This is a genomic window from Citrobacter sp. CK194 (genome assembly GCF_030333395.1).
Taxonomy (GTDB): domain Bacteria; phylum Pseudomonadota; class Gammaproteobacteria; order Enterobacterales; family Enterobacteriaceae; genus Citrobacter_B; species Citrobacter_B koseri.
In genome coordinates, this window is sequence record NZ_JAOWGA010000019.1 from 732,118 (window position 1) to 788,716 (window position 56,599).

57 protein-coding genes and 3 tRNA genes (2 of these 60 running past the window's edge) are annotated in these 56,599 nt (G+C 52.8%); 40 read left to right on the top strand and 20 right to left on the bottom strand.

The window, feature by feature from the left end:
- Both fliG and fliF read right to left on the bottom strand, forming a co-directional pair.
- Nucleotides 1-435: the 5' end (the start) of a flagellar motor switch protein FliG gene (fliG, locus tag OGX80_RS19575; RefSeq protein WP_012131907.1), read on the bottom strand. 564 nt of this gene lie to the left of the window's left edge; 435 of the gene's 999 nt are visible here — the first part of the coding sequence; the start codon lies at nt 433-435; its stop codon lies beyond the left edge, outside the window.
- Nucleotides 425-2,101, bottom strand: a complete 1,677-nt coding sequence (fliF, locus tag OGX80_RS19580; RefSeq protein ID WP_047462912.1) for a flagellar basal-body MS-ring/collar protein FliF — start codon at nt 2,099-2,101, stop codon at nt 425-427. Before fliF ends, fliG begins: the two co-directional genes overlap by 11 nt.
- A gap of 216 nt (nt 2,102-2,317) precedes the next feature.
- Between fliF and fliE the strand changes: the two genes are divergently transcribed.
- Nucleotides 2,318-2,632 carry a flagellar hook-basal body complex protein FliE gene (gene fliE / locus OGX80_RS19585; protein WP_012131910.1) on the top strand — a complete coding sequence of 105 codons (315 nt, stop codon included), beginning with the start codon at nt 2,318-2,320 and terminating at the stop codon, nt 2,630-2,632.
- A 63-nt stretch (nt 2,633-2,695) separates the two neighbouring features.
- Here the strand turns inward: fliE and yedF are convergent, their stop codons facing one another.
- The gene (yedF, locus tag OGX80_RS19590; RefSeq protein ID WP_000790504.1) at nt 2,696-2,929 is read right to left on the bottom strand and encodes a sulfurtransferase-like selenium metabolism protein YedF; all 234 of its coding nucleotides are present in this window, start codon (nt 2,927-2,929) and stop codon (nt 2,696-2,698) included.
- Nucleotides 2,926-4,131 (bottom strand): selenium metabolism membrane protein YedE/FdhT, encoded by a 1,206-nt coding sequence (gene yedE / locus OGX80_RS19595; RefSeq protein WP_012131911.1) that lies wholly within the window; start codon nt 4,129-4,131, stop codon nt 2,926-2,928. The genes yedF and yedE overlap by 4 nt, the downstream gene beginning before the upstream one ends.
- Nucleotides 4,132-4,317: 186 nt before the next feature.
- On the opposite strand from yedE, the gene yedD reads away from it, so the two are divergent.
- Nucleotides 4,318-4,731 (top strand): lipoprotein YedD, encoded by a 414-nt coding sequence (gene yedD, locus OGX80_RS19600; RefSeq protein ID WP_047463076.1) that lies wholly within the window; start codon nt 4,318-4,320, stop codon nt 4,729-4,731.
- A gap of 80 nt (nt 4,732-4,811) precedes the next feature.
- Here the strand turns inward: yedD and amyA are convergent, their stop codons facing one another.
- From amyA to fliD, 4 genes are all read right to left on the bottom strand, one after another.
- Nucleotides 4,812-6,299, bottom strand: a complete 1,488-nt coding sequence (gene amyA, locus OGX80_RS19605; RefSeq protein WP_115181518.1) for an alpha-amylase — start codon at nt 6,297-6,299, stop codon at nt 4,812-4,814.
- 68 nt (nt 6,300-6,367) lie between these two features.
- Nucleotides 6,368-6,739 (bottom strand): flagella biosynthesis regulatory protein FliT, encoded by a 372-nt coding sequence (gene fliT, locus OGX80_RS19610; protein WP_049011654.1) that lies wholly within the window; start codon nt 6,737-6,739, stop codon nt 6,368-6,370.
- Entirely contained in the window at nt 6,739-7,146 is a 408-nt protein-coding gene (gene fliS, locus OGX80_RS19615; protein WP_115181519.1) for a flagellar export chaperone FliS, read from the bottom strand. Before fliS ends, fliT begins: the two co-directional genes overlap by 1 nt.
- Before the next feature lie 15 nt (nt 7,147-7,161).
- Entirely contained in the window at nt 7,162-8,565 is a 1,404-nt protein-coding gene (gene fliD, locus OGX80_RS19620; RefSeq protein ID WP_115181520.1) for a flagellar filament capping protein FliD, read from the bottom strand.
- Between the two features lie 256 nt (nt 8,566-8,821).
- Between fliD and OGX80_RS19625 the strand changes: the two genes are divergently transcribed.
- The 8 genes from OGX80_RS19625 to sdiA all read left to right on the top strand — a co-directional run bounded on the left by OGX80_RS19625 (nt 8,822) and on the right by sdiA (nt 16,184).
- Entirely contained in the window at nt 8,822-10,312 is a 1,491-nt protein-coding gene (locus OGX80_RS19625; protein ID WP_115181521.1) for a FliC/FljB family flagellin, read from the top strand.
- 163 nt (nt 10,313-10,475) lie between these two features.
- Complete coding sequence (gene fliA / locus OGX80_RS19630) at nt 10,476-11,195, top strand: RNA polymerase sigma factor FliA (protein ID WP_024130237.1); 720 nt, start codon at nt 10,476-10,478, stop codon at nt 11,193-11,195.
- A 60-nt stretch (nt 11,196-11,255) separates the two neighbouring features.
- A complete protein-coding gene (gene fliZ / locus OGX80_RS19635; RefSeq protein ID WP_012131925.1) occupies nt 11,256-11,807 on the top strand; it encodes a flagella biosynthesis regulatory protein FliZ in 552 nt (183 codons plus the stop codon).
- A gap of 87 nt (nt 11,808-11,894) precedes the next feature.
- Entirely contained in the window at nt 11,895-12,695 is an 801-nt protein-coding gene (gene tcyJ / locus OGX80_RS19640) for a cystine ABC transporter substrate-binding protein (protein WP_024130238.1), read from the top strand.
- Between the two features lie 107 nt (nt 12,696-12,802).
- Nucleotides 12,803-13,789: a D-cysteine desulfhydrase gene (gene dcyD / locus OGX80_RS19645; protein WP_049011658.1), complete on the top strand. Its 987-nt coding sequence runs from the start codon at nt 12,803-12,805 to the stop codon at nt 13,787-13,789.
- A 21-nt stretch (nt 13,790-13,810) separates the two neighbouring features.
- Nucleotides 13,811-14,479 carry a cystine ABC transporter permease gene (gene tcyL, locus OGX80_RS19650; RefSeq protein ID WP_012131928.1) on the top strand — a complete coding sequence of 223 codons (669 nt, stop codon included), beginning with the start codon at nt 13,811-13,813 and terminating at the stop codon, nt 14,477-14,479.
- Nucleotides 14,476-15,228: an L-cystine ABC transporter ATP-binding protein TcyN gene (gene tcyN, locus OGX80_RS19655; RefSeq protein ID WP_047463102.1), complete on the top strand. Its 753-nt coding sequence runs from the start codon at nt 14,476-14,478 to the stop codon at nt 15,226-15,228. Before tcyL ends, tcyN begins: the two co-directional genes overlap by 4 nt.
- Nucleotides 15,229-15,461: 233 nt before the next feature.
- Nucleotides 15,462-16,184, top strand: a complete 723-nt coding sequence (gene sdiA, locus OGX80_RS19660; RefSeq protein WP_115181522.1) for a quorum-sensing transcriptional regulator SdiA — start codon at nt 15,462-15,464, stop codon at nt 16,182-16,184.
- 66 nt (nt 16,185-16,250) lie between these two features.
- Here the strand turns inward: sdiA and OGX80_RS19665 are convergent, their stop codons facing one another.
- The gene (locus OGX80_RS19665; RefSeq protein ID WP_012131931.1) at nt 16,251-16,475 is read right to left on the bottom strand and encodes a DUF2594 family protein; all 225 of its coding nucleotides are present in this window, start codon (nt 16,473-16,475) and stop codon (nt 16,251-16,253) included.
- Between the two features lie 19 nt (nt 16,476-16,494).
- Nucleotides 16,495-16,542 carry a hypothetical protein gene (locus OGX80_RS22460; protein WP_418222342.1) on the bottom strand — a complete coding sequence of 16 codons (48 nt, stop codon included), beginning with the start codon at nt 16,540-16,542 and terminating at the stop codon, nt 16,495-16,497.
- A 396-nt stretch (nt 16,543-16,938) separates the two neighbouring features.
- Here OGX80_RS22460 and uvrY point away from each other — a divergent pair, with 396 nt between their 5' ends.
- The 7 genes from uvrY (at nt 16,939) to OGX80_RS19705 (ending at nt 21,331) form a co-directional block, all read left to right on the top strand.
- The gene (gene uvrY, locus OGX80_RS19675) at nt 16,939-17,592 is read left to right on the top strand and encodes a UvrY/SirA/GacA family response regulator transcription factor (RefSeq protein ID WP_012131932.1); all 654 of its coding nucleotides are present in this window, start codon (nt 16,939-16,941) and stop codon (nt 17,590-17,592) included.
- Nucleotides 17,592-19,424 carry an excinuclease ABC subunit UvrC gene (gene uvrC / locus OGX80_RS19680; protein WP_115181523.1) on the top strand — a complete coding sequence of 611 codons (1,833 nt, stop codon included), beginning with the start codon at nt 17,592-17,594 and terminating at the stop codon, nt 19,422-19,424. The genes uvrY and uvrC overlap by 1 nt, the downstream gene beginning before the upstream one ends.
- A gap of 56 nt (nt 19,425-19,480) precedes the next feature.
- Entirely contained in the window at nt 19,481-20,029 is a 549-nt protein-coding gene (pgsA, locus tag OGX80_RS19685; RefSeq protein ID WP_012131934.1) for a CDP-diacylglycerol--glycerol-3-phosphate 3-phosphatidyltransferase, read from the top strand.
- 151 nt (nt 20,030-20,180) lie between these two features.
- Nucleotides 20,181-20,256, top strand: a tRNA-Gly gene (locus OGX80_RS19690).
- Nucleotides 20,257-20,308: 52 nt separating this feature from the next.
- Nucleotides 20,309-20,382: transfer RNA gene (locus tag OGX80_RS19695), tRNA-Cys, on the top strand.
- A gap of 12 nt (nt 20,383-20,394) precedes the next feature.
- Nucleotides 20,395-20,481 (top strand) — tRNA-Leu (locus OGX80_RS19700).
- Nucleotides 20,482-20,665: 184 nt separating this feature from the next.
- Complete coding sequence (locus tag OGX80_RS19705) at nt 20,666-21,331, top strand: YecA/YgfB family protein (protein WP_049009361.1); 666 nt, start codon at nt 20,666-20,668, stop codon at nt 21,329-21,331.
- Nucleotides 21,332-21,363: 32 nt separating this feature from the next.
- Here OGX80_RS19705 and tyrP read toward each other — a convergent pair whose 3' ends face one another.
- Nucleotides 21,364-22,575 (bottom strand): tyrosine transporter TyrP, encoded by a 1,212-nt coding sequence (gene tyrP, locus OGX80_RS19710; protein ID WP_115181524.1) that lies wholly within the window; start codon nt 22,573-22,575, stop codon nt 21,364-21,366.
- Between the two features lie 228 nt (nt 22,576-22,803).
- Here tyrP and OGX80_RS19715 point away from each other — a divergent pair, with 228 nt between their 5' ends.
- Nucleotides 22,804-23,043, top strand: a complete 240-nt coding sequence (locus tag OGX80_RS19715; RefSeq protein ID WP_115181525.1) for a YecH family metal-binding protein — start codon at nt 22,804-22,806, stop codon at nt 23,041-23,043.
- A gap of 32 nt (nt 23,044-23,075) precedes the next feature.
- Here OGX80_RS19715 and ftnA read toward each other — a convergent pair whose 3' ends face one another.
- Nucleotides 23,076-23,573 (bottom strand): non-heme ferritin, encoded by a 498-nt coding sequence (gene ftnA, locus OGX80_RS19720; protein ID WP_012131939.1) that lies wholly within the window; start codon nt 23,571-23,573, stop codon nt 23,076-23,078.
- A 193-nt stretch (nt 23,574-23,766) separates the two neighbouring features.
- A complete protein-coding gene (locus tag OGX80_RS19725) occupies nt 23,767-24,102 on the bottom strand; it encodes a YecR-like family lipoprotein (protein WP_012131940.1) in 336 nt (111 codons plus the stop codon).
- 259 nt (nt 24,103-24,361) lie between these two features.
- Between OGX80_RS19725 and OGX80_RS19730 the strand changes: the two genes are divergently transcribed.
- Nucleotides 24,362-25,000, top strand: a complete 639-nt coding sequence (locus tag OGX80_RS19730) for an RpiB/LacA/LacB family sugar-phosphate isomerase (RefSeq protein WP_047463111.1) — start codon at nt 24,362-24,364, stop codon at nt 24,998-25,000.
- Nucleotides 25,001-25,111: 111 nt separating this feature from the next.
- Nucleotides 25,112-25,363 carry a DUF2766 family protein YecJ gene (yecJ, locus tag OGX80_RS19735; protein WP_012131942.1) on the top strand — a complete coding sequence of 84 codons (252 nt, stop codon included), beginning with the start codon at nt 25,112-25,114 and terminating at the stop codon, nt 25,361-25,363.
- A 62-nt stretch (nt 25,364-25,425) separates the two neighbouring features.
- Here the strand turns inward: yecJ and OGX80_RS19740 are convergent, their stop codons facing one another.
- Nucleotides 25,426-25,929, bottom strand: a complete 504-nt coding sequence (locus OGX80_RS19740; protein ID WP_012131943.1) for a non-heme ferritin-like protein — start codon at nt 25,927-25,929, stop codon at nt 25,426-25,428.
- A gap of 486 nt (nt 25,930-26,415) precedes the next feature.
- On the opposite strand from OGX80_RS19740, the gene OGX80_RS19745 reads away from it, so the two are divergent.
- The 6 genes from OGX80_RS19745 (at nt 26,416) to otsA (ending at nt 33,277) form a co-directional block, all read left to right on the top strand.
- On the top strand, nt 26,416-26,973 hold the full coding sequence (locus OGX80_RS19745; RefSeq protein ID WP_115181526.1) for a DJ-1 family glyoxalase III: 558 nt from the start codon (nt 26,416-26,418) through the stop codon (nt 26,971-26,973).
- Between the two features lie 318 nt (nt 26,974-27,291).
- Nucleotides 27,292-28,281, top strand: a complete 990-nt coding sequence (gene araF, locus OGX80_RS19750; protein ID WP_012131947.1) for an arabinose ABC transporter substrate-binding protein AraF — start codon at nt 27,292-27,294, stop codon at nt 28,279-28,281.
- Between the two features lie 114 nt (nt 28,282-28,395).
- Complete coding sequence (gene araG / locus OGX80_RS19755) at nt 28,396-29,910, top strand: L-arabinose ABC transporter ATP-binding protein AraG (RefSeq protein ID WP_110494118.1); 1,515 nt, start codon at nt 28,396-28,398, stop codon at nt 29,908-29,910.
- 15 nt (nt 29,911-29,925) lie between these two features.
- Nucleotides 29,926-30,912: an arabinose ABC transporter permease AraH gene (gene araH / locus OGX80_RS19760; protein ID WP_024130242.1), complete on the top strand. Its 987-nt coding sequence runs from the start codon at nt 29,926-29,928 to the stop codon at nt 30,910-30,912.
- A gap of 165 nt (nt 30,913-31,077) precedes the next feature.
- Entirely contained in the window at nt 31,078-31,881 is an 804-nt protein-coding gene (gene otsB / locus OGX80_RS19765; RefSeq protein ID WP_115182327.1) for a trehalose-phosphatase, read from the top strand.
- Nucleotides 31,856-33,277: an alpha,alpha-trehalose-phosphate synthase gene (gene otsA / locus OGX80_RS19770; protein WP_024130244.1), complete on the top strand. Its 1,422-nt coding sequence runs from the start codon at nt 31,856-31,858 to the stop codon at nt 33,275-33,277. Before otsB ends, otsA begins: the two co-directional genes overlap by 26 nt.
- Before the next feature lie 6 nt (nt 33,278-33,283).
- On the opposite strand, the gene uspC is transcribed toward otsA, so the two are convergent.
- Nucleotides 33,284-33,712 carry a universal stress protein UspC gene (uspC, locus tag OGX80_RS19775; protein WP_110494120.1) on the bottom strand — a complete coding sequence of 143 codons (429 nt, stop codon included), beginning with the start codon at nt 33,710-33,712 and terminating at the stop codon, nt 33,284-33,286.
- A gap of 793 nt (nt 33,713-34,505) precedes the next feature.
- On the opposite strand from uspC, the gene flhD reads away from it, so the two are divergent.
- The 6 genes from flhD to cheW all read left to right on the top strand — a co-directional run bounded on the left by flhD (nt 34,506) and on the right by cheW (nt 39,938).
- Nucleotides 34,506-34,856 carry a flagellar transcriptional regulator FlhD gene (gene flhD / locus OGX80_RS19780; RefSeq protein WP_024130245.1) on the top strand — a complete coding sequence of 117 codons (351 nt, stop codon included), beginning with the start codon at nt 34,506-34,508 and terminating at the stop codon, nt 34,854-34,856.
- A gap of 2 nt (nt 34,857-34,858) precedes the next feature.
- A complete protein-coding gene (flhC, locus tag OGX80_RS19785) occupies nt 34,859-35,437 on the top strand; it encodes a flagellar transcriptional regulator FlhC (protein ID WP_024130246.1) in 579 nt (192 codons plus the stop codon).
- A gap of 124 nt (nt 35,438-35,561) precedes the next feature.
- A complete protein-coding gene (motA, locus tag OGX80_RS19790) occupies nt 35,562-36,452 on the top strand; it encodes a flagellar motor stator protein MotA (protein WP_047463125.1) in 891 nt (296 codons plus the stop codon).
- The gene (motB, locus tag OGX80_RS19795; protein WP_047463128.1) at nt 36,449-37,375 is read left to right on the top strand and encodes a flagellar motor protein MotB; all 927 of its coding nucleotides are present in this window, start codon (nt 36,449-36,451) and stop codon (nt 37,373-37,375) included. Before motA ends, motB begins: the two co-directional genes overlap by 4 nt.
- A 4-nt stretch (nt 37,376-37,379) precedes the next feature.
- The gene (gene cheA, locus OGX80_RS19800) at nt 37,380-39,413 is read left to right on the top strand and encodes a chemotaxis protein CheA (RefSeq protein WP_047463131.1); all 2,034 of its coding nucleotides are present in this window, start codon (nt 37,380-37,382) and stop codon (nt 39,411-39,413) included.
- A gap of 21 nt (nt 39,414-39,434) precedes the next feature.
- Nucleotides 39,435-39,938: a chemotaxis protein CheW gene (gene cheW, locus OGX80_RS19805; protein ID WP_024130249.1), complete on the top strand. Its 504-nt coding sequence runs from the start codon at nt 39,435-39,437 to the stop codon at nt 39,936-39,938.
- A 106-nt stretch (nt 39,939-40,044) separates the two neighbouring features.
- Here the strand turns inward: cheW and OGX80_RS19810 are convergent, their stop codons facing one another.
- Nucleotides 40,045-41,313: a dicarboxylate/amino acid:cation symporter gene (locus tag OGX80_RS19810; protein WP_012131961.1), complete on the bottom strand. Its 1,269-nt coding sequence runs from the start codon at nt 41,311-41,313 to the stop codon at nt 40,045-40,047.
- A 404-nt stretch (nt 41,314-41,717) separates the two neighbouring features.
- Here OGX80_RS19810 and tar point away from each other — a divergent pair, with 404 nt between their 5' ends.
- Genes tar through cheZ form a run of 6 tightly spaced genes read left to right on the top strand, consistent with a single transcriptional unit; the run spans nt 41,718 to nt 48,013 of the window.
- The gene (gene tar, locus OGX80_RS19815; protein WP_071258741.1) at nt 41,718-43,376 is read left to right on the top strand and encodes a methyl-accepting chemotaxis protein II; all 1,659 of its coding nucleotides are present in this window, start codon (nt 41,718-41,720) and stop codon (nt 43,374-43,376) included.
- A 42-nt stretch (nt 43,377-43,418) separates the two neighbouring features.
- Nucleotides 43,419-45,020 (top strand): methyl-accepting chemotaxis protein IV, encoded by a 1,602-nt coding sequence (gene tap, locus OGX80_RS19820; RefSeq protein ID WP_115181527.1) that lies wholly within the window; start codon nt 43,419-43,421, stop codon nt 45,018-45,020.
- A 19-nt stretch (nt 45,021-45,039) separates the two neighbouring features.
- A complete protein-coding gene (cheR, locus tag OGX80_RS19825) occupies nt 45,040-45,906 on the top strand; it encodes a protein-glutamate O-methyltransferase CheR (RefSeq protein WP_047463139.1) in 867 nt (288 codons plus the stop codon).
- The gene (gene cheB / locus OGX80_RS19830) at nt 45,903-46,952 is read left to right on the top strand and encodes a protein-glutamate methylesterase/protein glutamine deamidase (RefSeq protein WP_012131966.1); all 1,050 of its coding nucleotides are present in this window, start codon (nt 45,903-45,905) and stop codon (nt 46,950-46,952) included. The genes cheR and cheB overlap by 4 nt, the downstream gene beginning before the upstream one ends.
- Nucleotides 46,953-46,968: 16 nt before the next feature.
- Nucleotides 46,969-47,358: a chemotaxis response regulator CheY gene (gene cheY, locus OGX80_RS19835; RefSeq protein WP_012131967.1), complete on the top strand. Its 390-nt coding sequence runs from the start codon at nt 46,969-46,971 to the stop codon at nt 47,356-47,358.
- 10 nt (nt 47,359-47,368) lie between these two features.
- Nucleotides 47,369-48,013 (top strand): protein phosphatase CheZ, encoded by a 645-nt coding sequence (gene cheZ / locus OGX80_RS19840; protein ID WP_012131968.1) that lies wholly within the window; start codon nt 47,369-47,371, stop codon nt 48,011-48,013.
- Nucleotides 48,014-48,057: 44 nt separating this feature from the next.
- Here cheZ and OGX80_RS19845 read toward each other — a convergent pair whose 3' ends face one another.
- From OGX80_RS19845 to OGX80_RS19860, 4 genes are all read right to left on the bottom strand, one after another.
- The gene (locus OGX80_RS19845) at nt 48,058-49,215 is read right to left on the bottom strand and encodes a fimbrial protein (RefSeq protein WP_219993372.1); all 1,158 of its coding nucleotides are present in this window, start codon (nt 49,213-49,215) and stop codon (nt 48,058-48,060) included.
- Complete coding sequence (locus tag OGX80_RS19850) at nt 49,205-51,748, bottom strand: fimbria/pilus outer membrane usher protein (RefSeq protein ID WP_233644103.1); 2,544 nt, start codon at nt 51,746-51,748, stop codon at nt 49,205-49,207. The genes OGX80_RS19845 and OGX80_RS19850 overlap by 11 nt, the downstream gene beginning before the upstream one ends.
- An 8-nt stretch (nt 51,749-51,756) precedes the next feature.
- Complete coding sequence (locus OGX80_RS19855; RefSeq protein WP_012131972.1) at nt 51,757-52,449, bottom strand: fimbrial biogenesis chaperone; 693 nt, start codon at nt 52,447-52,449, stop codon at nt 51,757-51,759.
- A 149-nt stretch (nt 52,450-52,598) separates the two neighbouring features.
- Nucleotides 52,599-53,174, bottom strand: a complete 576-nt coding sequence (locus OGX80_RS19860; protein WP_012131973.1) for a fimbrial protein — start codon at nt 53,172-53,174, stop codon at nt 52,599-52,601.
- A gap of 510 nt (nt 53,175-53,684) precedes the next feature.
- Here OGX80_RS19860 and flhB point away from each other — a divergent pair.
- Nucleotides 53,685-54,836, top strand: coding sequence for a flagellar biosynthesis protein FlhB (flhB, locus tag OGX80_RS19865; RefSeq protein ID WP_115181529.1), 1,152 nt, complete (start codon nt 53,685-53,687; stop codon nt 54,834-54,836).
- A protein-coding gene (flhA, locus tag OGX80_RS19870) for a flagellar biosynthesis protein FlhA (protein ID WP_012131976.1) crosses the window boundary here: on the top strand, nt 54,829-56,599 show its 5' portion. 308 nt of this gene lie beyond the right edge of the window; the window shows 1,771 of its 2,079 coding nt (coding positions 1-1,771); the start codon lies at nt 54,829-54,831; its stop codon lies off the right edge, out of view. Before flhB ends, flhA begins: the two co-directional genes overlap by 8 nt.

Sequence of the window (56,599 nt, forward strand, 5' to 3'; positions counted from 1 at the left end):
ATCGGCGGCCTGGCCGCGTTTGAGATGCACCAGGATGGTGGCGATAATCTGCGGGTGTTCGTCGCGGATAAGGTCGGCGGCGCTTTGCGGCTCCATAAAGTTGAGCGTTTCAATGCCGCTGGCGGTATCCCGCGTTTCGAGGATATCTTCCAGCAGACTGGCGGCACGTTCTTCACCCAGCGCTTTAACCAGCACGGAACGCAGGTATTCGTTGGCGTTGATGTTGAGTGCGGCAAACTGTTCGGCTTCTTGCTCAAATTCCGCCAGCACATCGGTCAGCTGTTTGTTGGAAATCTGGCGCACGTTCGCCATTGCCGAACTCAGGGTTTGCACTTCGCGCGTGGAGAGGTGCTTAAACACCTCTGCCGCACGGTCTTCGCCAATGGTCATCAGCAGGATGACGCTTTTATCGGTGCCGGTAAGTTTATTGCTCATGATCGTTATTCATCCACTGGCGAATGACCAGCGCCACGACGCGCGGATCGTTATCTGACATTTCGCGAATACGCTGGCTCATCACTTCTGCGCCCAGACGCTGGTTCGCCCGGCGCTGCTGGGTCTGTTCGTCTTTGCTGAGGCGAACTTCTACCGCTTCTTCGGTTTCCTGACGAACCTGCGCCTGTTCCTGCGCGACTTTCGTCTCTTCAGCGCGGCGAGCAAGCTGCGGTCGAACCGCTTTGCGCCACAGAATCCAGGCAACCAGCAGAACCAGGAGCCAGCGACCTGCGGAGATCAACTGCTCAATAAAGGCTTGCTGTTTCCAGAATGGCAGCTCGCCGCCCAGGTCGTCCGTTGCGGTAAACGGTGAGTTCACCACGTTAAGGGTATCGCCGCGTTTGTCGGAGAAGCCCATTGCTTCGCGGGTCAGATCTTCGATCTGCTTCATCTGTTCCGTGGTTAACGGCAGCGGTTTGCCGTCCGGCAGGGCGCGGTAGTTCACCACGACCGCCACGGAGAGTCGCTGCACATCGCCCACGTTCAGTTTGGTGTGGCGAATGGTGCGATCCACTTCATAGTTACTGGTTTCGTTGCGCTGCGTATTGCGCGGCACATTGCTGTTCGCATTGTTGGTCGTCTGCGTGTTCTGCGCGTTTTGCTGATTAGCAGGCGGTGTGCTGATCGGCGCAGCATTCGCCGGCGCAGGCTGATTCGACAGCGCACCCGGTACGCCGCCCGGATAGCCGGAGCCGATTTGCTCGCTTTCATTAAGCTGGCGTGAGCGCAGCACGGCCTGCGATGCGTCGCCGTTCGGACGGTATTGCTCTTCCGTTTGCTCTTTGTTGGCAAAATCCAGCTGCGCAGTAACCTGAGCATGGACGTTGCCGTTGCCGACGATTGGCGAAAGAATCGATTCGATACGGCGCTGAATGCGTCCTTCCACATCGCTGGCGTATTTCAACTGCGCGTCGTTCAGATCGCGGCTGCTGGTATTGGACTGAGTCAACAGATGACCGCCCTGATCGACCAGCGTGACGTTACCTGGCGGCAGACCTGCAACGGCGCTGGATACCAGATGCACCACCGCGCTGATTTGCCCTTCATCCAGCGCGCGGCCTGGTTCAAGATTGACCGTCACGGAAGCGGAAGGGGATTTCTGCTCGCGCACGAACAGAGAAGGTTTCGGCATCGCCAGGTGGACACGGGCGCGTTTTACCGGCCCCAGGGTTTCGATAGTGCGGGCCAGTTCGCCTTCCAGCGCGCGCTGATAATTGACCTGCTCGCTGAACTGGCTGATGCCGAATTTTTCCTGGTCTAACAGCTCGAAGCCGACAGCGCCGCCTTTTGGCAATCCCTGTTGCGCCAGGCGCAAGCGAAGCTCATGCACTTTATCGGCAGGCACTTCAATCGCACCGCTTCCTTCGGTGAAGCGGTAAGGGATGTTCATCTGGGTCAGCTGCGTGACAATGGCCCCGCCATCCTGATCGGAAAGGTTGCTGAACAGCGTGCGATAATCTGGCGCTTTCGCCCACAAAACCATAGCAACGATGATGGCAACGGCGGCTGATCCCGCCACAATCAGAGGAATTCTGGGATTCGCGCGCAGGCGATTAAGCCACTCGAGAGGTTTAGGTTGGGTTGCAGTCGATGCAGTCGCACTCATCTCGCACCTCGTGACTGATCGTGGACGGCGTTTTTTGCAAAGTGGAACAAGACTCACTCCCGGGTCAGCAAACTCGAAAAATTGACGGTCTCATTATTTGCGGTTTCGAATTTTTCTATGCGCCAAAAACCGAGGTTTTTTATCGCTATTTAGCGCCTTTATCTTATTGACAAACTGGTAATCTCTGCTGTGTAAAAAATCATCCAGGGGATTAGCATGTCAGCAATACAGGGGATTGAAGGGGTCATCAGCCAGCTACAGGCAACGGCGATGTCCGCACGGGCGCAAGACGCGCTGCCGCAACCAACCGTAAGTTTTGCCGGTCAACTGCATGCGGCACTGAATCGCATCAGTGACACGCAAACCACCGCGCGCGTACAGGCAGAAAAATTTACTCTGGGTGAGCCAGGCATTGCGCTTAATGATGTGATGACCGATATGCAAAAAGCGTCTGTCTCAATGCAGATGGGTATTCAGGTACGCAACAAACTGATGTCGGCGTACCAGGAAGTGATGTCGATGCAGGTGTAGCCAGACCTGCTGAATGCATCATACAGGCCGGATAAGGCGCTTGCGCCGTCATCCGGCAAATGATTACTTCTGAATCAGATAGCGAATTGTTGGGCCATCCTGCTGAATATCCAGCACCGTATAGCCGTGATTGCGCGCATCCAGCGGAATATTATTGATGGATTGCGGGCAGTCGCTCACCACTTCCAGAATTTCTCCCTTTTTTAACTGCGGCATCGCTTCCAGCGTGGCGACGGCCGGGTAAGGGCAGGGCTCACCAACCATATCAAGACGGTAATCAGGAACGATATTTTTCATGCGGATTCCTTAGCAGGGGTTAACCCGGAGCGACGGAAGAAACGTTTTTCCCAACCGATTATCAGCATCAGCGCGGCAAACAGCAGCAGATAAGTGACCAGCAGGCCGCCCAGCGGGCCGAAGGTGTCGAGCAGATTCACTTTGTCCCAACGGGTTGCCAGCGCCGGGGCAAAATCATCCCAGTAATATGCCAGAATAGTGGAGCCGATAACGTTGCCGAGGCCCACCCACCAGTAGTGCACCTGACCTTCCACGGCGCGGTACATCCAGCCGGTTTCACACCCGCCCGCCAGCACGATGCCAAAACCAAACAGCAGACCGCCGATAACGGCGTTCGGGCCAGCCCACATAATCTTCGCTTCCACGCCTAACTGCACGTAGCTGAAAATTCCGATAGCGCTCACCGCCATCCCGAAGATGATGGCTTTCGCCATATGGGTGCGACCGGTGATCCACAGGTCACGGAAGGCCGAGGTGAAACAAATTTGCGCACGTTCAATCAGCAGACCAAAACCCACGCCGAACAGCATGGCCAGCCCCAGTTTTGGCTGGTTCATCGCCGTCAGCAGCGCCCAGCCGATCATGCCGATAAAGACCAGCATCCCCAGACGGAAACGGCGGCGCGCCTGATCTGGCTTCTGCGTCAGCGGCGAGGCAGCGGAGACTTTCTGCATTTTGACCGGGATACGGAATATGGGCAGTAGCGTGAAGCGTGCGCCGAACCAGGAGCCGATGGCGGTTGCCAGCGCAAAGAACCAGGCATGAAGAGAAAACTGCGGAATACCGGTGAAGAAGGCTGCCAGATTGCAGCCCATCGCCATGCGCGCGCCAAAACCGGCAATCATCCCGCCGATAATCGCCTGCATAATGCGGATACGGCTGCGCGGCATACGTAATTTAACGTTGTTGGCCCACAGTGCCGCGGCAAAGCAGCCGCCGAACATGCCGAGGATCATCATCCCGTCGATGCGGGTAAGAGGGGAACCTTCCAGATGGATCAGCTTGTAGTAACCCCACTCTTCAGCATGAACGCCAAACAGCTGGAGGATTTGTCCACCCCAGCGGGTGAATTCGCCTGTAACAGCCCAGAACGTACCGGTGATACCGAAATAATAAGTGGAGAGAATACCTGCTGCGATGACCGCAGGGACAGGCGCCCAGAATTTAACTAACCAGGCTTGTTTGAATTGTTGCCATGACATGCTTTCTTAGCCTCTGAACTCAGAAGGAGAATAAAAGAAGAGCGGATAGTACACCGATCAGATTTTTTGCCTACTACTAATAAGAAGTAATATCGACTGGATCAATATTACTTGTTGGCCCTGAAAGGCTGGCGACATCAGGGCTTTAATGCCACAATCCTGTTTTCTTCGCATGCAGGATGAATGATGAAAAAAATAGCGATCGTTGGCGCATTTCTGGTCCTTACCGGGTGTGCAGAGGTACAGAATTATAACGATGTGGTGAAGACGCCAGCGCCAGCCGGACTGGAAGGATACTGGCAGTCAAAAGGCCCTCAGCGCAAACTGGTAAGCCCCGAGGCGATAGCCAGTCTGGTGGTGACCAAAGAAGGAGATACCCTGGATTGCCGTCAGTGGCAGCGGGTGATTGCCCTGCCGGGTAAACTGACGCTGCTTTCCGGTGATTTAACCAACGTTACGGTGAAGCGCGAACTCTATGAGATTGAGCGTGAAGGGAACACGCTGGAATATGATGGTATGACGCTGCAACGCGTGGACCGACCCACGACCGAATGCGCCGACTATTTATCGAAACATCCGCTCGCGAGTCAGTTACCGTAAACATTTTCGGTAAACGCTGGCGGTAATCATGTTGATGCCGGGGGCGCTAGCGCTTACCCGGCCGATGTTCTCTCCTGAACTTACAGCACATCTTCAATGACCCATACGCTGACGCAGCCACCGTTGCAGGTAAACGTGGCCTCACCCTGTTCATCGGTGGTTACGCGCTCTTCCCGATTACCTAAAAAATCACGCCAGGTCTTGTTGGCGTAATTTTCACCTAGCGTAATGGTCTTTTCGCCGTCATCGCCGTTGGAAAGTACGACCACGCAGCCAGGATCGTCGTCTGTACCGCTACGGCTAAAGGCAACGCAGTTGGGGTGGTCGAAAAAGAGCGTCTGGATGCCGTGGGCAAAACGCTGGCGCGCGAGAATCAGTTGATCGAGCTGTTCGATAACGGGCATATCAATGGTGTAGGTTTCACCGTCGCCGCCCGTATCCTCGTAGTGTGCGCCGTAGAGATCAGGGTAGAACACTGACGGTACGCCGTTCTCCCGCAACAGGATCAACGCATAGGCCAGCGGCTTAAACCAGGCTTCAACGGGCGCTTCAAGTGCCTGTAACGGTTGGGTATCGTGATTTGCCACGAGCGTTACGGCATGGAAAGGATCGGCTTCCACCAGCGTGTCGGTGAAAATCTGGCTCATATCGTAATCACGCCCCTGACGAGAGGCTTCGTGGAAGTTCATCTGTAGCGGCGCGTCGAACAGCATGGTTTTTCCATCCACCTGATCGATATAGGCTTGTAGCTTGTCCACTTCATGAGACCAGTACTCCGCCACAATGAACAGCGGCTTTGGCGCAACCTCCTGGACGTGTTCTATCCACTCTTTATAAAACCAGGCCGGAATGTGTTTGACCGCATCCAGGCGGAAGCCGTCGCAATGGGTTTGCGCCATTACCCAACGCGCCCAGTATTTGATCTCCTCGGTGACCGCATGGTTGCGAAAGTCGATGTTTTCGCCCATCAGATAGTCGAAATTACCCATCTCATCATCGACCTGGTCGTTCCAGCCGTCGCCAGTGTAGTCGTTGACGATCTTAAAGATGCCGTCTTCGTCCGGGTTTTCGATGTGATCAATACCGCTGAAACATTTGAAATCCCAGATAAACTGCGAATATTGACCGGCGCGGGCAGGGAAGGTGTAACGCGTCCAGCCTTCACATTCGATGATCTCGTCATCGATTTGCGTGCGATCATCTTCATTGACCCGCTGTACGCGAATGGCCTCTTTTTCATCCGCGCCCATTTTGTGGTTGACGACCACGTCGAGCAAAACCGCAATGTCATTTTGCTTTAGCGCCTCAATGGCGGCCAGCAGCTGCGCTTTGTCGCCATATTTCGTGGCGACAGATCCTTTCTGATCAAACTCACCCAGATCAAACAGGTCATACGAGTCATAACCTACGGAATACCCGCCGGACGCGCCTTTATAGGCGGGCGGTAACCAGACCATATTAATGCCGATATCATTGAGGCCGCCAGCGCGCTCAGCCAGTTCTGGCCAGAGCTTGCCGCCGTCAGGGTAATACCAGTGGAAGTACTGCAATAGCGTGGGGTTTTTCATCTTCCGTGCTCCAGAAGCCGTCAGGCCAACTTCTGGAGTATGGATGATTTTTCACAGGTGGATAAAAATTATTGCGGGGCGGTAGGGACGTCAGGAACCAGCAACATACCGGATAGCCGACCATAGGCGTTATTCAGTGACTTCTGCCGCGTCGACTGACCAATCAAATTGCTGAGTTCGTTCAGCCGATTTTGTAGCAACTCGCGTAAAAGCTGTTCATTATCCAGCGTCTGTTTGATATACCCCGCAACCCTATCCTGAAGGCTTTGCGTAATGCCCGGTGGAGTTTGTGTTTCCATAACCGTTTCAATACTTTGCAGGTAGGTGACTTCCTGTTCCAGTAACAGGTCCCATTCTCCTCGCTGCGCAAGTTCCAGTAACGATTGGCTAAGCAGCGCAATACGCTGCCAACGGTTGATAAACTCCACGGCTGAGGTCATTAACGAGACTCCTGGGAAGATACTTTCGGTGAAATCTGCTTCCAGGCTTCCGCAATGTTGCCGAGTAACCCTTCCACTTCTTCAATAGCCTGACTGTCATTACGCAAGTTTGCCTGTAGCAAACGGCGGATCATATAGTCGTATAAGTCTGAAAGATGGGCGGCAATTTCACCGCCTTTTTCCTGATCTAAACCCGCTTTAAGGCCATTATCGATAATGTTAATGGCTTTACTTAATGCTTCGCCTTTAGCGACGATGTCGCCTTGTTCTAAAAACAGGCGAGCGCGCACCAGGGCGCTATTCGCGCCGTCAAACAACATCTCTATCAACTGGTGCGGACTGGCGCTCATTACGGCGCTTTCCACGCTGACTTGAGCATAAGCTTTGGTACCGCTCGCGGTGTACATGGTTACCTCGTGTTATCAGGAATTGCTCATTGCAGCAAATTGCTGGCTCAGATAAGAACTGGTGTTATTGAGCTTGCTCATCATGGTATCCAGTTGGGTAAACTGGGCTTTATAACGGGCGACGGTTTCATCAATACTATTACTGACTGATAAATATTGTTTGGTCAGGTTCTTAAGAGTGGCGTTGATGTTGTCCTGGGCATTATCAATAATGCCGTCATCAGCCAGGTAACTTTTTACTTCGGTGGCGATCTTCGTCGTAATTCCAGTTTCTTTACCGTCGCCAACCAGTAATTCACGGGTTGATGCTGTATTCTCTTTTAGTGCTTTTGCGAGTTTTTCTTCATCAATTTTGAGTTTTCCGGTAGTACCATCTTGGGTGATACCAATTTCTGCTATCGTTTTGAAAGACGAATCACTACCGCTGTTTGCAAATGGCGAACGAATACCTGTTTGAATCGTCCGTAAAACGCTGTCGCCCAATAGTGCGCCATTTTTGTCGCTTGCTTCTTCACCAGGTTCTACTTCTGTGTATTTCGTTAAAGTGCTGAATGTGTCGACCAGTGAGTTATAAGCATCTACCCAGGCTTTTATCGCCTCTGTTGCTTTGGAATCGTCTTTTGTCACTGTGACTGTCACGTCATTAACGGTTTTCGTCAGGTTCAATGTCAGGCCTTGTGGCGCATCGGTGACGGTGTTGCTCTGACGAACAATGTCGATACCATTAACATTAAGTTCTGCGTTTTGTGCTTTAACCAGCTCTTTCATATTTCCAGTGCCGGTAGTGCTATCGTAGGCTAGCAGTTCGTTGAGCTTGGTATCCCCTTCGACAGAAATCTTCATTGTGTTGTCTGTACCGCTGTCTGCGGTGAGGACTAACTGATATTTGTCCTCAGATACCTTGACGATACTTGCAGAAATACCGCTGTCTGCATCGTTGATTGCATCTCGAACGGCCTCCATTGAGGTATCGCCTTTGTCGAGCTTAATTTCCAGCGGCTCTTTACGTCCTGGTTGCTCAATCTTGATGGTGCGTGAAGAGACAGAGGTATCACCTAACTGTTCTTTTGTCGTGGCGAAAGTCGCATCGGTTGCCAGCGATTGTGCTGCGGCAAGTTGGGTTACATTTATTTTATATGTACCTGGCGCAGCACCTGCTGTAGTGCTGACTTTAAGATCTTCGGAGGTACTGGAAGCGGTTGTTGTTTTAAATAAGTCTGCTTTATTTAATGCGGTATTTGCTGTCTGGAATTTTTCCAACGCGCTTTTCAGGGTGCCGTAGGCCGTCAACTTAGCTGTATTGGCGCTCTGTTGCTTGGTGATTGGCGTTAAACGTCCTTTTTCGGCGGTGGTCAGATTCGTCAGCAAAGTATCCAACGGCAAGTTTGAACCGACGCCCAGTGATGAGATTGAAGCCATGCCTTATTCCTTGTGATTGCAAACAGTAGATAAGCGCGTTATCGGCAATCTGGAGGCAAAGTTTAATAATAATTTTGTGAAAATGATGCGCAGAATAATGGCCTATAAAGCGGGTATTTCGTGGACTAAGAAAAAGTGATGCGGAAACAAAAAATTTTCTAAAGTTCGAATTTAAGGTGCCGATACAAGGGTTACGGTGAGAAACCGTGGGCAACGGCCCAATAACATCAAGATGTAAATTGATAAGGAAAAGATCATGGCACAAGTCATCAATACAAACAGCCTGTCGCTGTTGACCCAGAATAACCTGAATAAATCTCAGTCCTCCCTGAGTTCCGCTATTGAGCGTCTGTCTTCCGGTCTGCGTATCAACAGCGCGAAAGATGATGCTGCAGGCCAGGCGATTGCAAACCGTTTTACTTCTAACATTAAAGGCCTGACTCAGGCTTCCCGTAACGCTAACGACGGTATCTCTATCGCACAGACCACCGAAGGTGCGCTGAACGAAATCAACAACAACCTGCAGCGTGTTCGTGAGCTGGCAGTGCAGTCCGCCAACGGCACTAACTCCCAGTCAGACCTGGACTCCATCCAGGCCGAAATTACCCAACGTCTGAATGAAATTGACCGTGTATCTGGTCAAACTCAGTTCAACGGCGTGAAAGTGCTGGCAAAAGAAGGCACTCTGACTATTCAGGTTGGTGCTGACGATGGCGAAACCATTGATATTAACCTGAAAGAAATTAATTCCAAAACGCTGGGCCTTGATAGCCTGAGCGTACAGGATGCCTACAAGCAAGTAGATACTGCAGTTAACGCAACGGGTTATCACGATGGTACACAGGCTATTACTGCACCGACTGCTGGTGAACTAGAAGCTGCAGCGGGGACTGCTGCGGGTGATGGTGGTACTGGAACTATTCAGTTCAAAGATGGCAACTATTACGTCAATATTACAGGTTCTACCGGTGGTACGAATGGTGATGGTCTGTATAAAGCAACCGTAGATGCTGGTACGGGTGCCATTACTATCGGCGCTAAAGAAACTACCGTGACTCTGGCCGAAACAACTGGCGTAGGCAATGTGCAAGAAGCCAACACCATCGATACCACTGATGCGGCAGCCGATCTGGTGGCTGCGGGCGTGACTGGTGCGACTGCCGCTAACACCTCCCTGGTGAAAATGTCCTTTGAAGACAAAAACGGCAAATCTATTGACGGCGGTTATGCGTTGAAAGTAGATGGTAAGTTCTATGCGGCGGATTATGACGAGAAAACAGGCAAAATCACCGCTAAAACCGTTGATTACACTGATGATGCCGGTGCTTCTGCGAAAGCGGCTGTCCAGTTTGGCGGAGTGAACGGTAAAACAGAAGTGGTTACTGTTGACGACAAACAGTACCTTGCAGCGAATGTTAAAGGTCATAACTTCCAGTCAGGTACTGAACTGAACGAAGTGGCTGCAACCAAAACTGAAAGTCCGCTGGCGAAAATTGATGCCGCCCTGGCGCAAGTTGCTGATTTACGTTCCGATCTGGGTGCGGTACAAAACCGTTTCAATTCTGCTATCACCAACCTGGGCAACACCGTAAATAACCTGTCTGAAGCTCGTAGCCGTATTGAAGATGCAGATTACGCGACTGAAGTATCCAACATGTCTCGTGCAAACATTTTGCAACAGGCGGGTACCTCTGTTCTGGCGCAGGCCAACCAGGTTCCTCAGAACGTGCTGTCCCTGCTGCGTTAATTCATATTTATCGCGCAAACCCCGCTTCGGCGGGGTTTTTTCTATCTGGCTTTTACGGGTAACCCCCAAATAACCCCTCATTTCACCCACTATTCACCCGATTAAAACCCCTCCAGAATCGGATAATCATGCCGATAACTCAACTAACGCAGGGCTGTTTATCGTGAATTCACTGTATACCGCTGAAGGTGTAATGGATAAACACTCGCTGTGGCAGCGTTATGTACCGCTGGTGCGTCACGAAGCATTGCGCCTGCAGGTGCGTTTGCCGGCGAGCGTGGAACTGGACGATCTGCTACAAGCGGGCGGTATCGGGTTATTGAATGCAGTTGACCGATATGACGCTCTGCAAGGAACGGCATTTACCACTTACGCAGTGCAGCGTATTCGTGGAGCGATGCTGGATGAACTACGCAGCCGTGACTGGGTGCCGCGTAGCGTCCGGCGCAATGCTCGCGAAGTGGCGCAGGCGATGGGGCAGCTGGAGCAGGAATTAGGGCGCAACGCGACGGAAACTGAGGTGGCGGAGCGGCTGGCGATTCCTGTGGAAGAGTATCGTCAGATGTTGCTTGATACCAATAACAGCCAACTCTTCTCTTATGACGAGTGGCGGGAAGAGCATGGCGATAGCATTGAGCTGGTGACGGAAGAACACCAGCAGGAAAACCCGTTACAACAGCTCCTTGAGAGCAATTTACGCCAGCGTGTGATGGATGCGATTGAATCGTTGCCAGAACGCGAACAGCTGGTGTTGACGCTGTATTACCAGGAAGAGCTCAATCTGAAGGAGATTGGCGCGGTGCTGGAAGTCGGCGAGTCACGGGTAAGCCAGTTGCACAGCCAGGCCATCAAGCGTCTACGCACCAAGCTGGGTAAGTTATAAAGGGCGATCGTCGTCGCCCCTTAATAGTGCCGCACAACGTATTGACTACCAGGAGTTCTCATGACGGTGCAGCAATCTAAAAGACGGCCACTAAGCCGCTACCTCAAAGACTTTAAACACAGCCAGACGCATTGCGCTCATTGCCATAAATTGCTCGACAGGATCACGTTGGTTCGCCGGGGGCAGATTGTCAATAAAATCGCGATTTCCCGCCTGGATACGCTGATGGACGACGCACAATGGCAGGAGGAGCAGAAGGAGTGGTCGGCGCTGTGCCGTTTCTGCGGCGATCTGCACTGCAAAGAGCAGAGTGACTTCTTTGACATCATCGGTTTTAAACAATTCTTGTTTGAGCAAACCGAAATGAGCCACGGCACCGTGCGTGAATATGTCGTACGCCTGCGTCGCCTGGGCAACCATCTCACCGAACAGAACATCTCTCACGACCTGCTACAGGAAGGTTTTCTTGATGAAAACCTGGCCCCGTGGTTACCCGAAACCAGCACCAATAACTATCGGATCGCGCTGCGTAAGTACGAACAGTATAAAACGCATACGCATGCCGGACAGATGCAGAAATCATCCCGGATGGCTACTTCTGATATATATTAAAAATGAATAACATGTAGCGGAGTCGTGTTTGTGATTAGCAGCAAACCCTCTACACTACGGTCATTAATGACAACATTCGGGGTAACTATGAAATTAGCACTTCTGGGACGTCAGGCTCTGATGGGTGTGATGGCAGTTGCACTTGTCGCCGGGATGAGCGTGAAGAGTTATGCAGATGAAGGTCTGTTAAACAAAGTAAAAGAGCGCGGCACGCTGCTGGTAGGCCTGGAAGGGACTTACCCGCCGTTCAGTTTTCAGGGTGATGATGGCAAACTGACCGGGTTTGAAGTGGAGTTCGCAGAAGAACTGGCGAAACACCTCGGCGTAAAAGCCTCGCTGAAACCGACCAAATGGGACGGTATGCTGGCGTCGCTGGATTCCAAACGTATTGATGTGGTTATCAACCAGGTCACCATCTCTGACGAACGTAAGAAAAAATACGACTTCTCAACACCTTATACTATTTCTGGTATTCAGGCGCTGGTGAAAAAAGGCAATGAAGGCAGCATCAACACGGCGGCTGACCTGAAAGGTAAGAAGGTCGGCGTTGGTCTGGGAACAAACTACGAAGAGTGGTTGCGCCAGAACGTACAGGGTGTAGACATTCGCACCTATGATGACGATCCGACGAAATACCAGGATCTGCGCGTAGGCCGTATTGACGCTATTCTGGTGGATCGCCTGGCCGCATTGGATCTGGTGAAGAAAACCAAAGACACGCTGGCCGTTACCGGCGAAGCGTTCTCCCGTCAGGAAGCCGGTGTGGCGCTGCGTAAAGGCAATGAAGATCTGCTGAAAGCGGTAGATGGCGCCATTGCCGATATGCAGAAAGACGGCACGCTGAAAGCGCTGTCTGAGAAATGGTTTGGCGCAGATGTGACTAAATAATCGTCATAATTGCAAAAAAAGGCGCTTTAATACGGCGCCTTTTTTATTTCATCCGTTTGAACGTGCATAATAAAAAGAACATCACAACAATGAATACCGGAGGCTTTATGCCACTGCATAATTTAACGCGGTTCCCACGCCTGGAATTTATTGGCGCACCAACGCCACTCGAATACCTGCCGCGTTTATCTGATTATCTGGGTCGCGACATTTTCATTAAACGCGATGACGTAACGCCGATGGCGATGGGCGGGAATAAACTGCGTAAGCTTGAATTTCTGGCTGCCGATGCGCTGCGTGAAGGCGCGGATACGCTGATTACGGCGGGCGCCATCCAGTCGAACCACGTTCGCCAGACGGCGGCGGTAGCGGCAAAACTGGGATTACACTGCGTTGCGTTACTGGAAAATCCCATCGGTACGACGGCGGAAAACTACCTGACCAACGGCAATCGTCTGCTGCTGGATCTTTTTAACACGCAAATTGAGATGTGCGACGCGCTGACCGATCCTGACACCCAGTTACAGGAACTGGCGACCCGTATTGAGGCGCAGGGGTTCAGGCCGTATGTGATTCCGGTCGGCGGCTCCAGCCCATTAGGCGCGATGGGATACGTGGAAAGCGCGCTGGAAATCGCCCAGCAGTGCGAGGGCGCGGTACAGCTGTCCTCCGTGGTGGTGGCGTCGGGAAGCGCCGGTACGCACGCCGGGCTGGCGGTAGGTCTGGAACAACTGATGCCAGATGTTGAGTTGATCGGCGTGACCGTGTCGCGCAAGGTTATCGATCAGAAGCCCAAAGTGGTCACGCTGCAACAAGCGATTGCTAAAGAGCTGGAACTGACCGCCTCGGCGGACATCCTGCTGTGGGACGACTATTTCGCGCCGGGATACGGAACGCCGAATGAAGAGGGGATGGAGGCCGTGAAGCTGCTGGCGCGCCTGGAAGGCATTCTGCTTGACCCGGTCTATACGGGGAAAGCGATGGCGGGCCTGATCGATGGCATCAGCCAGAAGCGCTTCAAAGATGAAGGCCCGATTCTCTTTATTCATACCGGTGGGGCGCCAGCGCTGTTTGCCTACCATCCTCACGTGTAACTTCCGGGTAGAAAAACACTCATGCAAGAAAGTATCCAACTGGTGATTGACTCGCTGCCGTATCTGCTTAAAGGTGCGGTGTTTACGCTACAGCTGAGTATTGGCGGGATGTTTTTCGGCCTGCTGCTGGGCTTCATTCTCGCGCTGATGCGCATGTCGCCCCTGCTGCCTGTCCGCTGGCTGGCGCGTTTTTATATCTCCATTTTCCGCGGTACGCCGCTGATTGCCCAGCTTTTTATGATCTACTACGGCCTGCCGCAGTTTGGTATTGAGCTGGACCCGATCCCGGCGGCGATGATTGGCCTGTCGCTGAATACCGCAGCCTACACTTCGGAAACGCTGCGTGCGGCGATCTCTTCTATCGACAAAGGTCAGTGGGAAGCCGCGGCAAGTATCGGTATGACGCCGTGGCAAACGCTGCGTCGTGCGATTTTGCCGCAGGCCGCCCGCGTGGCGTTGCCGCCGCTGAGCAACAGTTTCATCAGCCTGGTGAAAGATACCTCCCTGGCCGCGACGATTCAGGTGCCGGAACTGTTCCGTCAGGCGCAGCTGATTACCTCGCGTACGCTGGAAGTCTTCACCATGTATCTGGCGGCATCGCTGATCTACTGGGTGATGGCGACGGTACTTTCCGCGCTGCAAAACTATTTTGAAGAGCAGCTTAACCGCCAGGAGAGAGATCCAAAATGAGTGCGATTGAAGTTAAAAACCTGGTGAAAAAGTTCCACGGTCAGACGGTGTTGCACGGCATCGACCTGGAGGTAAAACCTGGTGAGGTGGTGGCGATTATCGGCCCCAGCGGTTCCGGTAAAACAACGCTGCTGCGCAGCATTAATTTGCTGGAGCAGCCTGAGGCGGGCACCATCAAAGTGGGCGACATTACCATTGATACCGCAAGCTCGTTAAGCAAGCAAAAAGGGCTAATTCGCCAGTTGCGTCAGCATGTGGGGTTCGTATTCCAGAACTTTAATCTGTTTCCGCACCGTACCGTGCTGGAGAACATCATTGAAGGGCCGGTGATTGTGAAAGGCGAGCCCAAAGCCGAAGCAACGGCATTAGCGCGGGAACTGCTGGCGAAGGTAGGACTGGCCGGGAAAGAGACCAGCTATCCGCGTCGCCTGTCCGGCGGGCAGCAGCAGCGTGTGGCGATTGCCCGCGCGCTGGCGATGCGCCCGGAGGTGATTTTGTTTGATGAACCGACTTCCGCGCTCGACCCTGAGCTGGTGGGGGAGGTGCTCAGTACGATACGCCAGCTGGCGCAGGAAAAGCGCACGATGGTCATTGTGACGCATGAAATGAGCTTTGCGCGCGACGTGGCTGACCGGGTGATATTTATGGATCAGGGGCGCATTGTGGAGCAGGGCGCGGCCAAACCGTTATTTGCCAATCCTCAGCAACCACGCACGCGTCAGTTTCTTGAGAAGTTCCTGATGCAATAAATGTTTTCGCGCACTCGCCTGAAATAATCTCGTTTCAGGCGAGTGCATTTGAATAAATATCAATAATACCCGCCTGATTATAGCCGTAATCCCTTTGTGTTCTCCCGCCGGGTGAAACACACCTCAAGTAATTCGCCATCTGACCGATATTTTCTACATATAAACTTCATTTATGTGTTAGCTTGTTTTAAACATTATAATGATTATCAATCTCAGGGGTGTTACCGTTTAGTATGCAGGAAAATGATTTCTTCACCTGGCGACGGAGTATGCTGGTACGCTTTCAGGAAATGGCGACGGCAGAAGATGTCTACACTGAATTACAACATCAGACACAGCAGCTTGAATATGATTATTATGCGCTGTGCGTTCGCCATCCCGTCCCGTTTACGCGGCCAAAAATCTCCGTTCACACTACGTACCCGCAAGCGTGGGTGGCGCATTATCAGTCTGAAAACTATTTCTCTATTGATCCGGTATTAAAGCCGGAAAATTTCCGCCAGGGGCATCTGGCATGGAATGATGCCTTATTTAGCGAAGCGCAGTCGCTATGGGACGCGGCGCGCGCTTACGGTCTACGCCGGGGGGCGACGCAATGCCTGATGCTGCCGAATCGGGCGCTGGGCTTCCTCTCTGTCTCCCGGGCGAACGCCCGCCATGCGCCGTTTGCACATGATGAAATTGAACTCCGGTTGCAACTGCTGGTGCGTGAGAGCCTGTCGGCGCTGACGCGGCTGGAGGATGAAATGGTGATGACGCCAGAAATGCGCTTCAGTAAGCGAGAGAAAGAGATCCTGAAGTGGACGGCGGAAGGAAAGACGTCATCAGAGATCGCGATGATTCTGTCAATCTCAGAGAACACCGTTAACTTTCATCAGAAAAACATGCAGAAAAAGTTTAACGCACCGAATAAAACGCAGATTGCCTGCTATGCGGCCGCGACGGGCCTGATCTGAAAAAACGAATGTTCTGCGTGCCAGACGCAAAACCGGCTGAAAGTTTCACTCTCAGCCGGTTTCCTGTTACTGGCGGTAAGCTTGTTTAATTTGCTTAACAGTGCTGGAAAATACCGCGGCCTGCGTTTCATCTTCAATCTGCGCGATCTGTTTTTCCATCTTAAGAATCACGCGCCCTGCGTCGGCTTGCCCCATTGCCTGTAGCATCAGGGTCAACATGGCTTTCAGGCAGGTGACTTCATTGGCCAGTTCTTGATTATTCTCGGCAGTGGAAAAATCAGGCGTACTCATTTATTTTCCTCGTTATGTTTCAGTGAAAAAGTGCGATGGCAAATGTTAAGGCGGCGGAGTATACCATAAGCTGCGCCAAAAATAGCAGTGGTTGTTTTTTGATCGCAAATCAAACCAGCGCCATTAAAATAAACAACGCCTTGCGAGGCATATATTTTCCTCATTTTTTTGTTTACCTCGCGTATTTCGCGCGTTAATTATTGTTACAAAGTTGCTTGCCTATTTAGCATTTCGACGGAAGTGAGTGAATTTTTTGTCACTATTCTGAAACTATTATGCAGAAATAGAGGGTAAAAAAAGGCCGTTAGCTGTGGGAGTTTCCACGAAGCGTACAATCTAATTTCCAAAAACGAGAGCAAAATCGAATGCCCCACGTTTTTTACGTTTCAAAGTTGAGATAAAACCCGCTAATATAGGGTCGATTAACTATCAGTAGCGTTATCCCTATTCTGGAGATATTCCTTTGATCAACGTTCTTCTTGTTGATGACCACGAACTGGTGCGCGCAGGGATACGACGCATTCTGGAAGATATAAAGGGCATAAAGGTTGTCGGTGAAGCCTGTTGTGGCGAGGACGCCGTAAAGTGGTGCCGCGCGAACGCCGTCGACGTTGTGCTGATGGACATGAACATGCCCGGAATCGGCGGTCTTGAGGCGACGCGCAAAATTGCCCGCTCAAGCGCTGATATTAAAGTGATCATGCTGACGATCCATACGGAAAACCCGCTACCGGCGAAAGTCATGCAGGCCGGAGCCGCAGGGTATCTGAGTAAAGGCGCTGCGCCTCAGGAAGTGGTCAGCGCGATTCGTTCGGTTTTTTCCGGGCAGCGTTATATTGCTTCAGATATCGCTCAACAGATGGCGCTGAGCCAGATTGAGCCTGAGAAAACAGAAACGCCTTTTGCCAGTTTGTCTGAACGCGAGTTGCAGATTATGCTGATGATCACCAGGGGCCAGAAGGTTAATGAGATCTCGGAACAACTGAATCTCAGTCCTAAAACGGTGAACAGCTATCGCTACAGAATGTTCAGTAAACTAAACATTCATGGTGATGTTGAGTTGACTCACCTGGCAATTCGCCACGGCCTGTGTAATGCGGAGACGTTAACAAGCTAGTGAGTGTTCTGTTTGATGCGAAAGCATTTTTAAAAACCGTGACCAGCCAACCCGGCGTTTATCGTATGTATGATGCCGGTGGTACGGTTATTTATGTCGGTAAAGCGAAAGACCTGAAAAAACGGCTTTCCAGCTATTTCCGCAGCAACCTTGCTTCGCGAAAAACCGAAGCATTGGTTGCGCAAATCCAGCAAATTGATGTCACGGTGACGCACACCGAGACCGAAGCGCTATTGCTCGAACACAACTACATCAAATTGTATCAACCGCGCTATAACGTGTTATTGCGCGATGATAAATCCTATCCTTTCATCTTTCTCAGCGGTGACACTCATCCACGCCTGGCAATGCATCGCGGGGCGAAACATGCCAAAGGTGAATACTTTGGCCCGTTCCCGAACGGGTATGCCGTGCGTGAAACCCTGGCCCTGCTGCAAAAAGTCTTTCCCATTCGTCAGTGCGAAAACAGCGTCTACCGCAACCGCTCGCGTCCTTGTCTGCAATATCAGATTGGCCGCTGCCTCGGGCCGTGCGTAGAAGGACTGGTGAGTGAAGACGAGTATGCGCAGCAGGTGGAGTACGTTCGGCTGTTTTTATCCGGGAAAGACGATCAGGTTCTGACCCAATTGATCGCCCGAATGGAAAAAGCCAGCCAGAATCTGGAATTTGAAGAGGCGGCGCGCATACGCGACCAAATTCAGGCTGTGCGCCGCGTTACTGAGAAACAGTTTGTCTCCAATACCGGCGACGATCTGGACGTTATCGGCGTGGCGTTCGATGCGGGTATGGCCTGCGTGCATGTGCTTTTTATCCGCCAGGGCAAGGTGCTGGGCAGCCGTAGCTATTTCCCGAAAGTGCCGAACGGGACGGAACTGGGTGAAGTGGTGGAAACGTTCGTCGGCCAGTTCTATCTGCAAGGCAGCCAGATGCGCACGCTGCCAGGAGAGATCCTGCTGGATTTCAACCTGAGCGATAAAACGCTGCTGGCGGACTCCTTGTCCGAACTGGCCGGGCGGCGCATTAATGTGCAGACCAAACCGCGCGGCGATCGCGCTCGTTACCTGAAGCTGGCGCGAACCAATGCCGCGACGGCGCTGATCAGCAAACTGTCGCAGCAATCGACGATCACACAGCGTCTGACCGCGCTGGCAAGCGTGCTGAAGCTGCCTGCGGTGAAGCGGATGGAGTGTTTTGACATCAGCCACACGATGGGAGAACAGACGGTGGCCTCCTGCGTGGTTTTTGACGCTAACGGGCCGCTGCGTGCGGAGTATCGTCGCTACAACATTACCGGAATTACGCCGGGCGATGATTATGCGGCGATGAATCAGGTTCTGCGCCGACGCTATGGCAAGGCGATTGAAGAAAGTAAGATTCCTGACGTTATTCTGATTGATGGCGGTAAAGGCCAGCTTGGTCAGGCGAAGACCGTTTTTGCAGAACTGGATGTGCCGTGGGATAAAAGTCATCCTTTATTGTTGGGCGTTGCTAAAGGCGCCGATCGTAAAGCCGGTCTGGAGACGTTGTTCTTTGAACCCGAAGGGGAGGGCTTTAGCCTGCCGCCGGACTCGCCTGCGCTGCACGTTATTCAGCATATCCGCGATGAATCGCACGATCACGCCATCAGCGGGCACCGCAAAAAACGGGCGAAGGTGAAAAACACCAGCACGCTGGAAACTATCGAAGGCGTCGGGCCAAAACGTCGACAAATGCTGTTGAAATATATGGGCGGTTTGCAAGGACTACGTAACGCGAGTGTTGAGGAAATTGCAAAAGTGCCGGGTATTTCGCAAGGTCTGGCAGAAAAGATCTTCTACTCGTTGAAACATTGAGGTCTCTGTAGCAACATAGGGGTAATTTCTCTGACAACAGATAGTTACCCGTCACTATGCAATTTAATATCCCTACGTTGCTCACGCTGTTTCGCGTCATTCTGATCCCATTCTTTGTATTGGTGTTTTATCTGCCATTTACATGGGCTCCCTTCGTTACCGCGCTAATCTTCTGTATCGCCGCCGTGACCGACTGGTTCGACGGTTTTCTGGCGCGTCGCTGGAACCAGAGTACGCGTTTTGGCGCGTTCCTTGATCCGGTGGCGGATAAGGTGCTGGTGGCGATCGCCATGGTGCTGGTGACGGAGCATTATCACAGCTGGTGGGTGACGCTGCCTGCCGCGACCATGATTGCGCGTGAAATTATTATTTCCGCGCTGCGTGAATGGATGGCCGAGCTGGGCAAACGCAGCAGCGTGGCGGTCTCCTGGATCGGCAAAGTGAAAACCACCTCGCAAATGGCGGCGCTGGCGTGGCTGCTGTGGCGTCCAAACATTTGGGTGGAATATGCCGGGATCGCGCTTTTCTTCGTTGCTGCCGTGCTGACGCTGTGGTCTATGTTCCAGTATTTGAGCGCTGCACGCGGGGATTTGCTTGATCAGTGATCGTTTCGCCGCAAATTTCAGCAAACGATCGTGGGTGGCGAAAAATATCGTTGACTCGTTGCGTCAGGTAAGTAGAATGCAACGCATCGAACGGCGGCGCAGGTTGCCAGACGATAACAAAATCAAGTGATTAACAAAGTTACTTGATGATGCGGGAATAGCTCAGTTGGTAGAGCACGACCTTGCCAAGGTCGGGGTCGCGAGTTCGAGTCTCGTTTCCCGCTCCAGTTTAAAGACATCGGCAATAGCGGGTGTCTGGCTGAAAAGCCTGAAGAATATGGCGCGTTAGCAAAGCGGTTATGTAGCGGATTGCAAATCCGTCTAGTCCGGTTCGACTCCGGAACGCGCCTCCACTTTCTTCCCGAGCCCGGATGGTGGAATCGGTAGACACAAGGGATTTAAAATCCCTCGGCGTTCGCGCTGTGTGGGTTCAAGTCCCACTCCGGGTACCATGGGAAAGACAAGAATAATCAAAGCAATAAGCAGTGTCGTAAAACCACCTCCGGGTGGTTTTTTTGTGTCTGTCATCTGTTCGCTGATGTTCTTGTCGGCCATTCCTTCCCCAATAAGTATCCCTTACTTCGCCAGCCATGTAAGATAATTGCGGGCGAGAGTATTTCACTGAGGAAAAGCGTTATGAAAACAGGACCGTTAAACGAAAGCGAGCTGGAATGGCTGGATGATGTACTGACAAAGTACAATACCGATCACGCGATTCTGGATGTGTCAGAGTTGGATGGTTTACTGACGGCTGTACTCAGTTCGCCGTATGAGATTGAGCCAGAGCAATGGCTGGTCGCGGTATGGGGTGGGGCGCAATATGTTCCGCGCTGGTCCTCTGAAAAGGAGATGACGCGTTTTATGGAACTGGCGTTTCAGCATATGGCGGATACGGCAGACAGACTTAATGAGTTCCCGGAACAGTTTGAACCGCTGTTCGGTCTGCGTGAAGTCGAAGGTCATGAGCTGACCATCGTGGAAGAGTGGTGCTTTGGCTATATGCGCGGGGTCGCGCTCTCTGACTGGTCCACCTTACCGGATACGCTACAACCCGCGCTGAAAGCCATTGCGCTGCACGGTACGGAAGAGAACTTCGCCGTGGTTGAAAAAATGTCACCAGAGGCGTTTGAAGAGAGCGTTAACGCGATTCGTCTGGCGGCCCTGGATTTACACGCGTACTGGATGGCGCACCCGCAGGAAACGCCGGTGCAGGTGCCGGTAAGAGCGGAAGTAAAGGTGGGGCGCAACGATCCTTGCCCCTGCGGCAGCGGTAAAAAATATAAACAGTGCTGTCTGCACTAAACACAAAAAAGGGGCTTAGCGCCCCTTTTGTTTTATCCCACTTCAGGCAGCAGCCCGGCGGCGATACAGAACTGTACGCCGATCACCACTATCCCACAGGTAAAGACGAGGGCTAATGCCGGAACGCCGCCCGCGACGCGATACGTTGCCTGCGGATTATGCTTCCTGCTTTGCCACGCGAGCAGGGAAGGGATCAGCAACGCCAGTACCGCCAGCGCGACGCCAGCGTATCCCAGCGCCATCACAAAGCCGCGCGGGTAAAAGAGTGCGAACGCCAGTGGCGGCAGGAAGGTAATTGCGCCGGTTTGCAGACGCCCGGCGACGGTGTTGCGTCGCTGGAACAGATCTGCCAGATAATCAAATAATCCCAGCGCCACACCCAAAAACGATGTCGCCAGCGCCAGGTCGGCAAACAGATGCACCGCCAGTTCAACGTGCGGCGAGGCAACCACCTCACGCAAGGCCTGCAACAGGCCATTTAACCCGGCATGATCGGCCAGCAAGCCCATAAAGGTAGAGGAGTTGATACTGCCGAGCGTGGCAAGCTGCCAGAAAATGTATGCCACCAGCGGGATTGCGCTACCGGTGATAAATACCCATCGCAGTTTGCGAATATTACCGTTCATATAGCTGACGATGCTGGGTACGCTGCCGTGAAAACCGAATGACGTAAAAATGACCGGAATTGCTGATAACGCCAGACCCTGTTGCAGCGGCAGCGTAAGCAGATTCACTTTATGAATATGCGGCATCAGCAGCGCCAGCATAGCGATCAGGAAGATAATTTTGGCGCTGAAGAGAAAGCGGTTGAACAGATCGACCAGCGAGGTTCCGACGCACACGACGCCACCGGCAACCACGGTGAACAGCAAAACGCCCATCGCCGGAGACATATCGGCGCCCGTCCAGTCGCTGATGCTTGAGGCCAGCAGTTCGCCAGCCCCGCTGATATAGGCCGCTGTGAGCGCATACATCAGAAACATCATGCTAAAGCCGGTGATCCATTGCCCATAACGTCCGAGGTAGCATTTTGCCAACGTTCCTAACCCGGTATCTGCCGGAACGTGCTGATATACTTCCAGAAGCAACAGCGCGGTGTAGCACATCAATGCCCATAACCCAATCAATAACGCCAGTGTGACGCTGAAACCAACGCCAGCGGCGGCCAACGGCATCGCCAGCATACCGGCGCCGATAGTGGTGCCCGCCACGATAAAAACACTACCCAGAGTTCTATTTTTCACGCTTTCCTCTGTCCCAGAGATAATCAACGGTTATATCTGCGGCGCAGGGTAAGGCATAACATTATTTTCGTCAAATGACCGTTACAACATGTGTATACCATTGTTTACGAAAACTGGCGTGAAGGCGTGCGCCACCACGATTGCATCGGCTGTGCATGTAAACCTGCGTTAGCGCAAAGCGCTATTCACCGGCTCCCGGTAGGCTACAGGTTTTATTGAGGAGGATGTATGGATTCTATTCACGGCCACGAAGTGCTGAATATGATGATTGAGTCAGGCGAGCAGTATTCGAATGCCAGCCTGGAAGCGGCGATTACGGCGCGTTTTGGTGAACAGGCGCGTTTTCATACCTGTTCGGCTACTGATATGACGGCGGCGGAGCTGGTGGCGTTTCTGGCGGCGAAGGGTAAGTTTATTGCGAAGGATGACGGCTTCTCTACGCACGAAAGCAAGATCTGCCGCCATTGAGCCTAAACGGTGAGGGGCCTCACCGTTTAATTTTAGTTTTGGGTATCAAGCGTAGACAGTTCTTTATCGATGAAGTACAGACCTTCACCGCTTTTCCCTGCCAGCGTTAATTTATCAATAATAGATTTAAATAACTTCTCTTCTTCATGCTGTTCAGCGACATACCATTGCAGGAAGTTGAATGTCGGATAATCCTGGTTGGTCATCGCGGCATGCGCCAGTTCATTAATTTTCTGCGTAATTAATTGTTCGTGTTCGTAGGTGGCGCGGAACAGTTCATCCAGTGAAGCATATTCGGCAGCAGGCGAAGAGATCGTATTGATGCACGGTAAGCTACCGGTATCGGTCAGATAATCGAACAGGCGCTGCATATGCGTCATCTCTTCCTGCGCGTGACGACGCAGGAACGCTGCCGCCCCTTCAAAGCTATGGTAGCTGCACCATGCGCTCATCTGTTGGTAGAGCAGAGAAGAATATAATTCAAGGTTCATTTGCTCATTCAGTTTGTCGATCATTTCTGTTTTCAGCATGGTTCCGCTCCACAAAGAATCATTATACGTTGATGTGGCGTCACTATAATTTGTTATTTAATTATTTGCAAAAGGTAAAATAATAAATTTAATTATTAAAAATGCGAATGGGAATAAAACGCATTAACGCTATTAAATATAAAATATACAATGAGAATAATTAAAGCCAGCAGCGTCATGCTGGCTAAAGATATTAATACCCGCCAACGGATATTGGCTGGATGGCTACGCCCTGACACTGATAAGACAGCGTGATTCTGGTGTTCATGCACAGCGAACCGGCATAAACGCTACAGGTTGACACTGGCTGACCGAATGCGATGGCGTTGGCGTATCCCATCTGCTGACATTCGCGTGTCGCCGTACCGTGCGCAACATAATCATCCGCGCGCGCCGTTTGCATCATCGCCTGGTTATAACTGAGGCGGACAATCCCGCTTGTCGGGTTGGTTTCACTGACCTGCGCTTGTTTGGTGAGGGTACATCCCGTCAGGGCTATGAGTGAGAGGCCAAGGATAAAGGTTTTCATAATATCGCTCTGAGAATCCGGTGACAGCACATCCTATCTTGAACAGTAGACATTCAATGGCCTGAATAGCTTAAGAATTGCCCATGATTAATCCCAACGACACCGGCTCTTTGTGCGATACGGGAAAAGTGTGAGCACATCTTAATTTTTTAAAACCATTTTTCACTAAATTTGAAAGTATGTTTGCGAGATAGTAATGTGACGTATACGTCAACGACTCACGGCGGGATTTCCCGCGACGCATTCAGGAGAAGACAGAATGAAAATTGCACTGATGATGGAAAACAGCCAGGCAGCTAAAAATGCCACCATTCATCGCGAGCTTAAAGCGGTAGCGGATGAAAAGGGATTCCCTGTTTTCAACGTCGGGATGAGCGATGAAAACGACCATCATCTGACTTATATCCACCTTGGTATTATGGCCAGCATTCTGCTTAACGCCAAAGCGGTGGATTTTGTTGTGACGGGTTGCGGCACCGGGCAGGGCGCGCTGATGTCGCTGAATATTCATCCGGGCGTGGTGTGCGGCTACTGCATCGACCCGGCGGATGCGTTCCTGTTTGCGCAGATTAACAACGGTAATGCGCTTTCTCTGCCATTCGCAAAAGGCTTTGGCTGGGGTGCGGAGTTGAATGTGCGTTTCATCTTTGAAAAAGCATTCACCGGCCGTAACGGGGAAGGGTATCCACCAGAACGTAAAGAACCGCAGGTGCGTAACGCGGGCATTCTGAACCAGGTGAAAGCGGCGGTGGTGAAAGAAAACTATCTGGATACGCTGCGCGCCATCGATCCTGAACTGGTGAAAACGGCGGTCTCCGGCCCACGTTTCCAGCAGTGTTTCTTTGACAATTGCCAGGATAAAGAGATCGAAGCGTTCGTTCGCGACATTCTCGGTTAATGTGTCATGCCAGCCGGATAACGCGGCGTTTATCCGGCTTACCGCGTTTGCTTTGCTACCGTTTCTTCTCCTGAATGGGTACTATGGCGGCCTTTCTATAAGGAGCTTACTATGTCCCAACCACTGAACGCCGATCAGGAACTGGTCTCTGACGTTGTTGCCTGCCAGTTAGTTATCAAACAGATTCTGGATGTTATTGACGTTATTGCCCCGGTTGAAGTTCGGGAAAAGATGTCCAGCCAGTTGAAAAACATCGATTTTACCAGCCACCCTGCCGCTGCGGACCCGGTTACTATGCGGGCCATTCAAAAGGCGATTGCGTTGATTGAGCTGAAATTCACGCCGCAGGACGAAGCGCACTAAAGTAAAGCGACTGCGTAACAGCCTCCCGGCACGGGAGGCGTAACGCCGTGGCAATATAGCGGTTAGTGGTGTTGATAGTTGACGACGTTGAGTAAGTGTTTGTCCGTTTGCACCATACACAATCCCGCGCGTTTTGCGCTGCGAACTTCATCGAGAATCGTCTGTAACAGAACGCCATCCTGCTGCTGATCTTTTTCCAGGTCGTGGAGAAAGTTGAGCGTTGGCGCGTCATTCATTGCTTTGGCTTCGTCGGTTAAGCGTGAGAGCGTGCTGGCGCGTTGCTGATACTCATCCAGCGTTTTTTGAAATAACTCTTCAAGACAGGTTAACTCTTCGCCGGGAACATCAATGGCTCTCACGATGGGGTTGGCGCCTGCGTTCTTCATAAAATTGAACATGCGCATCATCTGGGTCACGTTTCCCTGCGCCTGGGTACGAAGAAAGGTCGCCGTGCCGGTCAGACTGTGGTCAAAACACCAGTCGCTCAGGTGGAGGTAGAGGTTGGATGCGTAAAACTCAAGGTTCATTTGGGTGTTGAGCTTATGAACCATTCCAGCTGTCGCCATATCAATATCCTTATTTCCAGAAAGGGTGATGCGCGTTACTCATGTATGCGCAATGAATACTGTTAGCAGAATAAATCCGTTCTGCCGGTCCTTTATGTGATCAAAAAGCTGATTCCGTTGCCGATCGAAAATAAGCATAGCGCCAGTACGGCTATAAGAAAATCCTTAAATCCCAATGTTTATATTTTTTTACAGTTTGCTGAAGGTATATCGCTGACGGAGAATGTAAAAATATAACGAGTGTTGATATATATGATTGATTTTACGTGATTTTAAGTTGATATTTATTTTTGAAATGATGTTTCATATCACAAAAGAAAATACACCGGCGTGTTAGTATCGAATAATTAGCGGGCGAAACAGTTCTGGCCGAAATTATCGACAACGTTTTTTGCGCCAGATCATTTTTGCCCATTTTTTAAATATAACCGAATGAACAATTCGTCATTTCGGTGTGATTAACACGAGTAAAGCGAGGAGTCGTAAATGAAAAAGGTCGCTGTCCTGCTGGCGCCAGGATTCGAAGAAGCAGAAGCCGTGGTCACTATTGATATTCTGCGTCGCCTGAATATTGATGTTGAAACGCTGGCCTGCGCGGAATCTCGCGCGGTAGTGAGTTATCACGATATTCCAATGGTTGCGGACAACACCCTCGCCGGGCGTCTGGACACGTTGTATGACGCCATCGTCTTGCCCGGCGGCCCGCAGGGGAGCGCTAATCTGGCCGCCAGCGCGCAGGTGATCGACTTCGTTTCCCGCCATGACGCTGCGGGTAAATTGATCTGTCCGGTCTGCTCCGCCGCAGCGCGTGTGCTGGGGGGCAATGGTCTGCTGAAAGGGCGCCGTTACGTCTGCTCTGGCGACCTATGGGAAAATGTGACTGACGGTGAATATGTTGATGCGCCGGTCGTGGAAGATGGCAATCTCTTGAGCGGCAAAGGGTTAGGGCATATTTTTGATTTTGCGCTGACGCTGGCTGCTCGTCTGTCAGGGGATGACGCTTCTGTTCGCGATCATGCCGATCATATTTACTATACCTGGTAAAGCATATTTCCCCGGATGCGCCTGCATTCGGGGACAAGGATTTGCTGGCTGATGTTATGGACTAATCTGCTACCCCTTTTTTATTTGTCTGACAAAACCTTCTTTTTTTATGTCATTTTCCGCTGAATTTATGTACGCAATTACTGTAATTCTGCGGTGTGATGCCGCTCTCCTATGGAGAATCAATTTCCCGCTACAACTAACACCAGCACGGGTATCAATCCTTGGCTTTTAAGGTAATATCTTGTTTTACGGCTAAATTACAAAGAATCGTTCGATTTTACCCTACATAAAAGAACGCTAAAGCTGGAGTTAACCATGCACAAATTTACTAAAGCGCTGGCAGCCATCGGTCTGGCTGCCGTTATGTCACAATCCGCTATCGCGGAAACCATGAAGCTCGGTTTTCTGGTGAAACAACCGGAGGAACCCTGGTTCCAGACAGAATGGAAATTTGCCGATAAAGCCGGGAAAGATCTGGGTTTTGAGGTCATTAAAATTGCGGTGCCGGACGGTGAGAAAACCCTGAACGCCATCGACAGCCTGGCGGCGAGTGGGGCAAAAGGCTTCGTTATTTGTACCCCGGACCCGAAACTGGGTTCAGCGATCGTTGCAAAAGCGCGTGGGTATGACATGAAGGTAATCGCCGTGGACGATCAGTTCGTCAACGCGAAAGGTAAGCCAATGGACACCGTACCGCTGGTGATGATGGCGGCCACGAAAATTGGCGAGCGCCAGGGGCAGGAGCTGTATAAGGAGATGCAAAACCGCGGCTGGGATGTGAAGGAAACGGCGGTGATGGCGATTACCGCTAATGAACTGGATACCGCGCGTCGCCGCACATCCGGCTCGATGGAAGCGCTGAAAGCTGCGGGCTTCCCGGAAAAACAGATCTATCAGGTTCCAACGAAATCCAATGATATTCCCGGCGCATTCGATGCCGCTAACTCTATGCTGGTTCAACACCCTGAAGTGAAACACTGGCTGATTGTCGGCATGAATGACAACACCGTGCTGGGCGGCGTGCGCGCCACCGAAGGTCAGGGCTTTAAGGCGGCGGACGTTATCGGCATCGGCATTAACGGTGTGGATGCGATCAGCGAACTGTCAAAAGCGCAGGCGACAGGATTCTACGGCTCGTTGCTGCCCAGCCCGGACGTACACGGCTATAAATCCAGTGAAATGCTCTACAACTGGGTAACCAAGGATGCGGAACCGCCAAAATTCACTGAAGTGACCGACGTGGTGCTGATCACCCGTGACAACTTCAAAGAAGAACTGGCGAAAAAAGGTTTAGGCGGCAAGTAACACAAATGCCGGATGGCGACGCGAAAACGGCTTATCCGGCCTGCGAATTGCGTATTCAGTAGGCCGGATAAGGCAACGCCGTCATCCGGCAAAATCCTGACTCACGGAGACGTTATGCAACAGCCCACCCCATATCTCTCATTTCGCGGCATCGGGAAAACGTTCCCTGGCGTTAAGGCGCTGACGGATATCAGTTTTGACTGTTATGCCGGTCAGGTGCATGCGCTGATGGGCGAAAATGGCGCCGGGAAGTCCACACTCTTAAAAATTCTCAGCGGCAACTATGCGCCAACCACGGGATCGCTGGCGATCCGTGGGCAAGAGATGACCTTTGCCGACACCACGGCTGCACTGAATGCTGGTGTCGCCATTATTTACCAGGAACTGCACCTCGTGCCGGAAATGACCGTTGCGGAGAATATATATCTCGGCCAGCTCCCGCATAAAGGGGGGATTGTTAACCGGACGCTGCTCAACTACGAAGCCGGTCTTCAGTTACAACATCTGGGGATGGATATCTCCCCGGATACCCCGCTGAAATACCTCTCGATTGGCCAGTGGCAAATGGTGGAGATTGCGAAAGCGTTAGCGCGTAACGCCAAAATTATCGCTTTCGATGAACCGACCAGCTCGCTCTCCGCCAGGGAGATCGAGAACCTGTTCCGGGTAATTCGCGAACTGCGCAAAGAAGGGCGCGTCATTCTGTATGTGTCGCACCGTATGGAAGAGATCTTTGCACTGAGCGATGCCATTACTGTGTTTAAAGATGGCCGCTACGTTAAAACATTTACCGATATGCAGCAGGTTAACCATGACGCGCTGGTTCAGGCGATGGTTGGGCGCGATCTCGGCGATATCTACGGCTGGCAGCCTCGCGCCTGTGGCGCAGAGCGGCTGCGGCTGCAAGAGGTGAAAGCGCCGGGCGTTCGCGCGCCTGTCAGCTTATCCGTACGCAGCGGCGAAATTGTCGGCCTGTTTGGTCTGGTTGGCGCCGGGCGCAGTGAATTAATGAAAGGGCTGTTCGGCGGAACGCGCATCACCGGAGGGCAGGTGTTCATTGATGAGCAGCCCATTGATATCCGCAAACCGGCGCACGCGATTGCGGCGGGCATGATGCTGTGCCCGGAAGATCGCAAAGCGGAGGGGATCATTCCTGTGCATTCGGTTCGCGACAATATCAACATCAGCGCCCGACGTAAGCATGTGCTGGGCGGGTGCCTGATCAATAACGGTTGGGAAGAGAGCAATGCCGAACACCATATTCACTCCCTCAATATAAAAACGCCAGGTGCTGAACAACTCATTATGAATCTCTCCGGGGGGAATCAACAGAAGGCGATTCTGGGACGCTGGTTATCGGAAGAGATGAAGGTCATTTTGCTTGATGAGCCGACGCGCGGTATCGATGTCGGCGCAAAACACGAGATCTACAACGTTATTTACGCGCTGGCGGCGCGCGGTGTGGCCGTGCTGTTTGCCTCCAGCGATCTGCCGGAAGTTCTTGGTGTTGCCGACCGTATTGTGGTGATGCGTGAAGGTGAGATCGCCGGTGAATTACTTCACGAACAGGCGGATGAACGGCAGGCCCTGAGCCTTGCTATGCCTAAAGTCAGCCAGGCTGTCGCCTGAGTAAAGGAGAGTAAGATGTCTTCTGTAACTACATCCGGTTCTGGCGCACCTAAGTCGCCGTTTAGCTTCGGGCGTATCTGGGATCAATACGGCATGCTGGTGGTGTTCGCCGTCCTGTTCCTGGCGTGTGCGATCTTTGTGCCTAACTTTGCCACATTCATCAACATGAAGGGGCTGGGGCTGGCGATTTCGATGTCGGGTATGGTGGCGTGCGGGATGCTGTTTTGTCTGGCGTCCGGCGATTTTGACCTCTCCGTCGCCTCGGTAATTGCCTGTGCCGGCGTCACCACCGCCGTGGTTATCAATATGACCGAAAGCCTGTGGATTGGCGTGGCGGCCGGGCTGTTGCTGGGCATACTCTGCGGACTGGTGAACGGTTTTGTTATCGCGCGTTTAAAGATCAACGCCCTGATTACCACGCTCGCCACGATGCAGATTGTCCGTGGTCTGGCCTATATCATCTCTGACGGTAAAGCGGTAGGGATTGAAGATGAGCGCTTCTTCACCCTCGGGTATGCCAACTGGTTTGGGCTGCCTGCGCCGATCTGGTTAACGGTAGGGTGCCTGGTTATCTTTGGTTTATTGCTGAATAAAACCACGTTTGGCCGCAATACGCTGGCGATTGGCGGGAATGAAGAAGCGGCGCGTCTGGCCGGGGTGCCGGTAGTACGCACGAAGATCATTATCTTCGTTCTCTCCGGGCTGGTGTCGGCGGCGGCGGGGATTATCCTGGCGTCGCGTATGACCAGCGGCCAGCCAATGACCTCCATTGGTTATGAACTGATTGTGATTTCAGCCTGCGTATTAGGCGGTGTCTCCCTCAAGGGCGGCATCGGAAAAATCTCATATGTGGTCGCGGGGGTGTTGATCCTGGGGACGGTGGAAAACGCCATGAACCTGCTGAACATTTCCCCCTTTGCACAGTACGTCGTGCGCGGCTTAATCCTGCTGGCAGCGGTAATCTTCGACCGTTACAAACAAAAGGCGAAGCGCACCGTTTAATGAAATAAACCGTAACTATTTAGTTTAGCTCCTCCCGATAGCCAGCCGCTACCCCGGCTGGCTATTGTCTTTCTAAATGGCGAGCAGCGTCACACTGTCTATACTTACATGGCTAATGGGGCCGATCCGCGCGCCTCAAAAACGATGATTAAGGAGGAGAACAGGGTGGCAGAACCGTTAACCGTATCCCCCGAACTGTCCGCAAACTATGCTTATTTTTTCGATCTTGATGGGACGCTGGCGGAGATTAAACCACACCCGGATCAGGTGGTGGTGCCGCACAATATTCTCCAGCTGTTACACCGCCTCTCGACGCATAACGCAGGGGCGCTGGCATTGATTTCAGGGCGCTCAATGGCTGAACTTGATGCGCTCTCAGCCCCCTTTCGCTTTCCCCTTGCCGGGGTGCATGGGGCGGAACGCCGTGACATCAATGGTAATACCCATATCGTGCGCCTTCCGCAGGCGATAGCACGCGATGTCAGCACGCAGCTGCACGCCGCGCTGGGAAATCTTCCAGGGGCGGAACTGGAAGCGAAAGGCATGGCCTTTGCGCTGCATTACCGGCAGGCGCCGCAGCATGAGGCGACGTTGCTGGCGCTGGCGCAGCACATTACGCAGAAATGGCCGCAGCTTGCGCTTCAGCCGGGTAAATGCGTGGTGGAGATTAAACCGAAAGGCGCGAACAAAGGGGAGGCCATTGCCGCGTTTATGCAAGAAGCGCCATTTGCAGGGCGTATCCCTGTCTTTGTGGGCGATGACTTGACGGATGAGGCGGGCTTTGACGTCGTCAATAATTTGGGAGGGATTTCAGTCAAAGTGGGTGCCGGGGCGACCCGGGCAACAGGACGTCTGGCAGGCGTTCCTGAGGTCTGGCGCTGGCTGGAAGAAATTAACAATCCACAACAAGAAAAAAAATTAATGAATGACAGGAGAGATGGCTATGGGTCGTTTAGTCGTAGTATCTAATCGAATTGCTCCCCCGGATAATAAAGGCGGCGCGGGTGGCCTGGCAGTTGGCGTACTGGGCGCATTGAAAGCGGCGGGCGGATTGTGGTTCGGCTGGAGTGGCGAGACGGGCAACGAGGATAAGCCGTTAAAAAAGGTCACACGAGGCAATATGACCTGGGCGTCTTTTAATCTGAGCGAGCAGGACTACGAGGAATATTATTGCCAGTTTTCGAATGCGGTCTTATGGCCTGCCTTCCATTATCGACTCGATCTGGTGCAGTTCCAGCGCCCCGCGTGGGAAGGGTATTCACGGGTGAATGCGCTGCTGGCGGATAAGCTGCTGCCCTTACTGAAAGATGACGATATTATCTGGGTTCATGACTATCATTTATTGCCGTTTGCCAGTGAATTGCGCAAGCGGGGCGTGAATAATCGCATCGGCTTTTTCTTGCATATTCCTTTCCCGACGCCGGAAATTTTCAATGCCTTGCCGCCGCACGATACGCTGCTGGAACAACTGTGTGATTTTGACTTACTGGGATTCCAGACGGAAAACGACCGCCTGGCGTTTCTGGACAGTCTGTCAAGCCAGACCAGAGTAACCACGCGCGGCAGTAAGAGCCACTCGGCATGGGGGAAATCCTTCCGCACTGAGGTCTATCCTATTGGCATTGAACCTGACGAGATCGCACAACAGGCTTCCGGGCCGTTGCCGCCGAAACTGGCGCAGCTAAAAGCGGAGCTGAAAAATGTGCAAAACATTTTTTCCGTCGAGCGTCTGGATTACTCCAAAGGATTACCGGAGCGTTTCCAGGCGTATGAAGCGCTGCTGGAGAAATACCCCCAGCACCACGGGAAAATTCGCTATACGCAAATAGCGCCGACCTCGCGTGGTGAAGTGCAGGCTTATCAGGATATCCGCCACCAACTGGAGACGGAAGCAGGGCGTATCAACGGTAAATATGGACAGCTTGGCTGGACGCCGCTCTACTATCTTAACCAGCACTTTGATCGCAAGCTGCTGATGAAGGTGTTCCGCTACTCGGATGTCGGGTTAGTGACCCCGCTGCGGGATGGTATGAATCTGGTCGCGAAAGAGTTTGTCGCCGCGCAGGACCCGGCAAATCCCGGCGTTCTCGTTTTGTCACAGTTTGCCGGTGCGGCGAATGAGTTGACGTCCGCGCTCATTGTTAACCCTTATGATCGGGATGATGTGGCCGTGGCGCTCCACCGCGCGTTGACCATGCCGCTTGCCGAACGCATTTCACGCCACGCGGAAATGCTTGAGACGATTATTAAAAATGATATTAATCACTGGCAGCAACGGTTTATTCGCGACCTAAAGGATGTCGCGCCACGTAGCGCTGAAACGCTGCATCGCAATAAGGTCGCCACCTTCCCAAAGCTTGCCTGACGCCCGCTAATCACCGGCAAGCGGGACCAGCAATACATCAACTTCACTGGCGCTAACGACACTTTTCGCTGAGCAGGACGCTCGCGAAAAGAAGCTGTGATTATGATTGCCGCAAATGACCAAATCCACCTGCTGCTTACGACACACATCCAGAATATGCGCGCTTAACTCCCCGTAAGTAATGAACGTTTGTTCAATCGGGTAGTCTGCCTTCGCACTCAGTTTGTCGAGAAAATCCTGCGTCTCTTCATGCATCACCTCCCGCAAATCTTCCAGCATGGGGGCGGCGAATTGATTATACAGCTCGGGATCAGAGGCAAGGGTAATCAGGCTAATGCGGGCATTGACGGGACGAGCAATGGAGACAGCTTTCGCTAACAGCTGCTGACTTTCGGGGGTAATGGCGACGGCGACAAGAATATGCGTATAGCTCATAACTCGCTCCTTATTGCAAGAATATGAGGTTTCTTCTTCAGCTTTACTCTGTTTAGTCGAATTCTGCAATGTTTTCCTGTGACGATAGTGTGAAGGTTATCATAATAATTCATTAATTATTCTTATAAATGGAATAGTGGCATAACGCACATTGTAAACGTTATTGCGCGCTTTAACTTAAATCGACCAATTATGAAAACAAAATGTTAATTACGATGTAACAAAAATTAACTTGTTATGCATCATAGATACCGTCTATTGGTTAACCCTGCTTAATATTTAAGTGGTTGTTTAGAAACGATTAAATTATTTTATGTCCCCGACAGGAATATTCAGGAAGGGGGATATTTTCAGATGTTATTTTAACGGTTCTAAACATAACGCATGAGTGATTATTTACGCACATATTCGTGTATCTGGAATAGAAAAACTGAACGAAAGGCTAAAAAATAATCAAAATAAAAGTTCAACTGATGGATTTATGTTAAGTATTTGGATGATTTATGTGATCTGGATCACATATTTCTCAAATTCGCAGCCCGGCTCCGTTGTATGTGTTCGTGCTGACGAGTAGAGTTGCGTCGAATTAGGAAAAATCTTAGGCATTTTGTAATAAATCATGTAAACGTGTAAAAACCTGACACCCCATTAAGGGGGGTTTTACTGTATGCATCGGTGCCTGGGCGTGGCTATGCATTTGACCTTTTTGCTTTTTTTACCGGGGATTCCCGGCGACATCACGGGGTGCGGTTACACCGCATAAAAATAAAGTTGGTTATTCTGGATGGGAACAATGCATACATCCGAGTTGCTGAAACACATTTATGACATCAATCTGTCATATTTACTCCTTGCACAGCGTCTGATCGTTCAGGACAAAGCATCCGCGATGTTCCGCCTTGGTATCAGTGAAGAGATGGCGAACACGTTGGGTACTCTGACTCTTCCACAAATGGTTAAACTGGCCGAAACGAACCAGCTGGTATGTCATTTCCGTTTTGACAACCACCAGACAGTTACCCAGCTGACCCAGGATTCTCGCGTTGACGATCTTCAGCAAATTCATACCGGTATCATGCTTTCAACACGCCTGTTACACGATGTGAATCAGGCCGATGATGCGGCGCGTAAGAAAAGGGCTTGATGATGAGTGAAAAAAGCATTGTTCAGGAAGCTCGCGATATCCAGTTAGCGATGGAATTGATCTCTTTGGGCGCCCGTTTGCAAATGCTGGAAAGCGAAACGCAGTTAAGTCGTGGTCGCCTCATCAAATTATACAAAGAGTTACGCGGCAGTCCTCCGCCAAAAGGTATGCTTCCTTTTTCAACGGACTGGTTTATGACATGGGAGCAAAACATTCATGCCTCCATGTTTTGCAACGCCTGGCAGTTCTTACTCAAAACCGGTCTGTGCAGCGGTGTGGATGCGGTCATTAAAGCGTACCGTCTGTATCTGGAACAGTGCCCGCAGGCGGAAGACGGGCCATTGTTGGCGTTAACGCGCGCATGGACGCTGGTGCGTTTCGTGGAAAGCGGGTTGCTTGAATTATCGACCTGTAATTGCTGTGGCGGGAATTTTATTACCCATGCGCATCAGCCTGCGGGAAGTTTTGCCTGTAGTTTGTGCCAGCCGCCGTCCCGCGCAGTAAAAAGACGTAAACTTTCCCAAAATGCTGCCGATATTATTCCACAACTGCTGGATGAACAGATCGAACAGGCTGTTTAACCGATACGGTGTGGACAAACACTCCAGCAGCGGTAAGTGATTACCGCTGCTTTTTTTTGCCTTGCCGACGTGTTATTCGCCCGACTGTACATCCTGTTTTAGTCAACAGCGGAAGGATGATGTCGTGCTTATCTTATTAGGTTACCTGGTAGTTCTCGGTACAGTTTTCGGTGGTTACATGATGACCGGCGGACACCTTGGAGCACTCTATCAACCGGCTGAATTCGTCATCATCGGTGGTGCGGGGATCGGGGCATTCATTGTCGGTAACAACGGCAAAGCGATCAAAGGGACGTTAAAGGCGATCCCGTTACTGTTTCGTCGTTCGAAATACACAAAAGCGATGTACATGGATTTGCTGGCGTTGCTCTATCGCCTGATGGCCAAATCGCGCCAGCAGGGGATGTTCTCGCTGGAACGTGACATTGAAAACCCGAAAGAGAGTGAAATTTTTGCCAGCTATCCGCGTATTCTGGCCGACGCGGTCATGCTTGATTTTATCGTCGATTATCTGCGCCTGATCATCAGCGGCAACATGAATACCTTTGAAATTGAGGCGCTGATGGATGAGGAAATTGAAACCCACGAAAGCGAGGCGGAAGTTCCTGCCAACAGCCTGGCGCTGATGGGCGATTCATTACCGGCATTTGGTATCGTTGCGGCGGTCATGGGGGTTGTCCATGCGCTGGCTTCCGCCGATCGTCCGGCGGCTGAACTGGGGGCGCTGATCGCCCATGCGATGGTGGGGACATTCCTCGGGATTTTATTGGCCTATGGGTTTATCTCGCCACTCGCCAGCGTGCTGCGTCAAAAGAGCGCTGAAACCACCAAAATGATGCAGTGCGTAAAAATCACACTGCTTTCTAACCTGAACGGTTATGCGCCGCCGATCGCCGTCGAATTTGGTCGTAAAACATTGTATTCCAGCGAACGACCTTCGTTCATTGAGCTGGAAGAGCACGTACGTGCAGTGAGAAACCCGAACCAGCAGCAGACGACGACCGAGGAAGCATGAAGAATCAGCCCCATCCAATTATCGTCGTAAAACGGCGGAAACATAAGGGTCACGGCGGGGCGCATGGCTCCTGGAAAATTGCTTACGCCGACTTTATGACGGCGATGATGGCTTTTTTCCTCGTCATGTGGCTGATTTCTATCTCCAGTCCTAAAGAATTGATTCAAATTGCCGAATATTTCCGTACGCCGCTGGCAACAGCGATAACGGGCGGACATCGCATCGCGAACAGTGAAAGTCCGATCCCCGGCGGCGGCGAGGACTACACCCAGCAGCAGGGTGAAGTGAACAAGCAACCCAATATTGATGAACTGAAAAGGCGTATGGAGCAGAGCCGTCTGAGCAAATTGCGCGGCGACCTGGATCAGCTGATTGAGTCCGATCCCAAACTGCGCGCATTGCGGCCGCACCTGAAGATTGACCTGGTTCAGGAAGGGCTGCGCATTCAGATTATCGACAGCCAGAATCGCCCGATGTTTAAGACGGGCAGCGCGGAGGTTGAACCTTACATGCGTGACATTCTGCGTGGTATTGCGCCGGTGTTGAACGGTATTCCTAACCGCATCAGCCTTTCCGGTCATACGGATGATTTCCCGTACGCCAGCGGCGAACGGGGATACAGCAACTGGGAATTGTCGGCCGACCGCGCCAATGCTTCGCGTCGCGAACTGGTGGTTGGCGGTCTGGATGATGGAAAAGTATTACGGGTGGTAGGCATGGCCGCCACGATGCGTCTGAGCGATCGCGGTCCTGATGACGCCATCAACCGCCGTATAAGTCTGCTGGTGTTGAACAAGCAGGCAGAAGAGGCCATTTTGCATGAAAACGCTGAAAGCCAGAATGAGCCGGTAAGTGTCTTACAACAGCCAGCGGCACTCCCGCCGGTAAGCGTTCCCACATCGCCACCAGCCAATCCGAGGTGATAGCGTGAGCATGGATATTAGCGATTTTTATCAGACATTTTTTGATGAAGCTGACGAGCTGTTGGCTGACATGGAGCAGCACCTGCTTGATTTGGCGCCTGAAGCCCCGGACTCTGAGCAACTGAATGCCATTTTTCGTGCGGCGCACTCCATTAAAGGCGGCGCAGGTACTTTCGGCTTTACCGTTTTGCAGGAAACAACCCACTTGATGGAAAACCTGCTGGATGAAGCCCGGCGCGGTGAGATGCAGCTCAATACCGACATTATCAACCTGTTTTTGGAAACGAAAGATATTATGCAGGAACAGCTCGACGCCTATAAAAGCTCGGAAGAGCCGGATGCCGCAAGCTTCGAATATATCTGCAACGCGTTACGTCAGTTAGCGCTCGAGGCGAAAGGGGAAACCGCTCCGGCGGTGGTTAACGCTGCCAAACTGAGCGTCGTCGACGGTACGGCGATACAGGAAGAGGCAGTCGCACAGGAAAACAGCGCGGAAGAGAGCAAACTGCGCGTGGTTCTTTCGCGCCTGAAAGCCAATGAAGTCGATCTGCTTGAAGAAGAGTTGGGCAACCTGGCCACCTTAACGGATGTGGTGAAAGGCGAGGATTCGCTGTCCGCGACCCTCGACGGCACGATTGCGGAAGATGACATCATTGCGGTGCTCTGCTTTGTGATTGAAGCCGATCAGATAGCCTTTGAGACGGTCTCCTCAGCCCCGGTCGCGCAGGTCGAAGAGCCTGTTGCCGTGGCAACTACGCCGCAACCGACCGCAGTGGTACCTGTTGCCAAAGCCGCCGCCAGCGAACCGCAGTCCGGGCGCGCCGAGCGTGAAAAGCCGGCCCGTGAGCGAGAGTCAACCAGTATTCGCGTGGCGGTTGAGAAAGTAGACCAGTTGATCAACCTGGTCGGCGAACTGGTGATTACTCAGTCAATGCTGGCCCAGCGTTCTAATGAACTGGACCCGGTTAATCATGGCGATCTCATCACCAGCATGGGTCAGTTACAACGTAACGCCCGCGATCTGCAAGAGTCGGTGATGTCGATTCGTATGATGCCGATGGAGTACGTCTTCAGCCGCTTCCCGCGTCTGGTGCGCGACCTGGCGGGTAAACTGGGCAAACAGGTCGAACTGACCCTCGTCGGCAGCTCGACGGAACTGGATAAAAGTCTAATTGAACGCATTATCGATCCATTAACCCACCTGGTGCGCAACAGCCTCGATCACGGTATCGAGATGCCGGAAACACGCCTTGAAGCCGGGAAGAATGCGATCGGTAATCTGATCCTCTCCGCTGAACACCAGGGCGGCAATATCTGCATTGAAGTGACCGATGACGGCGCGGGGCTGAATCGCGAGCGCATTCTGGCGAAAGCTGTCTCTCAGGGGATGGCGGTCAACGAAAATATGACCGATGAAGAAGTGGGCATGTTGATTTTTGCGCCGGGCTTCTCCACCGCCGAGCAGGTGACGGATGTTTCCGGTCGCGGTGTGGGCATGGACGTGGTGAAACGTAACATCCAGGAGATGGGCGGCCACGTTGAAATCCAGTCGAAGCAGGGGACGGGCACCACCATTCGCATTCTGCTGCCGCTGACGTTGGCTATTCTGGACGGGATGTCCGTCCGCGTGGCGGGCGAAGTGTTCATTCTGCCGCTGAATGCGGTAATGGAATCGCTGCAACCGCGTGAAGACGATCTGCACCCGCTGGCCGGAGGCGAGCGCGTACTGGAAGTGCGCGGCGAGTATCTGCCGCTGGTGGAACTGTGGAAAGTCTTTGATGTCGTTGGCGCCAAAACTGAAGCCACGCAGGGCATTGTGGTGATCCTGCAAAGCGGCGGTCGCCGTTACGCACTGCTGGTTGATCAGCTTATTGGACAGCACCAGGTGGTAGTGAAAAACCTGGAAAGCAACTATCGCAAGGTGCCTGGCATTTCTGCGGCGACGATTCTGGGCGACGGCAGCGTGGCGCTGATCGTTGATGTCTCCGCATTGCAGGGTTTAAACCGTGAACAACGTATGGCGATCACAGCCGCCTGATTGAGTGAGAAAGGTAATTATATGACCGGTATGAGTAATGTAACCAAACTGGCCGGCGAGCCGTCAGGTCAGGAATTCCTGGTATTTACACTGGGAGATGAAGAGTACGGTATCGACATCCTGAAAGTGCAGGAGATCCGTGGCTACGATCAGGTCACGCGCATCGCCAACACGCCTTCTTTTATTAAAGGGGTGACGAACCTGCGCGGCGTGATTGTGCCGATTGTCGATCTGCGCGTGAAGTTTTGCCAGGGCGACGTTGAGTATAACGATAACACGGTGGTCATCGTGTTGAATCTGGGACAACGCGTGGTAGGGATTGTGGTGGACGGCGTGTCTGACGTGCTGTCGCTGACGGCGGAGCAAATTCGCCCGGCGCCGGAGTTTGCCGTTACCCTGTCTACGGAATATCTGACCGGTCTGGGCGCGCTTGGCGAACGTATGTTGATCCTGGTGAACATTGAGAAACTGCTGAACAGCGATGAGATGGCGCTGCTTGATATCGCCGCTTCCCACGTTGCATAACCGTTGACTGCCCGTGCCGGATGGCGGTGTAAACACCTTATCCGGCCTACATACGGCGATGAGTCATGTGTAGGCCGGATAAGCGAAGCGCCATCCGGCAAATAAATTACCCCACTAACTGCTGCGGAACGCGTTCTTCCGCGTCCTCTTCCAGCAAACCTTCATTCTGCGCCAGCATCGCGGTGGCAATCCCGTTTCCTAACACGTTAATGGCGGAACGTCCCATATCAAGAAAATGGTCAATCCCCATCAGCAATAAAATGCCCGCCACCGGAATATTGAAGCTCGGAATCGTGGCGGCCAGCACCACCAGCGCAGAACGCGGCACGCCTGCAATTCCTTTTGACGCCAGCATCAGCGTCAGCATCAGCACCGTAATTTCCGCAAAAGAGAGATGAATATTATAAGCCTGCGCGATAAACATCGACGCGAAAGAGCAGTACACCATTGAGCCGACGAGGTTAAAGGAGTAACCAATAGGCAGCACAAACGACACGATGTTACGTGAGCAGCCAAACTTCGTCAGTTGTTCCAGCGTTTTCGGGTAAGCGGCTTCAGAGCTGCTGGTAGTAAAGGCGACCAGCACCGGATCTTTCAACATGCTGACTAACCGGAACACCTCTTTTTTCAGCACTATATAGCCCACGGCCAGCAGCACCAGGCAGGTCAGCAGAATCGCCACATAGTAGCCGCCGATAAACGACGCGTAGTTAAGCAGAATCCCCAACCCCTGGGTGGCGATCACCGAGGAGATCGCGGCAAAAATGGCCAGCGGCGCAACGTACATCACGTAGCCGGTCACTTTCAGCATAATATGTGAAACCACATCCAGGGCGGCGACCAGCGGCGCGTTGAATTTCTCGCCAAGCGACGCGCCGCCAATACCGAAGAACATGGAAAACACGACGATCTGCAAAATTTCGTTATTGGCCATCGCTCCGGCAATGCTGGTCGGAATGGTGTGCGACAGGAATCCTTTTAAGCTCATACCGCCCACCGCAAGCCCGGTGTCGACCGATTCTGCCGGAATTGCCAGATTCAAACCGCTGCCCGGATGCTCAATCGTCACGATAAACAGCCCCACCAGAATGGACAACACGGAAGAACTGATAAACCAGACCATCGCTTTACCGCCAACGCGGCCGATAGTGGCGGTTTCGCCCAGACGCATGATGCCCACGGTCAGCGTGCTGAAGACCAGCGGGGCAATCACCATTTTAATGAGCCGTAAGAAAATATCGGTGAGGAGCGTGATGTTATCGGACCAGGCGGCGATCGCCTCCTGTGACGCGTAAGAGTGAATCACCGCGCCTGACAGGATGCCTGCCAGCATGAAGATCACGATAAATAACGTGAGTTTGTTTGCACTTGCCACTGAAAAGCCCTCTGGCTGGATTTAACATGTTGTTGTCAGTAACGCTTTTGTTTTATTTATTGAGTCGCACTGAAATATTCATCATATAAATTGAATTAAAGCGCAGGGGGATACAACTATTTTTTATTATTTATTCATTTTGTTGTGTTCTGACGGTTGTGCTTATGTGATCAGAGTCACATAAGAATCGTTTTTGTCGGCAAAATGCAAACTGTCCAGGAAGGTGATGAATGTTAATATAATGATAATAATGATGTTTTTCTGTCAATGTCTGGTTGCCGCCCCAAAACCGCCAGCCGCGATCCGCCAATCGGCGCTTCCTGCTTCTATTTCCTTTTCGCAAATGTAAAGTTCTCTTCTCTGGTGCCGATAACGTTGATAACTCGTTTTCAGGAAGGTGCCTTATGTTTAACCGTATCCGCGTTGTCACAATGCTGATGATGGTGCTGGGGGTTTTCGCACTGCTACAGCTTGTTTCCGGTGGTCTGTTGTTTTCGTCATTACAGCAGAACCAGCAAAGTTTTGTTATTTCAAATGATTTACGCCAGCAGCAGAGCGAACTGACCTCGACATGGGATCTCATGCTGCAAACGCGTATTAACCTGAGCCGTTCTTCGGCCCGCATGATGATGGATGCTTCTAATCAGCAGAGCAGCGCGAAAAACGACCTGCTGAAAAACGCCAAAAGCACGCTGGAGCAGGCGGCAACGCATTATGCTAACTTCAAAAATATCAATCCGCTGCCGGAGATGGCGGAAGCCAGCGGCAATGTGGATGAAAAATACCAGCAATACCATGCGGCGCTGGCGGAACTGGTTCAGTTCCTCGAAAACGGCAACATGGATGCCTACTTCGCGCAGCCAACCCAAGGGATGCAGAACGCACTTGGCGAAGCGCTGGGCAAATACGCTGGCGTGAGCGAAAAACTGTACAGCAAGGCGTTTGATGAGAGCGCGCGTGACTACCATTTTGCCCAGTGGCAATTGGGTATTCTGGCCGTTGTCCTGGTGCTGATTCTGGTTGTGGTGTGGTACGGCATTCGTCATACCTTGCTGAATCCGCTGGCGCGAGTGATTGCCCATATTCGTGATATCGCCAGCGGCAACTTGACCAATACGCTGACCGTCTCCGGGCGCAATGAGATCGGCGAACTGGCGGGAACTGTTGATCATATGCAGCGTTCGCTGATTGAGACGGTGACTCAGGTACGTGAAGGGTCTGACGCCATCTATTCCGGCACCAGCGAAATCGCTACGGGCAACACCGATCTCTCCTCCCGCACCGAGCAGCAGGCGTCGGCGCTGGAAGAAACGGCTGCCAGCATGGAACAGCTCACCGCGACGGTGAAACAGAACGCCGACAACGCCCGTCAGGCGTCGCACCTGGCGCAAAGCGCCTCCGACACCGCGCAACACGGCGGGAAAGTGGTGGATGGCGTGGTCAACACCATGCATGAAATTGCCGACAGCTCGAAGAAGATCGCCGACATCATCAGCGTTATCGACGGCATTGCATTCCAGACCAATATTCTGGCGCTGAACGCTGCGGTTGAAGCCGCGCGCGCCGGGGAGCAAGGGCGCGGGTTTGCGGTGGTGGCAGGGGAAGTGCGTAACCTGGCAAGCCGCAGCGCGCAGGCGGCGAAAGAGATCAAAGCGCTCATTGAAGATTCCGTTTCGCGGGTGGATACCGGCTCCGTGCTGGTGGAAAGCGCCGGTGAAACGATGAGAGACATTGTCAACGCCGTGACCCGCGTGACGGACATCATGGGTGAAATCGCGTCGGCTTCCGATGAGCAAAGCCGCGGAATCGATCAGGTGGCGCTGGCCGTCTCTGAGATGGATCGCGTCACGCAGCAGAACGCCTCGCTGGTGCAGGAGTCGGCGGCCGCAGCGGCCGCGCTTGAAGAGCAGGCCAGCCGTTTAACGATGGCGGTATCCGCGTTTCGTCTGGCATCTCGTCCATTAACCGTAAAAACAGACCTGAATACAACCGCAGCGGCGCCGAGTACAGCGCAACCGCGCCAGCTTGCAACTGAACAAGATACTCACTGGGAAACATTTTGATCGTCTTTTAATCGTGGCCTTTGCCGCCTAATGGGAGCGTTGATGTTTAATCGTATTCGAATCTCGACCACGCTGTTTTTAATCTTGATCCTCTGCGGTGTTTTGCAGATTGGCAGTAATGGCTTGTCCTTTTGGGCATTTCGCGATGGTTTTCAGAGTCTGAACCAGGTCGAGCAGAGTAATCAGCAACGCGCAGCATTGGCGCAAACACGCGCCGTTTTATTACAGGCCAGTACCGCGCTGAATAAAGCCGGGACGTTAACCGCGCTGAGCTATCCGCCCGAGGATATCAAACAGCTGATGACCACCGCCCGGGAAAGCCTGGCGCAGTCCGGCGTTGTGTTTAAAGGTTTTATGGTGACAGAGGCGAGTACGGAAGAGGGGAAAGCGTTACAGGCCGCCACGAAAAAGAGTTATACGCAGTGGTATAGCGATCTGGAGCATCAGGCCACCTGGCTTGAAAGCAACCAACTGTCGGATTTTCTGACCGCGCCGGTACAGGCATCGCAGGACGCCTTTGACGCCAACGTCACTACCTGGCAGCAGAATATCAACCATGTTCTGGAGACGGCCAGCGAACAGGGGAAAGACAATTATCACCGCTCGGCGATCATTTTTATCACGATGGTGGTCGTCGCCGCGTTGTTAACCACCGGGGCGCTGTTCTGGTCACGCAAAATGATTGTTCAGCCGTTGGCGATTATCGGCAGCCATTTTGACAGCATTGCGGACGGAAACCTGGCGCGGCCGATCGCCGTGTATGGGCGCAACGAGATTTCCGCTATTTTCGCCAGCCTGAAGGCCATGCAGCAGGCGCTGCGCGAAACGGTCAGCGACGTGCGGCAGGGCAGTTTAGCGATGCATACTGGCATTTCGGAAATCGCGATGGGCAATAACGATCTGTCGTCACGTACCGAACAGCAGGCGGCGTCGCTGGCGCAAACCGCAGCCAGTATGGAGCAGCTAACGGCAACGGTCGGGCAGAACGCCGATAACGCCCGTCAGGCCTCCGGTCTGGCGAAAAGCGCGGCGGATACCGCGAAAAAAGGCGGCGACCAGGCTTCGCGTATGGCCAGCACAATGCAGGATATTGCCGCCAGTTCGCAGAAAATTGGCGACATCATCGGGGTTATCGACAGCATTGCGTTTCAGACCAATATTCTGGCGCTGAATGCGGCGGTCGAAGCGGCGCGGGCCGGTGAGCAGGGGCGCGGTTTTGCCGTTGTCGCAGGCGAAGTGCGTAACCTGGCGAGCCGCAGCGCGCAGGCGGCCAAAGAGATTAAAGGGTTGATTGAGGAGTCCGTAAACCGTGTGCATCAGGGATCGCAACTGGTGGACACCGCCGCGAATACCATGACGGAGATCGTCAGCTCGGTAACCCAGGTGAACGACATCATGGGCGAAATCGCTTCGGCCTCCGATGAACAGCGCCGAGGAATTGAGCAGGTGGCGCAAGCCGTCAGCCAGATGGATCAGGTGACGCAACAAAACGCCGCGCTTGTCGAAGAAGCCGCCGCCGCCACCGATCAGTTAGCGAACCAGGCAGACCATCTCTCTGCCCGTGTCGCGGTATTTAAGCTTGAAGAGCAAGTCGTAACACAACAAGAGTCGGCGCCGCCGCAAGCGGTACCCGTTGTATCCTGAATGTGATTGAGAAGGCGCTATGACATCATCGCTGCCCACCGGGCAAACGTCATTATTGTTACAGATGACACAGCGCCTCGCGCTGTCTGACGCGCATTTTCGTCGGATATGTCAATTAATCTACCAGCGCGCGGGAATCGTGCTGGCGGACCACAAGCGGGATATGGTTTACAACCGCCTGGTCCGTCGCCTGAGAACGCTGGGGCTGGATGATTTCGGCCGTTATCTCAGCATGCTGGAAGCCAACCAGAACAGCGCTGAGTGGCAGGCTTTTATTAACTCATTGACCACTAACCTGACGGCCTTCTTCCGTGAAGCGCATCACTTCCCGGTACTGGCGGATCACGCGCGTCGCCGCAACGGGGAATACCGTGTGTGGAGCGCGGCGGCCTCTACCGGAGAGGAACCCTACAGCATCGCCATTACGCTGGCGGATGCCTTAGGGATGGCGCCGGGGCGCTGGAAAGTTTTCGCCAGCGATATCGACACCGAAGTGCTGGAAAAGGCGAGAAGCGGGATTTACCGTCAGGACGAGTTGAAAACGCTGTCGCCACAACAGTTGCAGCGTTATTTCATGCGCGGTACAGGCCCGCATGAAGGGCTGGTGCGCGTGCGACAGGAACTGGCTAATTACGTTGAGTTTTCCACCCTTAACCTGCTGGATAAACAGTACAACGTTCCCGGGCCATTCGACGCGATATTTTGCCGTAACGTCATGATCTATTTTGATAAAACAACGCAGCAGGACATTCTGCGTCGTTTTGTTCCACTCCTTAAGCCTGACGGACTGCTGTTTGCGGGTCACTCAGAAAACTTTAGCAACCTCGTGCGCGACTTTAGCCTGCGCGGACAGACGGTGTATGCGCTAAGTAAGGACAAAGCATGAGTAAAATCAGGGTGTTGTCGGTTGACGATTCAGCGCTGATGCGCCAAATCATGACCGAAATTATTAACAGCCATAGCGATATGGAAATGGTGGCGACGGCGCCCGATCCGCTGGTTGCCAGGGATTTAATCAAAAAATATAACCCCGATGTGCTGACGCTGGATGTGGAAATGCCGCGCATGGACGGTCTCGATTTTCTTGAGAAACTGATGCGCCTGCGTCCGATGCCGGTGGTTATGGTCTCCTCTCTGACCGGGAAAGGTTCAGAGGTGACGCTGCGCGCGCTGGAACTGGGGGCGATTGATTTTGTCACCAAGCCCCAGTTGGGCATTCGCGAAGGGATGCTGGCGTACAGCGAGATGATCGCAGAGAAAGTCCGCACCGCGTCACGCGCTCGCCTGGCGGCGCATAAGCCGATGGCTGCGCCTGTGACGCTAAAAGCGGGGCCGCTGCTCAGTTCTGAAAAACTGATCGCGATTGGCGCCTCGACGGGGGGAACTGAGGCCATACGTCATGTGCTGCAACCGCTGCCGCTTTCCAGTCCGGCGGTGATCATCACCCAGCATATGCCGCCCGGTTTTACCCGTTCGTTTGCCGAGCGGTTAAATAAGCTCTGCCAGATTAGCGTGAAAGAGGCGGAAGACGGCGAACGCGTGTTGCCAGGCCATGCCTACATCGCCCCCGGCGACAAGCATATGGAGCTGACGCGCAGCGGGGCGAACTATCAAATCAAAATTCATGACGGGCCGCCGGTTAACCGCCATCGCCCGTCAGTGGATGTGCTGTTTCATTCGGTCGCAAAACATGCGGGGCGCAATGCGGTAGGGGTCATCCTTACCGGCATGGGCAACGATGGCGCGGCCGGAATGTTAGCGATGCACCAGGCTGGCGCCTGGACTATCGCGCAAAATGAAGCAAGTTGTGTGGTGTTCGGCATGCCGCGCGAGGCCATCAATATGGGTGGCGTGAGCGAAGTGGTCGATCTTAGCCAGGTAAGCCAGCAGATGCTGGCGAAAATCAGTGCCGGACAGGCAATACGTATTTAATGAGGAGTATTTTTTTATGGCGGACAAAGAGCTCAGATTTCTGGTTGTGGATGACTTTTCCACCATGCGTCGCATCGTGCGCAACCTGCTAAAAGAGCTGGGTTTCAATAACGTCGAAGAGGCCGAAGATGGCGTTGACGCACTGAACAAATTGCAGGCAAGCGGCTTTGACTTCGTAATTTCTGACTGGAACATGCCCAACATGGACGGTCTGGAACTGCTGAAAACGATTCGCGCTGATGGCGCAATGGCGTCATTGCCGGTGCTGATGGTGACCGCAGAAGCGAAGAAAGAGAACATTATCGCGGCTGCGCAGGCGGGCGCCAGCGGCTATGTGGTGAAACCGTTCACTGCGGCGACGCTGGAAGAGAAACTCAACAAAATCTTTGAGAAACTGGGCATGTGAGGGTCTGAGTATGATGCAACCACAAATTAAACCTGTTGATGAGCATTCAGCAGGGGACATCATTGCGCGCATCGGCAGTCTGACCCGAATGCTGCGTGACAGCCTGCGTGAACTGGGGCTGGATCAGGCGATAGCAGAAGCGGCGGAAGCGATTCCTGACGCGCGCGATCGTCTGGACTATGTTGTACAGATGACGGCGCAGGCGGCGGAACGTGCGCTGAACAGCGTTGAAGCCTCTCAGCCACACCAGGATGAAATGGAGAAGGGCGCAAAAGCGCTGACCAAACGCTGGGATGAGTGGTTCGAAAACCCGATTGAACTCGCCGACGCCCGCGAACTGGTTACGGATACGCGTAAATTCCTCGGTGATGTGCCGGGGCATACCAGCTTCACCAATGCGCAACTGCTGGACATCATGATGGCGCAAGATTTCCAGGATCTCACCGGTCAGGTTATCAAGCGCATGATGGATGTGATCCAGGAGATCGAACGCCAGCTGCTGATGGTATTGCTGGAAAACATCCCTGAGCAAAATTCACGTCCGAAACGCGAGAATGAAAGCCTGCTCAATGGCCCACAGGTCGACACCACCAAAGCCGGCGTTGTCGCCAGCCAGGATCAGGTGGATGACCTGCTGGATAGCCTCGGGTTCTGATGCGGTAAGGTATCCTCAGGTTGTGCCGACAACCTGAGGAACGTTTAGCGCAGATCCATTTTTACCGTCACATTGCCCTCAAATTCGCCGGGTGCTGGCGTTGCGCTGGTCGTGCTCACCGGTGCGGCTTTGATGCGTACCGCGCCGTTACCTTGCTCATCCATCGTCACCGGAAATTCAAAGGTGCCGTCCAGCGCAACATTTTGGTTGTCCTCACTAAAAATTCTCACTCCCAGGTCGTCTCTGCCGAGCATTTTGGCTATCAGGGGATCGCTGCTGTCTACAACCCCCTGGTCGGCGCTGAGCGTTAGCTTGATTCTGTCGGTATTTCCTACGGCGTTGCCGTCGCAGTGGTAAGAGATATCAACGTTTTTCAGGGCGTAGCCTTCAGGAGGCTGACCCCTGGTGACAAACTGTTTACTCACAATTTTCCCCAGATCAACCTCAATGGTGCTTCCGGCATTAATCGTACAGCTCAGCGGGGCAGAGAGTGAGCCACTCAGCCAGATATTTGATACGTGCTGTGCGCTGCCAGCGTCGCAGCTTCCTGAGTCAAAATAGAGACAGGCGTAGTTTTGCACGAGTATCGTTGGGGGAATGACTTCGATACCGAGAATGGGCTTTTTGATATAAAACGTGGCGGCGATAACATTCCATCTGAACGTTCGCTTCGCGGGGGCGGGCGTGCCAGGATGGGTGCTGTCGCTACAGACGCTGGCGGAACCTTCGGTGGGTTTCATTGACTCGATCACTTTCCCCATCGACGACACCGGCGTCGGATACTGGTTAATGCTGATCTGAATCAGGCCGGTACCGTCCAGAGAATTAACGGCATCGCTATAACCTGCAACATCAATATCTATGTTTTCAGTCAGATAACCGTACCCGGCGATACCGGCATTAAGCGGGCTTCCGGCCAGCGTCAATTCCATTATTGCCGTTGATTCAAACACATTGCCAGGGCATGTGCAGTTTGCCTCCATTTCAACGCCGTTCCCGACAATATGCTCATCAAATTTAACAATATTGTTGGCCGTGTTGTCGTTTGCGTTGATTTCGTTGCTGAACGTGACGCTGTAATACTGTGGCGCGGTAAAGCAGTCACGCAGAATGGTCGCGGCCTGGGCTGTTGCGGACGCCATCAGGCAAAGACCTGCTGCGGACAATGAAAGACGTGCGTATTTTCCCATTTTACTTAACATTTTGCGGTTCCTGCTGACAAGTCGCGCTGAGGTAATGGATGCCGGTCGGGCTGACCGTGTGGTGTTCGCTATTCAGCGTGATGTGGGCTGTGCATTGTTGATCCTGTGAATTTCCCCATTTGACGCTTAACTGAACGTCGTCGGCGACCCCGGCCAGGTAGAGCGTGCCCGTATCATCCACGATGCCGCTGATGGCGAGGGCGTCGACCGTCGCCATCGCGCCAAAAGGCACCGTCATGCCATTCGGGCGGGTTAATTTTATGAGCGTGCGATAACCGACATGCGCATCAAAAGCGGCGGAAACGGCGGCATTGCGCGAAGGAATCACCGTCACGGCGGTTTCACTGGTATCAACGTCCTCCGGCAGGCTGCTGGTGTCGACGCGAATCCGGTTTTCCTGATAGGGGCTTAATGACGGGATGATGGCGTTGCCTTGCCAGTCAGTCTGAATGCCGCGCTGGTTTTGGAAGCGTACGCCCGATGCGCCGTTGGCGTTGACGATAGCAAACTGACTGCCTAAAGGCTGAGCCAGCGTGACGCCGTGTGGATGGGCGACAATCGCACCGCTGACGCCGTAACTCAAGCGCTGCGTATCGTCAGAGGAGGTGTAGTAACCCGCATTGAGGTTGGCGTATTGTGAGCGATAGCTACCGTATACGCTGCTGGTGTCTGCGCCGTCATGGTTGGAATGGCTCTGCTGGAAGGCGTAATTCAGGCGTTCATCGTCCAGCAGCGTACCGTTTAACCCGATATTTTGCTGGGTGTAGCCATGCTTGTTATTGCTGATGTTATAGCTGCTCCAGGCCCCCGGTAGCCACTGACTTAACGGCACGCTGAAGCCGAAGGCGATCATCTGGTCGCTCTCTTCGCCGTTGCTTTTGCTGTAGGTATAAGCAAGGTGGATGCTGATATTTTTAATCGTGGTATTCAGGCCCGCCGAAATACTGCGCTCTTTGTAGGCGGTGCCCCAGTAATCCTGCTGATAACCGTTCAGGTAAAGGCTGGCGCCGGACACGTTCTGGCTTATGCTGGCCTGAATCCGGTTGCGTTTGTTAAAGCGAAACAGCAGATCATCTTCATGATCGTCGTACTTTTGATTCGCGTCGGCGAAACTGTAATAACCACGGGTAGAGTAGCGATAGCTGGCCAGCGTAAAGTTCGTCTCCGTGGTGTCAATTTTCCCGGAGTAGAGCAGGCGATAAGACTGGCCGGTGTGCTGAGTGTCATCATCAAGCCGGGTTTTCGCCAGCGTCACATCAGCGGAAAGCGACCCGACGATGCCAAGGGAGAGGCCAGCTCCGCTGTTCATCGCCTGATAATCCTGCGCGGCAGTCACGCCGCCGAACAGCGTGACGCTATTGTTCAGGCCATAAATGAGGCTACCCTGCACGAAGTCCGGTTCATTTTGTTCGCTCCCGCTGTCTGCGCGATAACGACCCGCAGTAACTTCATATTTCATATGCCCAGGACGCTGCATCACGGCGACGCTGGAATAAGGCTGGGTAAAGTGGCGCTCTGTGCCATCGGCCTCTTTTACCGTGACTTCCAGATCGCCGCTGTTGGTCGTGGAATAAAGGTCGTTAATTTCAAATGCGCCCGGCGCGACGTTTTGCTGATAGATGAGATAACCGTTCTGACGTACCGACACTTCGGCGTTGGAGCTGGCGATGCCGCGAATCACCGGCGCGTAGCCGCGCTGGCTGTAAGGCAGCATCTCTTCATCAGAGGCGATATTGACGCCACGGTATTGCAGACTGTCAAAAACGTCGCCCCGGGTGTTGCTTTCTCCCCCGGTAAACTGCGCTTTCAGGGCGTCAATATCGTGCTGCAAATAGGTGTTGATGGTTTCCCAGTGATGGCTGCCGTCAGTGTCGCTCCAGGTGGCGTAATTGCGCAGCCGCCAGCCGCCGATATTGGTGCCGCTGCGCATATTCAGGTACTGGTTAGTGGTGTTGTTTTGCGTGTCGTCCTGGTTTTGTGAACCGGAAAAGGCGTAGTCGACAAAGGCCACGGGGACGCCGTCATCCCAGCGTGACGGATCAATATAGCCTTTACCCGTGCCGGCAATGGCGGCCTGCGGGATGCTAAGGCGCAGCGTCATAACGGAGAAATCAAGCGTTGCCAGCGCCTGTGGGATATACGCGCTCAGCGGTTCAGGCAGTGGCTTCGCCGCATTGAGTGCGGCTAATTCAGGATATTTATCGACCGCCACGCCCCATTTTCTTAGCATATCCGGCGTGAGCTGCGGCGTCAGTTCGCCGCCAGGTGTGCCGAGGTAGGTGATATCCGCATCATCCAGGCGCACATCGTTAATCATGACCCGGGAAGCGTAGACGCCGGGCAATTGCGCACTGGATTTAGAAAATAAGGAAAGATCGATATCCTGCTGCGTCAGCATATTCCCCTCCAGCGCAGAAGGCGAAAAGCGATACTCGCGCGCGTTCGCGACACAGGAAGAGACCAGCAACATACCGCCAAGGCAACGCACCAGCGGGGTGAGTCGCTGACGTAAAAGAGGTGGGCCAAAAGCCATAAGGTGGTTTAATCCCGAGCCAGAGTGACGGTATATTTGTCAGAGGCGTTGCCGTAATCCGTAATACAACGCCAGCTAACGGTGTTTCCCGAGGCGCTTTTCGGCACCGGGATTTGCACGCTGGACCTGGGAGTGACCATATCGGCTTTCTCAAGTCTGGTGTTGCCGAGCAGCAGACTGTCAAAGATGCTGTGAAACGCGCCTTCATTGACCACCGTTAACATTTCGCCGCGACGAACAAAATGCAGGTTCTTGCAGGTCTCGGTGGGCGTACCTTGCAAGCCCTTCGGACGCCAGAACAATTTCAGACGCGTTTTGTAAATCAGACGCAACACGTTTTTATCATCGTCTTCTTTGGCCGTGCCGGGAATTGTGCGCACATTCATGTAGAACAGGGATTCCCGGTCTGTGGGAAGCGCGGTTCCATTCCAGGCAATACGCAGGCTTTGTTCTTTCTGCGGGTCAAGACGGAACAGTGGCGGCGTGACAATAAAAGGTCCACGCGTTTTACCGTCGCCGGTATCGGACCATGACTGGATCAGCCACGGCAGTTCCTTCTCTTTATTGACCAGCGGAAGGGCGACCTCTTTTTTCCCTGCGTCATAAATAATGCGCGTGCGGCCAACCTGAATTCCAGCGGCATGGCTAAATGATGTTAATATTACAGGGAGGCATAATAAAACCTGAGATACAGTACGCATAACCTTAACTTATATTAAGTGGACATATAAAAGCGGGGGAGATAATAGTCCGGGTCCATTTTCGGACTATTATCAGATTCGCCTTCCTGAAATAAATCTGTTAATGCCAGAAGATGCTATGGATTTTATCAATGAGTAAAGTCAGGTTATTAACGATAAAGTATATTTACGGTCATGTCCGCATCGGCCGGGCCCGCAGTGACGGTTTGCGCGAATGATTTATAACGGGCATTGAAATTCGCCTGAACAGAGTCGCCCGTCAGAGTGGGTAATTCGATAAACACCTGTCCTTCTCCACCATCCATTGTAATGAGTTGCGTGTCTTTGTTTTCCGGGCTAACGGCAATACCGACCCCTGTTGCCGCCGTATCTCCGGCGGTAGTGATTTTACTGACATCCAGTAATGTCGAAGAACCTGTCAGGGCGGTTGTCCCGTTAAACGTTAACTGAACGGCGGGCAGACCATCGCTTTTAAGTGGGCAATCCACTAATACAATGGAAAAGGGGGCAAGCGTTGATTCAGTTCCTGGAGTGGAAAAAAGCGAGGTGGGGTAAGTACCTAATGGCACGGTGCTGTTCGTTCCATCATCGCCCTGAATCTCACAACTGGGTTCGATAATTTGTCCTGTGAAGTGAATCGTACCGGCATTCAGTTCGGCGGCGAAGGTTCCCGTTGACGCCAGTGCCAGCAGTGCGCCTGATATAATATGTCCTCTTGCGTTCATAACTGTAGTTCCTTAACGGTGATATCCATGATATGAAATTGTTCAGTTTCAGATGGGGTGAATTTATTGCAAATAGAAAACGGGGTCAATATTAAATTATATCTATATGTGTGAATTTAAAATATATTCTGTGAATCAATGAAGGCTATTATACCGTCAGTGTCGCCTGCTTTCTGTGCATAAATATTGTAATAAAGTATTTTTTCTCTGGTGAAAAGATAAATTGAAGAAATGAAAACCAGGTAATATATTTTAAAGACTTCTTTAATCTTGATGGCAGAAGGCGAAATTAACCTCCGTAATACAGGTTTATATAAATGCTCATTGTATTTTATGTCAATGAAATGTGATCCCACTTCCCTTATTCCGAAAATAAGACGCCTGACTGGCAGAGAAAATCCGCTTGCTGACAAACAAGACAAAAAGAGGGCGTTATGGGGGCTATTCCGCCTATTGACTGCGGCGTGTTCTGGCATGATCGATGCAACGTAATGGCAGCAGGCGTATGCAGTGGCAGAAGAGAGCGACGACGACAAAACAGAAGCCCCCACACCCCACCGACTTGAAAAAGCGCGGGAGGAAGGGCAAGTCCCCCGATCGAAGGAGTTGACCTCACTGCTGATTTTGCTGGTGGGCGTTTGCATTATCTGGATCGGCGGTGAGTCGCTGGCGCGTCGCCTGGCGGGGATGTTGTCGGCTGGGCTGCGTTTCGATCACCGCATGGTGAACGACCCCAATTTGATCCTCGGGCAGATTATTTTGCTGATTAAAGAGGCGATGATTGCGTTGCTGCCGCTCATCACCGGCGTTGTGCTGGTCGCGCTGATCTCGCCGGTCATGCTCGGCGGCCTGATTTTCAGCGGTAAATCACTGCAACCCAAATTTTCAAAACTGAATCCGCTATCGGGGATTAAACGCATGTTCTCCGCTCAGACCGGCGCGGAACTGCTGAAAGCAATTCTGAAATCGACGCTGGTGGGAAGCGTGGCGGGATTTTATCTCTGGCATCACTGGCCGGAGATGATGCGCCTGATGGCGGAATCTCCGGTTACGGCGATGGGCAACGCGCTTGATTTAGTCGGGCTGTGCGCGCTTCTGGTTGTGCTGGGCGTGATTCCGATGGTGGCGTTTGACGTCGTCTTCCAGATCTTCAGCCACCTGAAGAAACTGCGGATGTCGCGTAAAGATATTCGCGATGAATTTAAAGAGAGTGAAGGCGATCCGCACATCAAAGGGAAAATTCGCCAGATGCAGCGTGCGGCTGCGCAGCGGCGCATGATGGAAGATGTGCCCAAAGCGGATGTCATCGTGACTAACCCGACGCATTACTCGGTTGCGTTGCAGTACGACGAAAACAAAATGAGTGCGCCAAAAGTGGTCGCCAAAGGCGCGGGACTGGTGGCGCTGCGCATTCGCGAAATCGGCGCGGAACATCGGGTGCCGACCTTAGAAGCGCCCCCGCTGGCGCGCGCCTTGTATCGGCATGCTGAAATTGGTCAGCAAATCCCCGGCCAGCTCTATGCCGCAGTGGCAGAAGTGCTGGCATGGGTATGGCAGCTCAAACGCTGGCGTCTTGCCGGCGGACAACGTCCTCCACAACCTGAAAATCTTCCTGTGCCTGAAGCACTGGATTTTATGAACGAGAAGAATACTGATGGCTAATCTGGTCGCGATGCTGCGCCTGCCCAGCAACCTGAAATCCACGCAATGGCAAATTCTTGCCGGGCCGATCCTTATCCTGCTGATTTTGTCGATGATGGTGCTGCCGCTGCCCGCCTTCATCCTCGACCTGCTGTTCACCTTTAATATCGCGCTGTCGATCATGGTGCTGTTGGTGGCGATGTTCACCCAGCGCACGCTGGAATTTGCCGCATTCCCGACAATATTGCTTTTCACCACGCTGTTGCGCCTGGCGCTGAACGTGGCGTCAACCCGTATCATCCTGATGGAAGGGCATACCGGCGCAGCGGCGGCGGGGAAGGTGGTCGAGGCGTTTGGTCACTTCCTGGTCGGCGGCAACTTTGCGATCGGTATCGTGGTGTTCGTCATTCTCGTCATCATCAACTTTATGGTTATCACCAAGGGCGCCGGGCGTATCGCGGAAGTGGGCGCGCGTTTTGTGCTGGACGGGATGCCCGGTAAACAGATGGCGATCGACGCCGACCTGAACGCTGGTCTGATTGGCGAAGATGAAGCGAAAAAACGTCGTGCTGAAGTGACGCAGGAAGCGGATTTCTACGGGTCAATGGACGGTGCGAGTAAGTTTGTGCGCGGGGATGCCATCGCCGGTATCTTAATCATGGTCATTAACATCGTGGGCGGCCTGCTGGTGGGGGTTCTGCAACACGGGATGGACATGGGGCACGCGGCGGAAAGTTACACCCTGCTGACGATCGGCGACGGCCTGGTGGCGCAAATCCCGGCGCTGGTGATCTCTACGGCGGCGGGCGTTATCGTCACCCGCGTGAGCACCGACCAGGATGTGGGCGAACAGATGGTGGGGCAACTGTTCAGCAACCCGAGCGTGATGCTGCTCAGCGCATCGGTTCTCGGCCTGCTTGGTCTGGTGCCGGGGATGCCAAACCTGGTGTTCCTGATGTTTACGGCGGCGCTATTGGGCCTTGCCTGGTGGCTGCGCGGGCGTGAACAAAAACCACCGGCAGAGCCGCAGGCCGTCAAGATGCCGGAAAATAATTCAGTAGTTGAAGCCACCTGGAACGATGTACAACTTGAAGATTCGCTGGGCATGGAGGTGGGCTACCGCCTGATCCCGATGGTGGATTTCCAGCAGGACGGCGAACTGCTCGGGCGAATCCGCAGTATTCGTAAAAAGTTTGCCCAGGATATGGGCTTCCTGCCGCCGGTGGTACACATTCGCGACAATATGGACTTACAGCCAGCGCGCTATCGCATTCTGATGAAAGGGGTAGAAATTGGCAGCGGCGACGCCTATCCGGGGCGCTGGCTGGCGATTAACCCTGGCACGGCGGCGGGAACGCTGCCGGGCGAACAGACGGTTGATCCCGCTTTTGGCCTGGACGCCATCTGGATCGAAAGCGCGCTGAAAGAGCAGGCGCAGATTCAGGGCTTCACCGTGGTGGAAGCCAGTACCGTCGTGGCGACGCATCTTAACCACTTGATTGGTCAGTTTGCCGCAGAGTTGTTTGGTCGCCAGGAGGCGCAGCAACTGCTGGATCGCGTATCACAAGAGATGCCAAAGCTGACGGAAGATTTGGTGCCTGGCGTTGTAACGCTCACGACCCTGCATAAAGTGTTGCAGAACCTGCTGGATGAAAAAGTGCCGATCCGTGATATGCGCACAATTCTGGAAACGCTGGCGGAACATGCGCCGTTGCAGAGCGATCCGCATGAATTAACCGCCGTGGTGCGTGTGGCGCTGGGCAGGGCGATTACGCAGCAGTGGT

Excerpts from the sequence above, each read along its gene's own strand:
- fliF (WP_047462912.1), bottom strand. The coding sequence starts at position 2,101 with ATGAGTGCGACTGCATCGACTGCAACCCAACCTAAACCTCTCGAGTGG.
- fliE (WP_012131910.1), top strand. The coding sequence starts at position 2,318 with ATGTCAGCAATACAGGGGATTGAAGGGGTCATCAGCCAGCTACAGGCA.
- yedF (WP_000790504.1), bottom strand. The coding sequence starts at position 2,929 with ATGAAAAATATCGTTCCTGATTACCGTCTTGATATGGTTGGTGAGCCC.
- yedE (WP_012131911.1), bottom strand. The coding sequence starts at position 4,131 with ATGTCATGGCAACAATTCAAACAAGCCTGGTTAGTTAAATTCTGGGCG.
- yedD (WP_047463076.1), top strand. The coding sequence starts at position 4,318 with ATGAAAAAAATAGCGATCGTTGGCGCATTTCTGGTCCTTACCGGGTGT.
- amyA (WP_115181518.1), bottom strand. The coding sequence starts at position 6,299 with ATGAAAAACCCCACGCTATTGCAGTACTTCCACTGGTATTACCCTGAC.
- fliT (WP_049011654.1), bottom strand. The coding sequence starts at position 6,739 with ATGACCTCAGCCGTGGAGTTTATCAACCGTTGGCAGCGTATTGCGCTG.
- fliS (WP_115181519.1), bottom strand. The coding sequence starts at position 7,146 with ATGTACACCGCGAGCGGTACCAAAGCTTATGCTCAAGTCAGCGTGGAA.
- fliD (WP_115181520.1), bottom strand. The coding sequence starts at position 8,565 with ATGGCTTCAATCTCATCACTGGGCGTCGGTTCAAACTTGCCGTTGGAT.
- OGX80_RS19625 (WP_115181521.1), top strand. The coding sequence starts at position 8,822 with ATGGCACAAGTCATCAATACAAACAGCCTGTCGCTGTTGACCCAGAAT.
- fliZ (WP_012131925.1), top strand. The coding sequence starts at position 11,256 with ATGACGGTGCAGCAATCTAAAAGACGGCCACTAAGCCGCTACCTCAAA.
- tcyJ (WP_024130238.1), top strand. The coding sequence starts at position 11,895 with ATGAAATTAGCACTTCTGGGACGTCAGGCTCTGATGGGTGTGATGGCA.
- dcyD (WP_049011658.1), top strand. The coding sequence starts at position 12,803 with ATGCCACTGCATAATTTAACGCGGTTCCCACGCCTGGAATTTATTGGC.
- tcyL (WP_012131928.1), top strand. The coding sequence starts at position 13,811 with ATGCAAGAAAGTATCCAACTGGTGATTGACTCGCTGCCGTATCTGCTT.
- tcyN (WP_047463102.1), top strand. The coding sequence starts at position 14,476 with ATGAGTGCGATTGAAGTTAAAAACCTGGTGAAAAAGTTCCACGGTCAG.
- sdiA (WP_115181522.1), top strand. The coding sequence starts at position 15,462 with ATGCAGGAAAATGATTTCTTCACCTGGCGACGGAGTATGCTGGTACGC.
- OGX80_RS19665 (WP_012131931.1), bottom strand. The coding sequence starts at position 16,475 with ATGAGTACGCCTGATTTTTCCACTGCCGAGAATAATCAAGAACTGGCC.
- pgsA (WP_012131934.1), top strand. The coding sequence starts at position 19,481 with ATGCAATTTAATATCCCTACGTTGCTCACGCTGTTTCGCGTCATTCTG.
- OGX80_RS19705 (WP_049009361.1), top strand. The coding sequence starts at position 20,666 with ATGAAAACAGGACCGTTAAACGAAAGCGAGCTGGAATGGCTGGATGAT.
- OGX80_RS19715 (WP_115181525.1), top strand. The coding sequence starts at position 22,804 with ATGGATTCTATTCACGGCCACGAAGTGCTGAATATGATGATTGAGTCA.
- ftnA (WP_012131939.1), bottom strand. The coding sequence starts at position 23,573 with ATGCTGAAAACAGAAATGATCGACAAACTGAATGAGCAAATGAACCTT.
- OGX80_RS19725 (WP_012131940.1), bottom strand. The coding sequence starts at position 24,102 with ATGAAAACCTTTATCCTTGGCCTCTCACTCATAGCCCTGACGGGATGT.
- OGX80_RS19730 (WP_047463111.1), top strand. The coding sequence starts at position 24,362 with ATGAAAATTGCACTGATGATGGAAAACAGCCAGGCAGCTAAAAATGCC.
- yecJ (WP_012131942.1), top strand. The coding sequence starts at position 25,112 with ATGTCCCAACCACTGAACGCCGATCAGGAACTGGTCTCTGACGTTGTT.
- OGX80_RS19740 (WP_012131943.1), bottom strand. The coding sequence starts at position 25,929 with ATGGCGACAGCTGGAATGGTTCATAAGCTCAACACCCAAATGAACCTT.
- OGX80_RS19745 (WP_115181526.1), top strand. The coding sequence starts at position 26,416 with ATGAAAAAGGTCGCTGTCCTGCTGGCGCCAGGATTCGAAGAAGCAGAA.
- araF (WP_012131947.1), top strand. The coding sequence starts at position 27,292 with ATGCACAAATTTACTAAAGCGCTGGCAGCCATCGGTCTGGCTGCCGTT.
- araG (WP_110494118.1), top strand. The coding sequence starts at position 28,396 with ATGCAACAGCCCACCCCATATCTCTCATTTCGCGGCATCGGGAAAACG.
- araH (WP_024130242.1), top strand. The coding sequence starts at position 29,926 with ATGTCTTCTGTAACTACATCCGGTTCTGGCGCACCTAAGTCGCCGTTT.
- otsA (WP_024130244.1), top strand. The coding sequence starts at position 31,856 with ATGGGTCGTTTAGTCGTAGTATCTAATCGAATTGCTCCCCCGGATAAT.
- uspC (WP_110494120.1), bottom strand. The coding sequence starts at position 33,712 with ATGAGCTATACGCATATTCTTGTCGCCGTCGCCATTACCCCCGAAAGT.
- flhD (WP_024130245.1), top strand. The coding sequence starts at position 34,506 with ATGCATACATCCGAGTTGCTGAAACACATTTATGACATCAATCTGTCA.
- flhC (WP_024130246.1), top strand. The coding sequence starts at position 34,859 with ATGAGTGAAAAAAGCATTGTTCAGGAAGCTCGCGATATCCAGTTAGCG.
- motB (WP_047463128.1), top strand. The coding sequence starts at position 36,449 with ATGAAGAATCAGCCCCATCCAATTATCGTCGTAAAACGGCGGAAACAT.
- cheW (WP_024130249.1), top strand. The coding sequence starts at position 39,435 with ATGACCGGTATGAGTAATGTAACCAAACTGGCCGGCGAGCCGTCAGGT.
- tar (WP_071258741.1), top strand. The coding sequence starts at position 41,718 with ATGTTTAACCGTATCCGCGTTGTCACAATGCTGATGATGGTGCTGGGG.
- tap (WP_115181527.1), top strand. The coding sequence starts at position 43,419 with ATGTTTAATCGTATTCGAATCTCGACCACGCTGTTTTTAATCTTGATC.
- cheR (WP_047463139.1), top strand. The coding sequence starts at position 45,040 with ATGACATCATCGCTGCCCACCGGGCAAACGTCATTATTGTTACAGATG.
- cheB (WP_012131966.1), top strand. The coding sequence starts at position 45,903 with ATGAGTAAAATCAGGGTGTTGTCGGTTGACGATTCAGCGCTGATGCGC.
- cheY (WP_012131967.1), top strand. The coding sequence starts at position 46,969 with ATGGCGGACAAAGAGCTCAGATTTCTGGTTGTGGATGACTTTTCCACC.
- cheZ (WP_012131968.1), top strand. The coding sequence starts at position 47,369 with ATGATGCAACCACAAATTAAACCTGTTGATGAGCATTCAGCAGGGGAC.
- OGX80_RS19845 (WP_219993372.1), bottom strand. The coding sequence starts at position 49,215 with ATGTTAAGTAAAATGGGAAAATACGCACGTCTTTCATTGTCCGCAGCA.
- OGX80_RS19850 (WP_233644103.1), bottom strand. The coding sequence starts at position 51,748 with ATGGCTTTTGGCCCACCTCTTTTACGTCAGCGACTCACCCCGCTGGTG.
- OGX80_RS19855 (WP_012131972.1), bottom strand. The coding sequence starts at position 52,449 with ATGCGTACTGTATCTCAGGTTTTATTATGCCTCCCTGTAATATTAACA.
- OGX80_RS19860 (WP_012131973.1), bottom strand. The coding sequence starts at position 53,174 with ATGAACGCAAGAGGACATATTATATCAGGCGCACTGCTGGCACTGGCG.